This is a genomic window from Streptomyces chisholmiae (genome assembly GCF_031845445.1).
Classification (GTDB): Bacteria; Actinomycetota; Actinomycetes; order Streptomycetales; family Streptomycetaceae; genus Streptomyces; species Streptomyces chisholmiae.
Genome location: NZ_JAVREO010000012.1, coordinates 1 through 57,671, shown reverse-complemented (window position 1 = coordinate 57,671; position 57,671 = coordinate 1). Strand labels below are relative to the sequence as shown.

42 protein-coding genes, 1 pseudogene and 1 CRISPR repeat array (1 of these 44 running past the window's edge) are annotated in these 57,671 nt (G+C 73.4%); of the genes and pseudogenes, 31 read left to right on the top strand and 12 right to left on the bottom strand.

Translation table 11 applies throughout. The features are described from left to right. The 6 genes from RM844_RS20190 to RM844_RS20165 all read left to right on the top strand — a co-directional run. Positions 1-342 carry the 3' portion of an SDR family NAD(P)-dependent oxidoreductase gene (locus tag RM844_RS20190; protein WP_311668702.1) on the top strand. 1,023 nt of this gene lie to the left of the window's left edge, so the window shows 342 of its 1,365 coding nt (coding positions 1,024-1,365); its start codon lies off the left edge, out of view; the stop codon is at positions 340-342. Next, positions 339-1,487 (top strand): leucine-rich repeat domain-containing protein, encoded by a 1,149-nt coding sequence (locus RM844_RS20185; RefSeq protein ID WP_311668701.1) that lies wholly within the window; start codon positions 339-341, stop codon positions 1,485-1,487. The genes RM844_RS20190 and RM844_RS20185 overlap by 4 nt, the downstream gene beginning before the upstream one ends. A 147-nt stretch (positions 1,488-1,634) precedes the next feature. Continuing rightward, complete coding sequence (locus RM844_RS20180; protein WP_311668700.1) at positions 1,635-2,228, top strand: TetR/AcrR family transcriptional regulator; 594 nt, start codon at positions 1,635-1,637, stop codon at positions 2,226-2,228. Further along, complete coding sequence (locus RM844_RS20175; RefSeq protein WP_311668699.1) at positions 2,225-3,061, top strand: alpha/beta fold hydrolase; 837 nt, start codon at positions 2,225-2,227, stop codon at positions 3,059-3,061. Before RM844_RS20180 ends, RM844_RS20175 begins: the two co-directional genes overlap by 4 nt. Before the next feature lie 301 nt (positions 3,062-3,362). Beyond that, positions 3,363-3,701, top strand: a complete 339-nt coding sequence (locus RM844_RS20170; protein ID WP_311668698.1) for a hypothetical protein — start codon at positions 3,363-3,365, stop codon at positions 3,699-3,701. A gap of 123 nt (positions 3,702-3,824) precedes the next feature. Next, positions 3,825-6,065, top strand: coding sequence for a DUF7779 domain-containing protein (locus tag RM844_RS20165; RefSeq protein WP_311668697.1), 2,241 nt, complete (start codon positions 3,825-3,827; stop codon positions 6,063-6,065). Here the strand turns inward: RM844_RS20165 and RM844_RS20160 are convergent. After that, complete coding sequence (locus tag RM844_RS20160) at positions 6,062-7,342, bottom strand: NB-ARC domain-containing protein (protein ID WP_311668696.1); 1,281 nt, start codon at positions 7,340-7,342, stop codon at positions 6,062-6,064. The genes RM844_RS20165 and RM844_RS20160 overlap by 4 nt on opposite strands. An 844-nt stretch (positions 7,343-8,186) precedes the next feature. Between RM844_RS20160 and RM844_RS20155 the strand changes: the two genes are divergently transcribed. The 6 genes from RM844_RS20155 (at position 8,187) to RM844_RS20130 (ending at position 15,042) form a co-directional block, all read left to right on the top strand. Continuing rightward, the gene (locus RM844_RS20155; RefSeq protein WP_311668695.1) at positions 8,187-9,326 is read left to right on the top strand and encodes an endonuclease/exonuclease/phosphatase family protein; all 1,140 of its coding nucleotides are present in this window, start codon (positions 8,187-8,189) and stop codon (positions 9,324-9,326) included. Continuing rightward, positions 9,323-10,690: an ABC transporter substrate-binding protein gene (locus tag RM844_RS20150; RefSeq protein ID WP_311668694.1), complete on the top strand. Its 1,368-nt coding sequence runs from the start codon at positions 9,323-9,325 to the stop codon at positions 10,688-10,690. Before RM844_RS20155 ends, RM844_RS20150 begins: the two co-directional genes overlap by 4 nt. A 67-nt stretch (positions 10,691-10,757) precedes the next feature. Then, positions 10,758-11,849, top strand: a complete 1,092-nt coding sequence (locus RM844_RS20145; RefSeq protein ID WP_311668693.1) for an NAD-dependent epimerase/dehydratase family protein — start codon at positions 10,758-10,760, stop codon at positions 11,847-11,849. Next, positions 11,827-12,840, top strand: a complete 1,014-nt coding sequence (locus RM844_RS20140; RefSeq protein ID WP_311668692.1) for a lysylphosphatidylglycerol synthase domain-containing protein — start codon at positions 11,827-11,829, stop codon at positions 12,838-12,840. Before RM844_RS20145 ends, RM844_RS20140 begins: the two co-directional genes overlap by 23 nt. After that, on the top strand, positions 12,837-13,997 hold the full coding sequence (locus RM844_RS20135) for a glycosyltransferase family 4 protein (protein WP_311668691.1): 1,161 nt from the start codon (positions 12,837-12,839) through the stop codon (positions 13,995-13,997). Before RM844_RS20140 ends, RM844_RS20135 begins: the two co-directional genes overlap by 4 nt. 136 nt (positions 13,998-14,133) lie before the next feature. Then, complete coding sequence (locus RM844_RS20130) at positions 14,134-15,042, top strand: decaprenyl-phosphate phosphoribosyltransferase (RefSeq protein ID WP_311668690.1); 909 nt, start codon at positions 14,134-14,136, stop codon at positions 15,040-15,042. Between the two features lie 19 nt (positions 15,043-15,061). Here the strand turns inward: RM844_RS20130 and RM844_RS20125 are convergent, their stop codons facing one another. Further along, entirely contained in the window at positions 15,062-15,595 is a 534-nt protein-coding gene (locus tag RM844_RS20125) for an NlpC/P60 family protein (RefSeq protein WP_311668689.1), read from the bottom strand. A gap of 306 nt (positions 15,596-15,901) precedes the next feature. On the opposite strand from RM844_RS20125, the gene RM844_RS20120 reads away from it, so the two are divergent. From RM844_RS20120 to RM844_RS20100, 5 genes are all read left to right on the top strand, one after another. Further along, positions 15,902-17,080 (top strand): Cmx/CmrA family chloramphenicol efflux MFS transporter, encoded by a 1,179-nt coding sequence (locus RM844_RS20120; protein WP_311668688.1) that lies wholly within the window; start codon positions 15,902-15,904, stop codon positions 17,078-17,080. A 136-nt stretch (positions 17,081-17,216) separates the two neighbouring features. Further along, positions 17,217-17,612 (top strand): ASCH domain-containing protein, encoded by a 396-nt coding sequence (locus RM844_RS20115; protein WP_311668687.1) that lies wholly within the window; start codon positions 17,217-17,219, stop codon positions 17,610-17,612. A 187-nt stretch (positions 17,613-17,799) separates the two neighbouring features. Further along, the gene (locus RM844_RS20110; RefSeq protein ID WP_311668686.1) at positions 17,800-20,226 is read left to right on the top strand and encodes a protein kinase domain-containing protein; all 2,427 of its coding nucleotides are present in this window, start codon (positions 17,800-17,802) and stop codon (positions 20,224-20,226) included. Positions 20,227-20,268: 42 nt separating this feature from the next. Continuing rightward, positions 20,269-22,596 carry a protein kinase domain-containing protein gene (locus RM844_RS20105; RefSeq protein ID WP_311668685.1) on the top strand — a complete coding sequence of 776 codons (2,328 nt, stop codon included), beginning with the start codon at positions 20,269-20,271 and terminating at the stop codon, positions 22,594-22,596. 184 nt (positions 22,597-22,780) lie between these two features. Beyond that, positions 22,781-25,273 (top strand): Hsp70 family protein, encoded by a 2,493-nt coding sequence (locus RM844_RS20100; RefSeq protein WP_311668684.1) that lies wholly within the window; start codon positions 22,781-22,783, stop codon positions 25,271-25,273. Positions 25,274-25,381: 108 nt separating this feature from the next. On the opposite strand, the gene RM844_RS20095 is transcribed toward RM844_RS20100, so the two are convergent. Genes RM844_RS20095 through RM844_RS20075 form a run of 5 tightly spaced genes read right to left on the bottom strand, consistent with a single transcriptional unit; the run spans position 25,382 to position 31,290 of the window. Continuing rightward, on the bottom strand, positions 25,382-26,119 hold the full coding sequence (locus RM844_RS20095) for an IclR family transcriptional regulator (protein ID WP_311668683.1): 738 nt from the start codon (positions 26,117-26,119) through the stop codon (positions 25,382-25,384). A gap of 22 nt (positions 26,120-26,141) precedes the next feature. After that, positions 26,142-28,112 (bottom strand): hypothetical protein, encoded by a 1,971-nt coding sequence (locus RM844_RS20090; protein ID WP_311668682.1) that lies wholly within the window; start codon positions 28,110-28,112, stop codon positions 26,142-26,144. A gap of 46 nt (positions 28,113-28,158) precedes the next feature. After that, positions 28,159-29,061, bottom strand: a complete 903-nt coding sequence (locus RM844_RS20085) for a carbohydrate ABC transporter permease (protein ID WP_311668681.1) — start codon at positions 29,059-29,061, stop codon at positions 28,159-28,161. Beyond that, positions 29,051-29,986 (bottom strand): carbohydrate ABC transporter permease, encoded by a 936-nt coding sequence (locus RM844_RS20080; protein WP_311668680.1) that lies wholly within the window; start codon positions 29,984-29,986, stop codon positions 29,051-29,053. The genes RM844_RS20085 and RM844_RS20080 overlap by 11 nt, the downstream gene beginning before the upstream one ends. After that, a complete protein-coding gene (locus RM844_RS20075) occupies positions 29,983-31,290 on the bottom strand; it encodes an ABC transporter substrate-binding protein (protein ID WP_311668679.1) in 1,308 nt (435 codons plus the stop codon). The genes RM844_RS20080 and RM844_RS20075 overlap by 4 nt, the downstream gene beginning before the upstream one ends. Positions 31,291-31,538: 248 nt before the next feature. Here RM844_RS20075 and RM844_RS20070 point away from each other — a divergent pair, with 248 nt between their 5' ends. Both RM844_RS20070 and RM844_RS20065 read left to right on the top strand, forming a co-directional pair. Continuing rightward, positions 31,539-33,158, top strand: a complete 1,620-nt coding sequence (locus RM844_RS20070; RefSeq protein ID WP_394814561.1) for an FAD-dependent oxidoreductase — start codon at positions 31,539-31,541, stop codon at positions 33,156-33,158. A 79-nt stretch (positions 33,159-33,237) separates the two neighbouring features. After that, a complete protein-coding gene (locus tag RM844_RS20065; RefSeq protein WP_311668678.1) occupies positions 33,238-35,508 on the top strand; it encodes an FAD-dependent oxidoreductase in 2,271 nt (756 codons plus the stop codon). Between the two features lie 94 nt (positions 35,509-35,602). On the opposite strand, the gene gyrB is transcribed toward RM844_RS20065, so the two are convergent. Then, positions 35,603-37,651 carry a DNA topoisomerase (ATP-hydrolyzing) subunit B gene (gene gyrB / locus RM844_RS20060; protein WP_311668677.1) on the bottom strand — a complete coding sequence of 683 codons (2,049 nt, stop codon included), beginning with the start codon at positions 37,649-37,651 and terminating at the stop codon, positions 35,603-35,605. A gap of 980 nt (positions 37,652-38,631) precedes the next feature. Here gyrB and RM844_RS20055 point away from each other — a divergent pair. The 6 genes from RM844_RS20055 to csb2 all read left to right on the top strand — a co-directional run bounded on the left by RM844_RS20055 (position 38,632) and on the right by csb2 (position 49,533). After that, positions 38,632-40,353 carry a WD40 repeat domain-containing serine/threonine protein kinase gene (locus tag RM844_RS20055; protein WP_311668676.1) on the top strand — a complete coding sequence of 574 codons (1,722 nt, stop codon included), beginning with the start codon at positions 38,632-38,634 and terminating at the stop codon, positions 40,351-40,353. A gap of 339 nt (positions 40,354-40,692) precedes the next feature. Continuing rightward, complete coding sequence (locus tag RM844_RS20050) at positions 40,693-41,016, top strand: hypothetical protein (protein ID WP_311668675.1); 324 nt, start codon at positions 40,693-40,695, stop codon at positions 41,014-41,016. A 649-nt stretch (positions 41,017-41,665) separates the two neighbouring features. Next, a CRISPR array of direct repeats spans positions 41,666-42,070; the repeat unit is 37 nt; unit sequence GTTGCACCACCGCCCACCCGGGCGGCTCCATTGAAGG. Between the two features lie 206 nt (positions 42,071-42,276). Beyond that, entirely contained in the window at positions 42,277-44,817 is a 2,541-nt protein-coding gene (gene cas3g, locus RM844_RS20045; protein WP_449657330.1) for a type I-G CRISPR-associated helicase/endonuclease Cas3g, read from the top strand. After that, a complete protein-coding gene (gene cas8g1 / locus RM844_RS20040) occupies positions 44,814-47,021 on the top strand; it encodes a type I-G CRISPR-associated protein Cas8g1/Csx17 (protein WP_311668674.1) in 2,208 nt (735 codons plus the stop codon). The genes cas3g and cas8g1 overlap by 4 nt, the downstream gene beginning before the upstream one ends. Further along, on the top strand, positions 47,018-48,097 hold the full coding sequence (gene cas7g / locus RM844_RS20035) for a type I-G CRISPR-associated RAMP protein Csb1/Cas7g (protein ID WP_311668673.1): 1,080 nt from the start codon (positions 47,018-47,020) through the stop codon (positions 48,095-48,097). The genes cas8g1 and cas7g overlap by 4 nt, the downstream gene beginning before the upstream one ends. Further along, positions 48,094-49,533, top strand: a complete 1,440-nt coding sequence (csb2, locus tag RM844_RS20030; protein ID WP_311668672.1) for a type I-G CRISPR-associated protein Csb2 — start codon at positions 48,094-48,096, stop codon at positions 49,531-49,533. Before cas7g ends, csb2 begins: the two co-directional genes overlap by 4 nt. Before the next feature lie 401 nt (positions 49,534-49,934). Here csb2 and RM844_RS33755 read toward each other — a convergent pair whose 3' ends face one another. Together RM844_RS33755 and RM844_RS20020 are read right to left on the bottom strand one after the other, a co-directional pair. Next, entirely contained in the window at positions 49,935-50,114 is a 180-nt protein-coding gene (locus RM844_RS33755; RefSeq protein ID WP_449657329.1) for a Scr1 family TA system antitoxin-like transcriptional regulator, read from the bottom strand. 295 nt (positions 50,115-50,409) lie between these two features. Then, positions 50,410-51,093, bottom strand: coding sequence for a TetR/AcrR family transcriptional regulator (locus RM844_RS20020; protein ID WP_311668671.1), 684 nt, complete (start codon positions 51,091-51,093; stop codon positions 50,410-50,412). A gap of 328 nt (positions 51,094-51,421) precedes the next feature. Here RM844_RS20020 and RM844_RS20015 point away from each other — a divergent pair, with 328 nt between their 5' ends. From RM844_RS20015 to RM844_RS20005, 3 genes are all read left to right on the top strand, one after another. Then, positions 51,422-52,432, top strand: a complete 1,011-nt coding sequence (locus RM844_RS20015; RefSeq protein WP_311668858.1) for a hypothetical protein — start codon at positions 51,422-51,424, stop codon at positions 52,430-52,432. A 134-nt stretch (positions 52,433-52,566) separates the two neighbouring features. Further along, entirely contained in the window at positions 52,567-53,175 is a 609-nt protein-coding gene (locus RM844_RS20010) for a nucleotidyltransferase domain-containing protein (RefSeq protein WP_311668670.1), read from the top strand. Positions 53,176-53,572: 397 nt separating this feature from the next. After that, positions 53,573-54,058 carry a hypothetical protein gene (locus tag RM844_RS20005; RefSeq protein WP_311668669.1) on the top strand — a complete coding sequence of 162 codons (486 nt, stop codon included), beginning with the start codon at positions 53,573-53,575 and terminating at the stop codon, positions 54,056-54,058. A gap of 152 nt (positions 54,059-54,210) precedes the next feature. Here the strand turns inward: RM844_RS20005 and RM844_RS20000 are convergent, their stop codons facing one another. Together RM844_RS20000 and RM844_RS19995 are read right to left on the bottom strand one after the other, a co-directional pair. Next, positions 54,211-54,708 (bottom strand): DinB family protein, encoded by a 498-nt coding sequence (locus RM844_RS20000; RefSeq protein WP_311668668.1) that lies wholly within the window; start codon positions 54,706-54,708, stop codon positions 54,211-54,213. A gap of 46 nt (positions 54,709-54,754) precedes the next feature. Continuing rightward, positions 54,755-54,979, bottom strand: a pseudogene (locus RM844_RS19995) (transposase); the annotation flags it as partial. Positions 54,980-55,658: 679 nt separating this feature from the next. Between RM844_RS19995 and RM844_RS19990 the strand changes: the two are divergent. The 3 genes from RM844_RS19990 to RM844_RS19980 form a co-directional block, all read left to right on the top strand. Further along, positions 55,659-56,327 carry a DUF317 domain-containing protein gene (locus RM844_RS19990; RefSeq protein ID WP_311668667.1) on the top strand — a complete coding sequence of 223 codons (669 nt, stop codon included), beginning with the start codon at positions 55,659-55,661 and terminating at the stop codon, positions 56,325-56,327. Positions 56,328-56,370: 43 nt separating this feature from the next. Continuing rightward, entirely contained in the window at positions 56,371-57,063 is a 693-nt protein-coding gene (locus tag RM844_RS19985) for a DUF317 domain-containing protein (protein ID WP_311668666.1), read from the top strand. Between the two features lie 34 nt (positions 57,064-57,097). Then, on the top strand, positions 57,098-57,671 hold a 574-nt coding region (locus tag RM844_RS19980), incomplete at its 3' end, for a hypothetical protein (RefSeq protein WP_311668665.1).

The following is a 57,671-nucleotide window of genomic DNA, read 5'->3' as shown; positions in this document are numbered from 1 at the left end:
TACATCGTCAACGTCACCGCCGTCGAGGGACGCTTCGCCGTCCGGCTCAAGACGGGCGGGCATCCCCACACCAACATGGCCAAGGCCGCCCTCAACATGCTGACCCGCACCAGCGCGGCCGAACTCGCCACGCACGGCGTGCATATGTGCGCGGTGGACACCGGGTGGATCACCGATGAGAACCCGGCGCCGAAGAAGGCCAGGATCGCTGAGCGAGGCTTCCGCACCCCGCTCGACGTCGTCGACGGCGCGGCTCGGATCTACGACCCGATCGTGCGCGGCGAGGCCGGGTGCCCCGTCTCCGGGGTCTTCCTCAAGGACTACCAGGAGGCGGCGTGGTGAGCGGACCGGTCGATCTGGGACCGTTGCTGACCTGGCTGCGCGCGGGGCGGGCCACCGAGGAGCGGGTGGACTTCCCGTCAGGGACGGTGCTGCCGGACGGACGCCTCGACCTGTGCAAGTCTCAGGTCGGCCCGGAAGGCGCGGCGCTGGTGGCCGACGCGCTCCGGGCGCGCGTCGACGCGGAGGGGCGGCCGGGGCCGATCCGGCACCTGCTGCTCGGCACGGACGGTCTCGGTGACGACGGCGCGGCCGAGGTCGCCGCCCGCAGCGCGGGCACCGGCGTCCGAACGCTCTACCTCGGCTGCAACGGCATCACCGCCGCTGGCGCGTGCCGGATCGCCGACCAGTTGCGGGCCTCGCCGCAGGCCGTGGCCGGGCTATGGCTCAAGCGCAACCCGCTTGGCGGCCGGGCCGGGCACGCAGGTGCGGAGCTGGTCGCCGCCGCCTCCGAGCTGCGCACGCTCGACCTGGTGCAGACCGGTCTCGACGCCACCGGGCTGGCCCGGCTGACCAGCGCCGTGCTCGCATCGGGGCATCGCTTCGAGCGGCTCTACCTGGGCGGCAATCCGCTCGGTCCGGCCGGGGCGGAGGCATTGGCCCCCGTGCTGGAGGCGGGCCTGCTCGACGAGCTCTACGTCTCGGCGGCCAGTCTGGGCGACCCGGGAGCGCGGACCGTGGCGGAGGCGTTGCGCCGGGCGCCGCGCGGGCGTCTGCGGCGCCTCTCCTTCGCCAGCTCCGGGCTCGGCGCCGCGGCCGTGACGGAGCTGGTCGCCGCCGCGGTGGCGGCCGACGTCGAACTGCTCGATCTGGGACGGGTCAAGGCCGCCGCGGTCCTCGGGGCCCCGGACAACCGCGTGGACACCGAGGCCGCGACGGCGATCGCCGCCGGCCTCGCCGCCGGGCCGCACCGGCTGCGGCACCTGGTGCTGAGCAACACCGGCATGCGCAGCGTCCAGGCGTTGCCCCTGCTCGCCGGGGCCGAGCGGGCAGTCACGCCCACCCGGTTCGTCCTCGGCAAGGGCATCGCCAGCAGCGTGAGGCGACGCCTGGAAGCCCTGAGCTCCGCGATCCCGTGGCCGATCGTGCCACCGGCGGTGGCCGCGGTGCGGAGCGTGCACCGCGCCCCACCGCCCGGCCTCGGCTGACGTCTGGGCCGCGACCAGGCTATTGCGCGCCTCCTGCGGCCCGGAGCGTCAGGTCCTTGTGAGGCGGGGCCGGGAGCGCGGAAGGCCCGACTTGGCTTACCTAGGGATCCTAGGTTATATCTAGGACCCCTAGGAGGGGAGGGGCCCATGGCACGGGCCGGACTGACGACGGAGCGCGTGACGCTCGCGGGCGCCGAACTCGCCGACGAGGCGGGGCTCGACCAGGTCACCATGGCGCGGGTGGCGCGACGCCTCGGGGTGAAGGACGCCAGCCTCTACAGCCACGTCCGCAACCTGGCCGAACTACGCGGCCGCATCGCTCTGCTCGCGGCGGACGAGAAGACCCTGCGGATCGCCGAGGCGACCGCCGGCCGGGCCGGCCGGGACGCGCTCATCGGCTACGCGAACGCCTGGCGGGACTACGCCCACCAGTACCCCGGCCGCTATCTGGCGACCCAGACCCCGATCCGCATCGACCCGGAGTTGGCCGCGCGGGCGCCGGGACCGCGCCGCGCGGTCGAGCTGACCTACGGCATGCTGCGCGGCTACGGGCTGGCCGAGCCCGATCTCACCGACGCCGTCCGGTTGTTGCGCAGCACGTTCCACGGGTTCGTCGCCCTGGAGACCGCCGGCGGCTTCGCGCACGAGCGCACCCCCGAGGAGTCCTGGGGCCGCGCCCTCGACGCCCTGCACTCCCTCCTCCTGCACTGGCCAGCGCCCGACGAAGGAGACACCACATGACCGAGCCGACCCACCGCGGCCTGCGGGTGCCCGGCGCGACCCTGCACTACGAGGTGCGCGGCCGGGGCCCGCTCCTGCTGCTGATATCCGGCGGGACCGGCGGCGCCGACTCCACCCGGTCGGTCGCCGAGGACCTGGCCGGCGAGTACACCGTGGTGACCTACGACCCGCGCGGCATCTCCCGCAGCGTGCTGGACGATCCCGCCGCCGAACAGCGGGTGGCCGAGCACGCCGAGGACGCGTGCCGCCTGCTGGAGACGTTGTCACCCGACGAGCCGGCCCGGGTCTTCGGGGCCAGCTCGGGTGCCGTCGTCGCGCTCCACCTGCTCGCCGCGCACCCCGGACGGGTCGCCCGGGTGGTGGCGCACGAGCCGCCGGTGGTGCGGGTGTTGCCCGACGCGGCCGACCAACTGGCGTTCGTCGAGCGGGTGCGGCGGACGTTCCACGCCGAGGGGCTCGGGCCGGCGCTGACCGTCTTCGCCGCCGGCCTGCTGCGGGAGGGGGAGGTCCCGCCCGAGTCCGTGGCGCTGCCGCCGGGGGCGGCCGAGCGGGCCGAGGCGACCATGGCCAACCTGCCCTACTTCATCGGCCGCGTGGTGCCGTCCTTCATGCGCTACCGCCCGGACATCGAGCGGCTCCGCGCGCGGTCGGACCGGCTGGTGCTCGCCGGCGGGCGGGACTCGGCCGGCGAACTGCCGCACCGCGCCGCCGGGTTCCTCGCCGAACGCCTCGGCACCGCACTGGTTCCCTTCCCCGGCGGGCACGTCGGTCTGACCACCCACCCGGCCGAGTTCGCCGCGCTGCTGCGCGCGACGCTCGCCGACGCGGCCTGACCCCGCGTCGGGCGGGTCCGCGCGGTGCCCGCTCCTGGCGAGCGGGCCCGGCGGTCCGGCGCCATGGGCAGACCTGACGCGTCAGCGCGGGGGCGCTCGCCGTGGTGCCGCGGGCCGGGGCGGTGGGACGAGGGAGCGGCGTGGGGCGGGCGGGGCGCGTGGTGTCGGATTTGTTCTTTCTGTTGGAACCGGCGGGTCCTCGCGAAGCGTTGACACAGGCAAGCCGTCACCGGGGACCGGCTAGGCGGTCCGGCGGCCGTGGAGGGAGGCGGACGTGACGCGTGGGTGGAGGGGCGCCGTCGTGGCTCTGGCGGTGGTCGCGATTGTGTCGACCCCCGTGGTCTGGCTGCTGGGCGACCAGGACGCCGGGGCGTTGGTCGGCGCGTCACTGCAGTCGGCGACGGGGGTGGCGGCCCTGGCGTGGGCGGTGCTGTCGGCGCCCCGCGGCCCGTCCGGTGCGGACGCCGCGGACGAGGCCCACCGCACCGGCGCCGCGGAGGCCAGGGACGGTGGGCGCGCCCAGTCCGGTGTTCGGCGCCCCCGCGGGCGAGGCGGACGACGGGCGCGGGCCGTGCGTACCGGCTCCGCCACGGCGACCGGACCGGACAGCGTGGCCAACTCCGGCATCGAGCCCGGTTGACTGTCAGGGGCGCGTCAGCCGAAGCCGCCGGGTGCGGTGACGGCGCCGCGCGCCCCGCGACACCCGGGCGGCGGCGGAGCGACGGCCGAGACCGGAGAGCCCCCCGGCGCGCCCGACGGCGGCGTGCGGGTCTCGCGCACCGGTGACGCCCACGCCCTTGACGGCGGGTTCGCCAACACCGGCCAGTTCACCGTCGTTCAGCTGCGCGGGTCGCGGGAGCCCGCGGCCCTGCCCTTCCGGGTGGGCCTGCTCCCCGTCCGGGCGCAGTGCTTCCAACACCGGGCGGAGGAGCGACTCCTGCGGGAGGGCTTCGACGGCGCGGACCGTCCCGTGCGCTGCCAGGTGATCACCGGCATGGGCGGGGTCGGCAAGACCCAACTCGCCGCCGCCTACGCCGGCTCCGCGTACCGGGACGGTGAGGTCGATCTCCTGGTCTGGGCCACCGCCAGCAGCAGGGCCGCGCTCATCGCCGACTACGCGCAGGCCGGCCGGGAGCTGTGCCGCGCCGACCCGGACAACCAGTGGCGGGCCGCCGAGGCGTTCCTCGCCTGGCTGGCGTCCGGGGCGGCGAGCGCGGCGTGCCGGTGGCTGGTGGTGCTCGACGACGTCTCCGACCCCGACGACCTGCGCGGGCTGTGGCCGCCCGAGCATCCGCACGGCCGCACCCTGGTCACCACCCGGCGCCGCGACGCCGCGCTGTTCGGGGACGGGCGCCGGTCGCTGACGGTGGGCCGCTTCACCCCCGGGCTGGCCCGTGCCTATCTGGCCGAGACGCTGCGTGCCCACGGGCGGACCGAGCCCGAGGACCAGCTCACCTCCCTGGCCGAGGATCTCGACCACCTGCCGTTGGCGCTCTCCCAGGCCGCCGCCTACCTCGTGGACACCGGCCGCACCGTGGCCGTCTACCGCGAGATGGTGGCCGAGAGCCGGCCCCTGGCCGACACCGCCCCCGACCGGCTGCCCGACGACCAGCTCCGCCCGCTGCACGCGACATGGACCCTGTCCGTCCAGCGGGCCAACGAGCTGACCCCGACCGGGCAGGCCCTGCCGATGCTGGAGCTGGTGGCGATGCTCGACCCCCACGGCATTCCCGCCACCGTCCTGAGCGGCCGGCCGGCGCAGCGCCATCTCGTCGCTGGGGGGACCGAACGGGAGAGGGCCGGGCCGTACGACGCGCTGCGCGCCCTGCACCGCCTGAACCTGATCGACCACGACCCCGACGCGCCGCACCGGGCGGTCCGCGTCCACCGCCTCGTCCAGCACGCCACCCGCGACGCCATGTCCCCCGAGCGTCTCCGGCACTGCGCGCGCGTCGGCGCCGACGCGCTGTGGGCCGCGTGGCCGGAGGTCGAGCGCGACACCGCCCTGGCCCAGGTCCTGCGGGCCAGCGCCCACGCGCTCCGGCGCCGCGCGGAAGACGCCCTGTGCGGTGCCGAGGGGGTGCACAGGGTGCTCTACCGGGTGGGGGACAGCATGGGGGAGGCGGGACTGGTCGAGGCGGCCACCGAGCACTTCGGCCATCTCGTCCACCGCGCCCGTGACCGCCTGGGCGCGTACCATCCGCACACCCTCGCCGCCCGCCACAACCACGCGCTCTGGCGAGGGCGGGGCGGCGACGCCCACGGCGCGGCCGCCGCGTTCTCCGGCCTCGTCGCGGCCCGGCTGCGCGTGCACGGTCCGAACGACCCCGAGAGCATCGCCGCCTGGCACGCGTTCACCCACTGGTGGGGGGAGGCCGGCCACGCCGCCGACGCCGCCGAGGCGTTCGGTCAGCTGCTGGCCCACGCGCGCCAGGTGCTGGTCGAACACCACCCGGAGGTGCTCGCCGCCCGGCAGGCGCTGGCCCGCTGGCTGGGGGAGGCGGGGGACCCGGCGGCCGCCGCGCGGGTCGCCCGCGAGGTGGTCGAGGACCGGCAGAAGGTGCAGGGACGCGATCATCCCGACACCCTCGCCGCCCGGCACCACCTCGCCTCCTGGTACGCGGCGGCGGGGGACGCGCGGGCCGCCGTCGCCGAACTCGCCCCGCTGGTCGAGCTGTTCCGGGAGCAGCAGGACGCCGGCACCCTCAACATGCGGAACAACCTGGCCCACTGGCGGGGCCTGGCCGGCGACGCGCGGAGCGCCGTGCGGGAGCTCCACCAACTCGTCAGCGACCGCACCCGACTCCAGCGCCCCGACCACGCCGACACGCTCGCCGCACGGCACAACCTCGCCCACTGGCGGGGCCAGGCCGGCGATCCGCACGCCGCGGCGGCGGACTACACCGAGCTGATCGCCGACCGGGCCCGTGTGCAGGGGCCAGACGACCCCGCCACGCGCGAGGCCCGCCGCCACCTCGCCTACTGGCGGGCGCGGTGCGCCTAGGCGGCCGCCGTCGTCGCCCGGTGGTGCCAGGCCGTGAGCCGGTCGAGGGCCTCGGCGCGGGCGTCGGTGGGGTCCTCCGTCTCGGCGAGGTGGCGCGCGTACTGCCGCAGCAGGTCGTGGAGGTGGTAACGGCCGGGGGCGTGTTCGTCCAGCAGGTGGGCGTCGGTGAGGGCGCGGACCAGCGTCCGGGTGGTGGTCGGGGTGGTGCCGTTCAGCGCCGCCAGGGCGTCCATCGTGAGGTCGCGGTCGGGCGCCAGCCCGAGGAGTCGGAAGATCCGGCGGGCCCCGGGGGCGAGTTGCCGGTAGGAGAGGTCGAAGACCGCGCTGACGGTGTGCCGTTCGTCGTCGAGGGCGAGGACGGCGAGCCCGTGTTCGCGCAGTTCGGCGACGTAGTCCTGGAGGGGGCGCCAGGGTTCGTCGGCGAGTTGGGTGGCGGCGATCCGCAGCGCCAGTGGCAGCCCGGCGCAGGCGTCGATGAGGGCCGCGGTCTGTTCCGGCGCGGCGTCGACCCGGCGCGCGCCGAGCAGCCGGGCCAGCAGCCGCCGGGCGTCCTCGGCCGGGAGGACGCCCAGCCTGATCCGGTGGGCGCCCTCCCCGGCGAGCAGGCCGGAGAGCCGCCGGCGGCTGGTGACCAGGGTCAGGCTGTGGGCCGCGCCGGGTAACAGCGGGCGCACCTGTTCGGCGGAGGCCGCGTTGTCCAGCAGGAGCAGCACCTTCCGGTCGGCCAGCAGCGACCGGTAGCGGGCCGCGGCCTCCTCCACCGTGGTCCGGGTCCGTCCGGCCTCGGCGCCGAGGCCGCGGGCCAGGCGCTCCAGCGCCTCGATCGGCGTCAGCGTCGGGTCCGGCGCGTGGCCGCGCAGGTCGAGGTAGAGATGGCCGTCGCCGTACCGGTCGGCGAACTGGTGGGCGTAGCGGAGCGCGAAGCTGGTCTTGCCGATGCCGGGCAGCCCCGTGACGACCACCAGGGCGACCCGGTCGGCTCCGGTGGTGGCCCGGTCGAGGGCCCGCAGCTCGGCCTCCCGGCCGGTGAACGCACCCGGGGTGAGCGGGAGTTGGCTGGGAATCACGGCTCGGGGCAGCGGCCGCCCGGTCGGCGGCGCCGGCGGCGTCGGCTCGGCGGCCGCCGGGTCCGGGTGCGGGGGGCGGGACGGGCCGCGGCGACGCGCGAGCCGGTGGTGCGAGGCGAGCCAGGCGTTGACGTTCCGGAGCGGGCAGCCGCAGGCGCGCACGAACGCGGCCACCAGCTCGGCCCTGGGCAGGGTCGGCCTTCTGAGCATGTCGGCCATGGTGCTGCGGGGCAGGGTCTCGCCGCAGAGGGAGGCCCGTTCCTCCAGCTGTCGAAAAGTGAGGCGCGAGGCGGACTTGAGTCGCGCGAGAGCGTGGACGAACTCGCCGACGGTGGTGATTTGCTGTGGGCTTGGCATGTCTTGGTGCGATCGGAAGCGCTGCATGTCTCTCCCCTCAACTAGCAATCCACGCAAGCCTGACCCGTTGCGCGGATGATGAATCCTCGGCAGCTCATGACCTTGGGCGTTTGCTGGGCGGTCACGGGTGGGGGCGGTTCCCGGGATTTCGGCACAGTTCGGCCCCGGCCGGCTGTGACCGTTTCTTATAGGGAGTTGACCGAGTTTCGCTGGCATGTGCCGTGAAGCGGGCGCAGATGAATGAAATTGGTCGGTCTCCCCGCGAAGAGTGACCTTGTCCGGAGCGTTCCCCGTCCGGTCCGAGGCTCGGGGACGGACCGGACGCCGGTCCGGACAGGCCGCTGACGACGCCCGGACAGCCGGGCCGCGTCCGGGACAGCCGAAGTCCCTTGCCGGTGCGCGAGCGGTCACCGCAGACTCCTGAGCACCCAGTTACGGAAGCGAAGCGCAACCGCCGGCTCCCGCCGTCAGGCGAAGCACGGCTCGACCTGCCGCGCGCCCCGCGGCGTCCCCACGCTGCCCGGGGCTCCCGAACGCCGCCCCACCCGGGCCGCCGGCCCCGGAACCCGCTCCCCGATCGGCGCGCCGCCCCACCCAGGCGGTGCCCACCCCCGCCCCCAACCACCGGCCGCCACGGCCGCGTTCCACGCCGTGGCCGTGGCCCGGCCCGCTCAGCGAACCGAGGGGAAACCCCACCGTGACCACCACCGACACCGCCACCGTCGAGCCCGTCCAGGAACCCGCGCCACCGCCGCGCCCACGCCCGCCCCTGGTGCGGGTCGTCGCCGCCGTGGCGCTGGCCTGGATGGTCTTCGCGCTGGCCCACAACGTGCTGACCGGCAACTTCTGGCTGTGGGTCATCCCCGGGACGCTGCCGCCGATCACCTTCCTCGTCGTCCCCCTCCTGCTGCTGGTCGGCGGCGCGTTCCTGCGCGGCTGGCGGCCGCTGATCCTGGGCCGGGCCACCATCGCCCTCGTGGTGGGCCTGCCCTGGTCCGGGATCAACCTCGCCGCCCTCGACGGGGCCGACTGGTCGGCGGGCCCAGGCCCCATCGTGCGGGTGGTGACCCTCAACACCGACTACTGGGCGCAGAACCGGGACGGGATCTGGACCGACCGCCGCGACCGGGGCGCGCTCTTCGACTACCTCAGGTCCCTCGACGCGGACGTGTACCTGCTCCAGGAACACATGCGGCGTGTCGACGAGACGCCGGTGCCCATCACCGACCTGGCCGACGTGCGGGAGGCGTTCTCCGAGTACGAGGCGGTCGCCGACGGCACCCTGCTGACCCTCTCGCGGCTGCCGGTCGCCGGGCGGGACGTGGTCCACTCCCGCGACGAGCCCGCGCTGGCCTTCCCGGCGCCCTACGGGCTGCGGGTCGACCACGCGGTCGGCGAGGAGGTGGTCTCCACCTACAACGTGCACATGCCGGTGCAGCTGATGATGGAGGAGAACCCGCTGACGCCGGCCTTCTACCGGGAGATCCGCGAACGCCAGCAGCGCCGCGCCGAGGAGTACCGGGCGCTGACCGACGCGGTCGCCGACAACCCGCATCCGCTGCTGGTCGCAGGCGACTTCAACACCAGCCCCGCCATGGGCGACAACCGCGCGCTGCTCGACATCACCACCGACGCCGTCGCCAGCACCGGCCTGCTGCACCCGACGAGTTGGCGGGTCGGCGGCGGCGTCCCCCAGCTGTGGCGCAACGACTGGGCGCTGGTGGCCGGCGGGCTCGGCGTCCGCGACTACCGGTTCCTCGACCCGGACGGCAACTCCGACCACACCGCGCAGCTGCTCGAACTGTCCGTGCCCACCGCACCGGAGGACGACCGATGACCACCACGACCCGCCGGACGACCCTGGCCGTCGCCCTCACCACCGCCGTGGCGCTGGCCGCCGGCTGCTCGTCCGCCCCCGCCGCCGAGGAGGCCGAAACCGGCACCGCGACCCCCGCCGGGGACGACGACGCCTGCGCCGGCTACGCCGGCCAGCGGGGTCACGAGGGCACCACCGTCAGCCTGTTCAGCCCGATCAGGGGCGCCGAGGCGGAGCGGTTCCAGGAGTCCTGGGCGACGTTCACCGAGTGCACCGGCATCCAGCTCGACTACCAGGGCAGCGACGACTTCGAGGCGCGGATCGGCGAGCTGGTCGCCGAGGGCGAGCCGCCGGACATCGCCCTCGTCCCGCAGCCAGGACTGGTCCGCACCCTCGCCGAGCGGGGCGCGCTGGCCCCCGCCGCCGGCGACGTGGCGGCCACCGCCCGCGCCCACTTCTCGCCCAGCTGGCTGGCCTACGGCACGGTCGCGGACGAGCTGTACGCCACCCCGCTGGACGCCAACGTCAAGGGCTTCGTCTGGTACCCGCCCGACCTCTTCCGGGCGCACGGCTGGACCGTGCCGACCAGCTGGGACGAACTGACCGAGCTGACCGCCGAGATCGCCGCCACCGGCACCACCCCCTGGTGTGTCGGCATCGAGTCCGGCGTCGCGACCGGCTGGCCGGCCACCGACTGGGTGGAGGACGTGCTGCTGCGCGCCGAGGGGCCCGAGGTCTACGACGCCTGGGTCGAGCACACCATCCCGTTCGACGACCCGCGGGTGGTGGCCGCCGCCGAGCGGGCCGGGGAGATCCTCCGCGACCCGGAGTTCGCCGGCGACGGCGCGGGCGGCGGCGCCGCGGCCATCGCCGAGACCCCGTACCAGGAGGCCGGCCTGCGGCTGCTGGACGGCGGCTGCGCCCTGTACAACCAGGCATCCTCGTTCGCCACCCACTGGCCCGCCGGCACCGACATCGGCGCGGACGGCGCGGTGGCCGCCTTCCCGCTGCCGCCCGTCGACCTGGACGCCGCGCCCGCCACGGTGGTCGGCGGCCACTTCGTCGTCGGCCTCACCGACCGGCCGGAGGTCGCGGCGGTGCGCGCCTACCTGGCCGGCCCCGAGTTCGCCAACAGCCGGGCGGAACTCGGTAGTTGGGTCTCGCCCAACAGCGGTCTCGACGCCGCCGGCATCCCCGGCGAGGCCGAACGGCTGGCCGCCGAGCTGCTGCAACACCCCGAGACGGTGGTCAGGTTCGACGGCTCCGACCTGATGCCGTCGGCCGTGGGCACCGGGACGTTCTGGACCGGCATGACCGACTGGCTCCTCGGCGCGGAGACCGAGGACGTCCTCCGCGCCGTCGAGGACGGCTGGCCGGCCCCATGACCGGCCCGACCGCGGGACCCGCCGCCCCGACGGGCGACCACGACAACGGTGAACGGTGGAGGCAGTGGTGAGTGACGTGGCCAGCGAACCGACCAGGTCCAAGCCCCCGCGCACGGTCGCGGTCACCGGCGCCGCCGGCATGCTCGGCCGGCACCTCGTCGAACGGCTGCTGCGCGACGGCGACACCGTCGTCGCCCTCGACGTGGCCGCCGAGGTGCACGACCTCGCCCCCGCCGGGGCGCCCGGCCCGCGCACCGTGCGGGCCGACGTGCGGGACACCGCCGCCGTGCTCGCCGCGGTGCGCGGCGCCGATGTGGTGGTCCACGCGGCGGCCGCGCTGCCCAGCTACCCGGCCGACGAGATCGCCGACGTCGACATCCGCGGCACCGAGTCGGTGCTGAGCGCCGCCAGGACCGCCGGCGTGCCCCGCGTCGTGCACGTCTCCTCGACCGCCGTCTACGGGCTGCCCGAGCACGTACCGACCCCGGAGACCGCCGAGTTCGGGCCCGTCGACCCCTACAGCCGGGCCAAGATCCGCGCCGAACTGGCCTGCCGCGCCGCCCGGGACGCCGGGCTGACCGTGCCGGTGCTGCGCCCCAAGACCTTCCTCGGCCCGCAGCGCCTGGGCCTGTTCGCCATGCTCTTCCAGTGGGCCGACGAGGGCCGGCACTTCCCGCTGCTGGACGGCGGCCGGGTCCGCACCCAGATGCTCGACGTCGAGGACCTGGTCGCCGCCACCCGCGCCGCCATCCACGGCCCCGCCGATCGGGTCAACACCGACTTCAACATCGCCGCCACCGAGTTCGGCACCCTCGCCGAGGACTTCCAAGCGGTCCTCGACGAGGCCGGCTACGGCCGCCGCATCCGCACCGTGCCCGCCGCCCCCGCCCTGCCGCTGCTGCGGCTACTGGACTCCACCGGGCTCTCCCCGGTCTACGGCCGGCTGCTGGCCAAGCTGCGCCGCGACTCCTACGTCACCACCGACCGGGCCGCCACCGTGCTCGGCTGCCGCCCGCGCTGGTCCAACCGCGCCTCCATCCTGCGCACCTACCGCTGGTGGCGGGAGCACCAGGCCGAGCTGACCGGCGCCCCCACCGGCCGCACCCACCGCTCACCGTGGCGGGAGGGGGCCCTCCGTGTCGCCAAGCTCGCCTTCTGACCCGGCCGCCCCGGACGGGCACGCCGACCCGCCAGCCGGCCCCACCCGCCGCCGGGTGCCGCGCGCCGCCTGGACCGTGCTGGCGCTGGCCGCCGTGCTCGGCGGCCTGCTCGCCTGGCTGGCCGGCAACGGCGCCGAGACCCTCGACGCCGCCCGCGCCCTGCACCCGGCGCCGCTGGCCGCCGCGCTGCTGGCCACCGCCGCCGGCGCGCTGGTCGCGGCGCTGGCCTGGCGGGCCGCGCTGACCGGGACCGGCGGCGACCTGCCGCTGCGCAGCTGCCTGCGGGTCTGCCTGGTCGGCCAGCTCGGCAAGTACCTGCCCGGCTCCCTGTGGCCGGCCATGGTGCAGGCGGAACTGGCCGGCCGCCGGGGGGTGCCCCGGCTGCTGGTGGTCACCGCCTTCACCGTCAGCCTGGGCGCCTCGCTCAGCGCCGGCGCGCTGGTCGCCACCCTCGTCGTCCTCGGCGACGGGTGGGGGAGCGGCCGAGGGACGACGGCGCTGCTCGCCGCGCTGGCCGCCGCGTTCCTCGCCGTTCTCGCCCGACCCCGGCTGATCAGCCACGGCCTGGGCCGGCTGCTGGCCCGGGTCACCGGCGGCCCCGCCGAACGGGTCGGGCCCGGCGCGGTCCGCCGCTGCCTGCTGCTCTCCGTCCTCGGCTGGCTGGTCACCGGCCTGCACGTGTGGTTCCTCGCGGTGGCACTGGGCGCGAAACCCCTGCCGGCGCTGCCCGTGACGGTCGGCGGACTCGCCCTGGCCACCGTCGTCGGCAGCCTGGTCGTCATCGCGCCCGGCGGCCTCGGCGCCCGGGAGGCCGTCCTCGTCGGCGTCCTCGCCGCCGTCCTCCCGCTGCCCGCGGCCGGCGTCGTCGCCGCGGCCAGCCGGCTGCTCACCCTCCTCGGCGAATGCCTGGTCGCCCTCGCGGCCACCCTCGCCGACCGGCCCGCACCCCGGCGGGCCGGCGTCCCCACCCCGGAAGGAGCAGGACCGTGACCGACCAGCCAACGGCCGAGCCCGCCTACGACGTCTGCCTCGCCCTCAACTACTACGCCCCCTACGTCAGTGGCCTCACCGAGGTGGCCCGGGTCCTCGCCGAGGGGCTCGCCGCCCGCGGCCGGTCCGTCGCCGTCGTCACCTCCCGACACGACCGCGCCCTGCCGCGCCGCGAACGCGTCGCCGGCGTCGAGATCTTCCGCGCCCCCGTCCGCGCCCAACTCGGCCGCGGCGTGGTGGCCCCCGGCTTCCCCAAGCTGGTCGCCCGGGTCGCCCGCCGCTCCCGGGTGCTCAACCTGCACCTGCCCATGCTGGAGGCCGGCTGGATCGCGGCCCGCTGCCGGGACGTCCCCACCGTGTCCACCTACCACATCGACGTCTGGGTGCCCCGCACCTTGACCACCCCCCTCCAGGTCGCCGCCGTCAACCGCTCGGCGCGGCACGCCCTGGCCCGCTCCACGGCCGTCGTCGTCAACAGCGACGACCAGGCCCGCCACTCGTTGCAGTGGCCGACCATCCGCACCCGCCCCTGGCAGGCCATCTCCGCCCCCTGCCTGCACCGGGAGGGCGGCCGCCCCGCCTACCGCGCCTCCGGGGGGCTGCACGTCGGCTTCCTCGGCCGCATCGTCGAGGACAAGGGCATCCCCTACCTGGTGCGGGCCTTCCGCCGGCACGCCGCCCCCGAGGACCGGCTGCTCATCGGCGGCGACCACGCCGACGTGCGCGGTAGGAGCGCCGTCGCCGAGGTCAGGGAGGCCATCGGCGACGACACCCGGATCACCCTGCTCGGCCTGCTGCGCGGCCGGCAACTCGCCGACTTCTACGCCTCGATCGACGTCTTCGCCCTGCCCTCGGTCGCCGAGTCCTTCGGCATCGTGCAGGCCGAGGCCATGATGGCCGGCGTCCCCTGCGTCACCTCCGACCTGCCGGGCGGCCGGTACCCCGTGGTGGCCACCGGCTTCGGCCGGCTCGCGCCCCCCCGCGACCCGGACGCGATCTGGCGGGCCGTCGAGGAACTGCGCGACCTGCCCGCCGCACAGCGGGCCGTCCACGCCAAGGAGGCCCGCGACCGGTTCGGCGTCGACGCCTGCCTCGACGCCTACCAGGAACTCTTCGACCGGGCCGCCGCCGGCGCCCTCCTCCGGCCCGCCGACTGACCACCGGCAGAGACGAGACCGCCATGCCCACCACCCGCTCGCCCGCGCCCCACCACCCGGCCCCCCACCCCGCCGGGCCATCGGGCCGGGACCGACCCGCGCCCCGCCCCGGGGACCGACCCCACCAGGAGGGGCCGTGAGCGCGACCACCCAGACGCACCTCCCCGCCGGCCCGGGCGCCGCGGCCGCCGGCCTGCTGCGCGCCGTGCGCCCGCGCCAGTGGACCAAGAACGTCCTGGTCCTGGCCGCGCCGTTCGCCGCCGGCGAGTTACTCGACGCCGCCACCGCGGCCCGCCTGGCCGTCGCCTTCGTGGCCTTCTCCCTGGCCGCCTCCGGCATCTACCTCGTCAACGACGCCAAGGACGTGGAGGCCGACCGCGCCCACCCCACCAAACGGAACCGGCCGATCGCCGCCGGCGTCGTGCCGGTCAACCTGGCCCTGACCGCCGCCGCGCTCCTGCTGACCGGGGCCCTGACCCTGGCCGCCCTCGCCCGCTGGGAGTTGGCCGCCCTCCTCGGCACCTACGTGGCCATCCAACTCGCCTACTGCCTCTGGCTCAAACACCAGCCGGTCATCGACATCTGCTGCGTCGCCTCCGGCTTCCTGCTGCGCGCCATCGCCGGCGGCGTGGCCACCGGCATCCCGCTCTCCCAGTGGTTCCTGCTGGTCGCCGGCTTCGGCTCGCTGTTCATGGTGACCGGCAAGCGCTACGCCGAGCGGATGCTCGCCGAACGCACCGACACCGCGTTCCGCCGCTCCCTTGACGCCTACTCGGCCTCCTACCTGCGGTTCGTGTGGGCGCTCTCGGCCACCGTGCTGATCACCACCTACAGCATGTGGGCGTTCGAGATCCGGGAGGCTGAGCACAGCCCGATCTGGCCCCTGGTCTCGATCGCGCCGTTCGTCATGGCGGTGCTGCGCTACGCCATGGACGTCGACCGCGGCCAGGCCGGCGAGCCCGACGAAGTCGTCCTTGGCGACCGCATGTTGCAGGCACTGGCCGTCTGCTGGGCCGGCACCCTCGCCGTCGTCGTCTACGGCTGAGCCAGCCGGCACCCACCGGTCACGCGACGGGCCCCGCGGCCGGGCGCGGCCCCGGCGCGAACCGCGCCGCCTGCGCCCGCTCCGCGGCCCCGGCCGCGTCCCCCTCCGGAGTCCAGTCCCGCGGCCGGCACCCCCGCAGCACCCGCTCGACCGGCGCCCACCCCGCCCACCGAGGTGCGTCCCAGCCCGGCGGCCCCGCCAGCTCCGCTATCGCCAGGTAGGGGTCGATCCGCACCCGGTCCCAGGCGTGCACGACCTGGCCGCCCCCGATCCCCAGCCCCACATGCCCCCAGTTCCGCCGCCGCCCCAACAACTCCCCGCTGGTGTCGTAGAAGACGAACGCGCCGGCCGGCGGCTCCCCGGTCTGCTCCCGCGCCCCGTACGACTCGGCGGACTCCGCCGCGAAGTCACCGCCGAACAACTCCAGCGCGTTGGCCCGCTCGTAGGCGTCCTCCACGAACGCCAGACACCGCGAGGCGTAGGCGGTCGACCCGAGGTGCCCCCGGGCCCAGCCGATGGCGTTCGCCACCCGCTCCTGCCAGTCGTGCTCCACGTAACTCCCCTGCTGGTACGGACAAGTGGTCCCGGGCCAGTGTCGCCGGGCCACGGCGTCGGGGGCACCGGATTATCCCGGCCGGACCGGCGTGACGGGCCGGCCCGCGGTCGGGTAGCGTGCCCGCCATGTCGAGTCCCGAGTCGGACAGGGTGGGGGCTTTCGGTCACGCCGTCAGCCCCCGCAACCACTGAGTCCGTAGCCCCGCCGTCCCCGCCGCGCTCCGCGGTCGGACGCGGGTGCCCGGGGGCTGGCCGCGGTGACGAGAAGACCCTCTCGTGCCTCTCCTCACCTCGGAGCCACCCGATGCCTCTCCCGCTGCACCTGCTCGCCCTGGCCGTCTTCGCCATGGGCACCTCGGAGTTCATGCTCGCCGGCCTGCTGCCGGACATCGCCTCGGACTTCGGCGTCACCGTCGCGACGACGGGCACCCTCATCTCCGCCTTCGCCGTGGGCATGATCATCGGCGCTCCCCTGGTGGCCGCGCTCGCCCGCACCTGGCCCAGGCGCACCAGCCTGCTCGGGTTCACGCTCGCCTTCGCGGCGGCCCACGTGGTGGGCGCCGTCACCACCAGCTTCCCCGTCCTGTTCGCGACCCGGATCGTCGCCGCGTTCGCCAACGCGGGCTTCCTCGCGGTCGCCCTGACGACCGCCGCCACCCTGGTCCCGCCCGACCGCAAGGGGCGCGCGCTGGCGGTGCTGCTCTCCGGCACCACGGTGGCCACCATCGCCGGTGTGCCCGGCGGGGCCGTGCTCGGCACCCTCCTCGACTGGCGGGCCACGTTCTGGGCGGTCGCCGCGCTCTGCCTGCCCGCGGCCGTCGGCATCCTGAGGGGCGTCCCGGCCGGCGGCACCCGGGACACGGCGACCGGCGGGCCGAGCCTGCGCACGGAGCTGGCCCAACTCCGCCGGCCGCGACTGGTCCTGGTGATGCTGCTGGGCGCGCTGGTGAACGCGGCCACGTTCGGCAGCTTCACCTACCTCGCGCCCGTGGTGACCGACACCGCCGGGCTGGGCGAGCTGTGGGTCCCCGTCGTCCTGGTGCTCTTCGGTGCCGGCTCCCTCGTCGGCGTGACGGTCGCCGGCCGGCTGTCCGACCAGCGCCCCGGACTGGTCATCGCGGTCGGCGGTCCGCTGCTGCTCGTCGGCTGGCCGGCCCTGGCGCTGCTGGCCGACGAGCCGGTCGCCCTGTGCCTCCTGGTCCTCGGGCAGGGCGCCCTGTCGTTCGCGCTGGGCGGCACCCTGATCACGCGGGTGCTCTACGAGGCCACCGGGGCCCCCACCATGGCCGGCTCCTACGCGACCGCGGCGCTCAACGTCGGCGCCGCCACCGGCCCGCTCATCGCCGCGACCACCCTCCACACGGGGGCCGGCAACCTCGGGCCGCTGTGGACGAGCGGCCTGCTCGTCGCCGTCACCCTGCTCGTCGCGGGCGCCTTCCGCACGGTGCTCGCGCCGGGCCGAGCCGCCGAGGCGGCCCGGTGACGGGTGGGTGGGGCGCCGCCGACCCGCGTCCCGCGAGGCCGGCGGCGCACGGCATGATGGTGGCCGTCCCCGAACGGTGCGGGACGAGCGGTGCGAAGGACAGGAGGTGGGCCCGTTGTGGCCACGGGTGGACGGCATGCGGGCGCTGGAGCTCGGCACGACCGGTGAGCTGCGGGAACGGCTGAACGCCCTGGTCCTGGCCGGCAGGAAGACCGCCACCACCGGCCTGTTGGCCGAGTACGTCGAGGAGACGGAGGGCCTGGAGTTCGTGGGGGAGCGCCTGGCGCTGCTCGACAACGGCGGGGACCCCGTCGCCACGGTCGAGATCACCAGCGTCGCGTTGGCGCCCTTCGGCGCTGTCACCTGGGCACACGCCGCAGCCGAAGGCGAGGGCGACCGGTCGTTGGAGGAGTGGCGGGCCGGGCACCGGCGCTTCTGGGCGGCCATCGGCACGCCGGTGGACGAGGACACGCCGCTGGTGTGCCTGCGGTTCCGCCTCACCACGCCTCCCTCGGACACCGACCGGAGGTAGTCGCCGGTCACGCGCCGGGCCCCCGGCGGCCCGGCGCGGTCCGGGGGCCCGGTGGTTCGTTCCCCGGGTGGGCGCGTGCCGGTCGGGAACCGGGGCTTAGGGTGAGGCCAAAACCGGGTCGGGGAACGGATGTTCGTGGTGGCGGCTGGTCGGCCGCGCCGGGGACGGCTTGAGGCGGGGCGGGGCGATGCTGCGGGACCTGAGAGCGGGCACACCATCGGACGTCGGCCCCTACCGGCTGCTCGCGCTGCTCGGCGCCGGCGGTATGGGCGAGGTGTACCTGGGCACGGCGCGGGGGCCGGCCGGTGGGGAGTCGTTGGCGGCGGTCAAGACGGTCCGGCGGGAGTACGCCGTCGATCCGGAGTTCCGCGCCAGGTTCCGCCGGGAGGCCGCCGCCGCCCGCGCGGTGCGGCATCCCCGGGTGGCCCGGGTGCTCGGCGATGACGCCGAGGCGGACCGGCCGTGGTTGGCCACGGAGTACGTGCCGGGGCCGAGTCTGCAGGAGGCGGTGGCCCGGGGCGGCCCGCTGCCGGTCCCGGTGGTGCGGCGGTTGGGAGTTGACCTGGCGCGGGCGTTGGCGGCGGTGCACGAAGCGGGAGTGGTGCACCGGGATGTGAAGCCCGGGAACGTGCTGGTGGCCGCGGACGGCGCCCGGCTGATCGACTTCGGTATCGCCCGGGCGGTGGCCGCCTCCACCCTCACCGCCACGGGGAAGATGCTCGGCTCCCCGGGCTTCATGTCCCCGGAACATGTCGCGGGTGGGCGCCGGGTGACGGCCGGCTCCGACGTGTTCTGTCTCGGCTCGGTGCTCTGCTTCGCCGCCACCGGCGTCGGCCCGTTCGGGGAGGCGCCGCTGGCCGTGCTGCTCTACCGGATAGCGGAGGGCGAGTCGGACCTCTCGGCCGTGCCCGACGACCTGCGGGAGACGATCGCCGCCTGTCTGCGTGCCGACCCCGCCGACCGTCCCACGCCGGCCGAGCTGGCCGCGCGCCTCGCCGCCGGCGCGGACGAGGAGGCGCGCGAGCCGGTGGACCCGCGGATCGGTGGCCACGGACTGGTGGGTGACGGGGGCGGGCCGAACTGGCCTGTCCCGGTGCGGGAGTTGATCGTCGACCAGGAGACGGCGGTGCGCCGGCTGCTGGCCGGGCCGCCCCGACCGCCCCAGCCCCCGTCGCCCGGCCATCCCGGCACCCCGCCCCAGCCGACCGCCGGCCCGGCGGAGGCGCTGGCGAACGTCCCCACCCAGGCCGGGACGGGCCCGCACCCCCGGGCCCGCGCCGACCGCCGCCGGCGCGGGGCGGTGGCCGGCCTGCTGACGGCGGGCCTCGCCGTGCTGGTCGTCGCCGCCACCCTGTGGTGGCCGCGCGGCGGCGACGGCACGGGCGGCGGCGACGGCGAAGCGGACGGCGGCCCCGGCGGCACCGCGGGCACCACCGTGCTGCCGGCGGCGGAACGGGTCACCGTGGACGCCCTCGGCGGCCCCGACCGGCGCCGGGTCTTCCCGGACAACGAGGTGGACCGCCCGGCGGACTGGCGGGCGTGGTCCGGCGCGTTCGCCGACTCCCCGCTGGACTGTGCCCTGGGCACCTCGCTGCTGGTCTGCCGGCTGGCCGACGGCACGCTGCAGGCGCTGTCCGTCGCGGACGGCACCCCGCTGTGGCGGGCCGAGCCCGCCGCCGGCGCCGCGGCGGAGTCCCTGGGCCCGCCGGCGCTGGGCGGCGCGCTGGTGCTGTCGGCCGAGGGCGGGCGGCTGTGGGCCAGGAACACCGCGACCGGGGAGCCGTACTGGGACAGCCCGCTGCCCGGCGACCGGCCGGAGCCCGGCGGCCGCCCGCTGGCCGTGGACGGCGCGGTCTTCCTCGGCGCGGTCGGCGACGAGGGGGTCACGGTGGCCGCCTACGCGCTGGCGGACGGGGCCGAGTCCTGGCGCCAGCCGATGGGCCCGGCCCACCAGGACGACGCGGGCGAGCCCGTGCCGGCGGTGCAGGCGTACGGCGGGGGAACGCTCTACGTCAACGGCGCCGATGGCCTGGTGGGCCTGGCCGGCGAGAGCGGCGAGGAGCAGGCGCGCGACGTCACCGGGGCGCCCTACTGCGCGGACGGCCGGTTGTTCAGCGGCTACCTGGCCTGCCGTCATCCGGCGGACGGCGAACTGGCTGGCGGCTTCTACCGGTTGACGGGCGAGGCCCGGCTGGAACTGGCGGGGGACAGCGGCGAGTCGGACACGCTGCTGGTGCCGCCCGACGGCCCCGGCGAGGAGAGCGTGCGCGCCTTCGGCGTCGACACCATGCTCACCCTGCGCGATGCCGGGGAGGGCCGGGAGTTGCTGCTCCACGGCACCATCGGCAACCAGGACAACGGGCCGAGGACGCTGTGGCCGAAACCCGGCGCACCCGCCGACCTGCCGGTGACGTCACCGGTGTATGTGGGTTCCCGTGCGGTCTTCGTGGCCGGCGACACCCTCTACGCCCACGAACCGGCCGACGGCGCGGAGCACGAGGTGCTGTTGCCCGTCACGGGGGCGGACGGCGAACCGCCGCTGCTGTGGGCGGTGGGCGGGCTCGTCTGCCTGGTGTGGGCCGACGGCACCGCGGTCTCGGTCGAACTGCCCTGACCGCCGGGCAGCCACGGGACGCAGGACGGAGGAGGAGTTCGGATGCTGGAGTCACTGCCCACGGGCGGCCCGACGCGGGTCGGCCCGTACCAACTGCTGGCCCGGCTCGGCGCGGGCGGCATGGGGGAGGTCTACCTGGCGCGCCGGGACGCCTCCGCGACCGACCAGGCCCCCGGTCTGGCCGCGGTGAAGACCCTGCTGCCGGAGCTGGGCGCCGACCCCGACTTCGCGGCCCGGTTCCGCCGGGAGACGGCGATGGCCCGCGCGGTGGTCAGCCCGTACACCACCGCGCTGCTGGACGCCGATCCGGCCGCCGACCCACCCTGGCTGGCGACGGAGTACGTGCCGGGGCCGAGCCTGCACGAGGCGGTGGCGCGGGGCGGGCCGCTGCCGGTGCCGGTGGTGCGGCGGCTGGGCGTCGAGCTGGCGCGGGCGTTGGCGGCGGTGCACGGGGCGGGGCTGGTACACCGGGATGTGAAGCCGGGGAACGTGCTGGTGGCCGGGGACGGCGCCCGGTTGATCGACTTCGGTATCGCCCGGGCGGTGGACGCCACCGCGCTGACCGCCACCGGGCTGGTGGTGGGCTCGCCCGGCTTCATGTCCCCGGAGCAGGTGCGGGCGGACACCGCGCCGGCCGCGCCGTCCGACGTGTTCTGCCTGGGCTCGGTGCTCTGCTTCGCCGCCACCGGCCGCAGCCCCTTCCACGACGAGGAGGGCGCCGCCGTCCTGCTGCGCACCAGCCGGGCGCGGGCCGATCTCACCGGCGTCCCCGAGGAGTTGCGGGAGAGCCTGGCCGCCTGCCTGCGGGCCGATCCCGCCGACCGGCCGCGCGCCGACGAGCTGGTGGAGCTGTGGGCGGCGCCCGAGCCGGCCGCCGACCCGGCCCCCTGGCCGGCCGGGGTGCGGGAGCTGCTCGACGAGCACGCCGGCGCCCTGGCCCGGGTGCTGGCGGCGGCGCCGGCGCCGCCGTCCGCGCTGGACACCGTGGCCGCGCCGGCCGGGCCGGAGGTGGGGCCGGAACGCGCCCCAGCCGCGGCCCGGACCTCCCGGTTCGGTTCCTCGCGGCGGACGCTGGCCCTGGTCGGCGGCGCGGCGGCGGCCGCGGTGCTGGCCGGTCTGGTGGCCGGCCTCCTCGTCTTCGGCGACGACGATGCCGCCCCCGACCCCGCCGCCGGCACCGGGACGGACGGGGAGGCGAGCGCGCCCCCCGACGGCGCGGCTTCGGCCCCTCCGGAGGAGGAGGTGCCCGCCCGGTCGGCGGAGTTCTTCCGCACCACCTTCGCGTACCACCCCGTCACCGACGAGACCCGCCCCTGGGTCGGTTTCGGGGCGCCGGCCGACCCGGAGGCGCGCCCGGAAGGCTGGGCCCCCTGGTCGGCCCACCTGGGCGGCCTCCCGGAGACCTGCTCCGTCAGCGACGCGTTGGTCGCCTGCCTGGTGACGGTCGACGAAAGCAGGCAGCTCCGGGTCCTGAGCGCGGTGGACGGCACGGAGCTGACCCGGCCCGCCTGGCAGGACCAGTCCACCTTCACCGCCCCGGCGGTGAGTGGCGGCGACATCTTCCTGGTGGACGGTGAGGACCTGGTCCGGGTGCGGGCCGTGGACGACACCGTGGAGACGGTGTTCCCCGGGGCGCCCGGCTACGGACCGGTCCGGGCCGTCGTCGATCAGGGCGTCGTCTACGTGGCCTACTTCGGCGACGCCGGCTCGGGCACCTCCTTCAGCATGCTGTTCCGCGCGTTCCGGGTCGAGGACGGCGAGCGGCTGTGGGAGCGGGAGGTCCCGGGCGCCTACCCGCAGACGATGCGGCTGGCCGGCGGCCGGATCGTCATCGACTCGGGCACCAGCGCGGGTTCGGTGCTGGACGCGGAGACCGGCGAGCCGCTGCCGGAGACGCCGGAGACCTGCGGCACGTGGTGGACGGCGGACGAGTGGGTCTCCTGCTCCTACGGCGGGGACGCGGGCCGCCCGGTCTGGGACGCGAGCAGCTGGGAGGAGCTGTGGCTGTCACCCGGTATGGAGCCGGTCTCCTCGGAGCACGGCGTCGGCATCCACCTCGGTGGTCCGGTCGCGGAGGCGCGAGGACTGCGGACCGGCCGGGAGCTGTGGACGGCGCCGCTCGACGACTTCGTCAACCGCCCCGAGCTGCTGGCCGCCGGCGAGGTGCTGCTGGCCTCGGGCTACGGCCAGGTGGACGTCTACCGGCTGGCGGACGGCGCCCCCCTGGCACCGCCGGAGATGCCGGCGGAGTGGCCGGGGCCGGCCCGGGGCGGCACGGCCCACGACCCGATTCCCCTCGCGCACGGCGGGATCCTGCACCTCTTCTACCAGACGGGGGACGTCATCAGCACCGAACTCCCCACGCCCTGAGGGCTGACGGGGCACCGGCCGGCGCGCGGGGAAGCGTACGGCCGGGCCCCGTATCCGGATGTGGGCCCGCCGCGCGCACTCGGCTCCTGGGTGGCCACGGCGGGAGCCGAGGAACGTAACCTGCTTGCGGGCGCCGGACGTTGGCGCCGGGCCGTAGGTGTTGGGTGCGGAAGGGGGGGGGCGGGTGGAACCGCTGAGGGCCGGGGACCCGGTGAAGGTGGGCGGGTTCGGATTGCGGGGCCGGCTGGGTGCCGGCGGGATGGGCGAGGTGTTCCTGGGCCGGTCGCCGGGTGGCCGGGCGGTGGCGGTGAAGGTGGTGCATCCGCATCTGGCGCGGCAGGGGGAGTTCCGGCGGCGGTTCGCGCGGGAGGTGGCGGCGGCGCGGGCGGTGGGCGGGGCGTTCACGGCTCCGGTGATGGCCGCCGGGCCGGAGGACGACCGGCCGTGGATCGCGACCGTCTACATTCCGGGGCCCGATCTGGCGGAAGCGGTCGGTGTGGCCGGGCCGTTGCCCGAAGCCGCGGTGTGGCGGCTGGCGGCGGGGCTGGTGGAGGCGTTGCAGGCCATCCACGCGGTGGGGGTGCTGCACCGGGATCTGAAGCCGTCGAACGTGCTGGTGGCCGCCGACGGGCCGCGGGTGATCGATTTCGGGATCGCGCGGACGCTGGAGGACACCGCGCTGACGGCGACCGGCCTGGTGGTGGGGACGGCCGGCTTCATGGCGCCCGAGCAGGCCGAGGGCGGCGAGGTCGGCCCGGCCGGGGACGTGTTCGCGCTGGGCGCGGTGATCGCCTTCGCCGCCACGGGGGCGGGCCCCTTCGGCCAGGGCCCGCCGCTGGCGGTGCTCCACCGGGTGGTCAACGGGCAGCCCCGGTTGGACGGGCTCGCGGGCCCGTTGCGTGAGCTGGTCGACGCCTGCCTGGCGAAGGATCCTCGTGATCGGCCCGCGCTCGCGGCGTTGCTGGCGCGGATCGGCGCGCACTGGGAGCCGACGGACGACTTCCCGGGCGGCTCACCCTGGCCGGACGGCGTCACCACGCTCATCCAGCGGCACGCCACACCCCCGACCGCCCCGTACACCGAGGCCGCCGAGGCTACCGAGGCCGCCGAGGCTACCGAGGCTGCCGAGGCCACGGCGCCGCCGGACGGCGGACCAGACGCCGCGCGTCGGGCGCGCCGGGCCATCGGCATCGACTTCGGCACGACGCACTCGGCCGTCGCCGTGCTGGAAGGCGGTGAGGTCTCGCTGATCCCCAACGCCCAGGGCGCGCCCACCACTCCCAGCCTGGTGGCCCTCACCGCCGAGGGGGACGTCCTGGTCGGCACGGCCGCCGAGCGGCAGGCCCTCACCAACCCCGGACACAGCGCGCGCGCCGCCAAGCTGGAGCTGGGCACCGACTGGTGTGTCGCCCGGGGCGACGTCCGGCTGTCGGCCGAGGATGTCGCCGGGCTGGTCCTCGCCCGCCTGCGCCAAGACGCCGAGGCCTACCTCGGCGAGCGGGTCACCGACGCGGTGCTGGCGGTGCCCGCCGGCTTCCCGCGCGACCAGCGGGCCGCGCTGATCCGGGCCGGGGAACGGGCCGGGCTCAACGTTCTGCGGCTGATCAGCGCGCCCTCGGCCGCGGCGCTGGCCTACGCGGACCGGCACTGGGACGAGTGCACCGTCCTGATCTTCGACCTCGGCGCGGGCACCCTTGACGTCTCCCTCGTCGAACTCGGCGACGGCGTCGTGGAGATCAGGGCCACCGCGGGCGACAGCCGGCTCGGCGGCGACGACTGGGACCAGCGGATCGTCGAGCACCTGACCGAGCGCGTGCGGCGGCGACACGGGGTGGATCTCACGGGCGACGTCGCCGCGGCCCAGCGGCTGCGCGCGGCGGCCGAGGCGGCGAAGATCGAACTGTCGGCGGCACGCACCACGACCCTCCGGCTGCCCTACCTCGCCACCGGACCGGACGGCCCCGTCCACCTCGAAGAGGAGCTGGGCCGCGAGGAGTTCGAGACGCTCACCCGGGACCTGCTGGAACGCTGCCGGTTCTCCGTCGAACGCGTCCTGGCCGACGCCGAGCACCCGCTCGACGCCATCGACCGGGTCGTCCTGACGGGCGGCGCCGCACGGATGCCCGCGGTGGGCGACCTGATCGGCCGGCTCACGGGCAGCCAGGGGGCCAACCACGGCCTGAGCCCGGAGGCCGTCGCCCACGGCGCGACGCTCCAGGCGGGCGTCCTGACCGGGGCGGTGAAGGACGTGCTGCTCCTCGACGGCGTCCTGCACTCGATCGGCGTCGAGACGCACGACGGGACCACGGCGAAGCTGCTCCAGCGGAACGAGACCATCCCCACGAAGCGCTCGGAGATCTTCACCACGCACACGGACGACCAGCCCACCGTGGTGCTGCACGTCGTGGAGGGCGAGCGGAAGGACGCTGCGCGCAACAGGACCCTCGCGGTCCTCGAACTCGCCCTGCCGCCCGCTCCTCGCGGCGTGCCGCGGATCGAGGTGACGGTCGCCTGCTTCTACGAATGGCTCCGCATCACGGCCAAGGACCTGGGCACGGGCCACGAGACGGTCGCCACCGTCGACCAGCCGACGACGGAACGGGCGGCCGCGCTCCTCCGCTCCTCCGACTGGCCCGGCCTGCGCGATCTCACCCCGGTGGCTCCCCCGGCCGGCTGAGGGCTCCGGCTGTCATGTCGCACTCCACCTCAAGCTGCAACTCGCCAAGGTGTTGAACGTGCCGACTCCCACCGTGGGCGAGCCGGGGAGGGGAACTCCGCCAAGCGGTCAGGGCTGGCCGCCGTCGATCTCCTTGGCCGCCGCGGTCAGCGCCGTCAGCAGGGTCGGCACCTCGTCGTCGGTGAGGGCTCCGGAGATGCCGACCGCCGCGTACGGTTGTTGGCCGATGGTGACGGCCAGGGTGCTCAGCCCGGGCTCGGTCCCGATCAGCGCGTAGCCCTGCTCGCGGGTGCGTTCCAGGGTGGCGATGAGGCCGTCGGGGCCGTCCAACGGGGGGCGCGGGGAGGAGAGTTGGAACAGCGAGGCGTCGCCGGGGGCGTACACCTCGCGCACGTGCTCCTCGGTCTCGTGCGCGAGCAGGGCGATCCCGATGCCCGAGGAGGCGGCCGGCCACGAGGTGCCCTGGACCATGTGCGCCTCGGGGTCCTGGGTGCCCACGTGGTAGAGGTAGCTGACCTGGTCGCGCCAGAGCACGCCGAGCGCCACCGCGTGGCCGAAGACGTGCAGGCCGCGCAGGTGGCGCAGGGCGCGGTCGATCAGCCCCGAGCCGTGGAGGCTCTGCGCGGCCAGCACGTGGATGCCGGTCCCGGGACGGTACTTGCGGCCCTCGACCTGTTCCGCGAAGTGCATCGCGGCCAGCGTGCGCAACAGGCGGTTGACGCGGGTCGGCTCCAGCCCCAGGAGCCTGGCCAGCTCGCGGGTGCCCAGCGGGCGCTCGCTGCTGACCAGGGCCTGGAGGCAGGCGATGCCGTCCATCAGGGACCGGTTGGGCTGGGCAGGCAACATGTCGCTATTATAGCACCATCGATCACGCGGAGAAAGCGACGGCAACGGTGAGCGTTCCCGGATGGGCCACCCGCAGCACGTGCTGGCGCCGGGCGCCGTCCGCGAAGAAGGTGTGGCTGGTCGGCGCGAGCGTCGTCGCGCGCGCCGCGCCCCAGGAGAACGTCGCGGTCACCCCGGCGCGGCTGATCGTGAAGCCCGTCGCGTCGGCGCTGGCCCCGGTGTTGTAGGCGACCGGCGTGTTGCTGCCGGTGAACGCCAGCGCGTCGTCGGGCCGCAGGACGAGCGGGACCATCTCGGTGGCGGCGCCGCCGGCGGTGACCTCGCGGCGCAGCCCGGTGTCGGTGAACGTCGTGGTGGTCGCCACGTCGACGTGCGAGGCGGTCTGCCGGATACGGAAGTCGCCGCTGACCGCGTCGACGTCGTCGGCCGGGATCGTGGCGCCCGCCGTGGTCAGGAACGTCGGCGTGAGGCTGGCCGCCGTCGTCGCCTGCCGGGCGTCGTCGCCGCCCGCGTCCAACACGGTCGCCCAGAACTCGTTGCCGGCCCCGTTGTTGAGGCCCACCGCGACGGTGCCCATCGCCGGGTGCCACAGCAGCTGGAGGCCGTGGCTGACCCGGGAGCTGGCCCGCTGGCCGAAGAGCGCGCCCGCGTAGTAGCGGGGCCGGCGCACGAACACGAAGCGGGTGTCCAGCACGGGACTCGACCGCAGCCGGGTCCAGCGGCTGGACCGCAGGTGGGAGAGCAGGCCGAACGCGGCGTCCTTCTGCGCCTGGGTGGGGCCCTGGGGCGCCTGCGAGACGTGCATCCACAGCCGCGGCGAGGTGTCCTGCTTCGCCCTGGCCGGCACGGGCGCGGTGGACGCAGCCCAGGCGGCCCGCTCGGCGGCGCGCTCCTCGCGGGAGGTGAGGAACGCGGCGAGTTTGGGCTGCGCGGCCAGGAACTGGCTGGCGAAGGCCCGGCTGTCCGAGGTGTCGGGGGCCGTGTCGAGCAGGGGGGTGCCGGAGACGGTGCGCGAGGAGGCGGCCGCCATCCGGATGAAGCCGCCGGCGCCGGGTTCGCGCACGCAGGTGTACTGGAAGAAGTCGGTCCAGCGGGTCACCTGCGACGCCAGCTCGGTGCCGCCGATCCGGTGCTGCAGCTCGCCCAGGTCGGGCAGTTGGACGTTGGCGTTGTATCCGGAGTCGAAGCCCCTGGCCTCGTAGAACCAGCCGCCCGGCGCCTGTCCGCGCTGGCCGAGCAGGACGACGCGGTCGCGCACCGTCGCCAGTAGCGCGTCGTCGCCGAGCGCCTGGGCCGCGGCGGCGGCGCCGGCCAGGCCGGCGGCCGTCTGGTTGGCGTAGCCGATCGGGTCGCTCCAGGGGGCGGAGCGGGAGGTGTCCAGCAGCCAGGCCGAGGACGCGGCGATCGCCTCGCGCATCCGGGTGCGCTGGTCGTAGTCGGTGCCGGCGGCCCGCATCTCCACCAGCGCCCGGGAGAGCGCCACGGTGCCGAAGCCGGTGGGCGCCAGGCCGTGCTCGGTCGCCGCGTACTCGGGGAAGGACCCGTCGGCGTGTTGCAGGCCCAGGTAGTAGTCGACGGCGGCCTCAAGTCGGGCCCGCAGCGCGGTGTTCTGGTGGTACGGGTTCCAGGGGCGGTCGTTGGCGAGGAACCAGGCGAGCGTCGCGACGTGCTCCATGACGCGGGCGTTGAACGGCTCGCTCGGCGTGCGCCACCAGCCGCCGGCCATCCAGCCGTGCCGCTCGGTGCCGTCGGTGACGATGTCGTTCGCCATCGGCGCGAGGATCTTCAGGTAGCCGGCGAAGATCTGCTCGTGGGGCGCGAACAGCGAGCGGTCGGGTTCGGCGGGCAGGGTCGGGACGGTGGCCAGGTCGGCGCGCGCGGCGGGCGCGTTCACCAGCGGCACGGCGGCGGCCAGCGCGGTCGCGCCGGCGCCCAGCAGCAGGGTGCGGCGGGTGACGAGCGGGGGGACGGGCGGGCGGTGTTCGGGTGTCATCGTTGACCTCGAATCGAGTCTGGTGAGGAGGGCGCGCGGGCGCCGGTCAGCCCTTCATGCCGGTGCGCGCGAGTCCTTCCACGAACTGGCGCTGGGCGAAGAGGAACACGATCAGGATGGGAATGACGGTCAGCGCGGTGGCGCCGATCTGGGTGCTGTACATCGGCTCGCCGTAGCCGTCCTGGAACTGGGTGAGGCCGAGTCCGACGGTGAACTGTTCCTCGCTGCGCAGGAAGATGAGCGGCTCGAAGTACATGTTGAACGAGTTGAGGAACTTCATGATCGCGACGGCGGCGATCGCCGGGCCGGCGAGCGGGAAGGCGATGCGGGCGAAGATGCCGAGCCGGCCGAGGCCGTCGAGCCGGGCGGCCTCCTCCAACTCCGCGGGGAGGGAGAGGAAGAACTGCCGGAAGATGAAGACCCCGACCACGCACTGCGGTCCGAAGATCGGCAGGATGATCAGCGGCCAGTGGGTGTCCATCCAGCCGAGCTGGGAGACCCAGCGGAAGATCGGGATGATGGTGACCTCGCCCGGGACCATCAGCGCCGAGACCAGCACCAGGAACAGGCCGTCGCGGAACGGGAAGCGGATGCGGGCGAACGCGTAGCCGGCCAGCGCGCACACCACGATGGACACGACCGTGACGATCACCGCGATGTACAGCGAGTTGAGGTACTGCCGGGCGAACGGCGTGACCGTGAAGATCTTCGAGACCCCGTCCAGCGTCCACTCCTCGGGGAAGAGCGTCGGCGGGGTCGCGAAGATTTCGTGCGCGGGCTTGAACGCGGCCAGGATCATCCAGACCGTCGGGTAGACGAACGGGATCGACAGGACGGCCAGCAGCAGGTAGAGGACCGCCTTCGAGGCGGTGCCGTGCCACGGCGCGCGGTGCGGGCGGCGCTCGCGCGCCCGCTTCTGCTCAGGCCGCTTCTTCTGCTCAGACCTCATCGTGCACCCACCTGCGGCGCCACTTCCACTGCACCATCGTGAGGGCCAGGGTGACGGCGAAGAGCAGCACGCCGATCGCGGCCGCGTAGCCGAAGTCGTTCTGCCGGAAGGCCGTCTGGTACAGGAGATAGGAGATGACCGTCGTCTCCCGGCCTGGGCCGCCCGAGGTGAGGACCTGGATGGGGACGAACACGTCCATCGCCGCGATCATGGTGATGATCGAGACGAGCAGGATCGTCGGCGTGATGAGCGGGAGCGTCACGGAGCGGAACGTGCGCCACGCGCCGGCGCCGTCGAGCCGGGACGCCTCCTTCAGCTCGCCCGGCACGCCCTGGAGCGCGGCGAGGAAGAGGATCATGTTCATCCCGACGCCCTTGAAGACCTGGATGACGACGACGGTGACCAGCGCCCAGTTCGGGTCGCGCAGCCAGTTCGGCCCGTCGATCCCGACCAGCGCCAGCGCGCCGTTGACGCCGCCGTTGTCCGCGACGAGGTAGCCCCAGATCAGCACCCAGGCCACGGTCGACACGATCACCGGCGAGAAGAACAGCGCGCGGAACGTCGTGATGCCGCGCAGTCGTTGGTTGAGGAGCACGGCCAGCAGCAGCGCGAGGCTGATGTTCAGCACCATCAGCAGCGCCGTGAAGGTGAAGGTCGTCAGCAGCGCCCCCCAGACCACGTCGTCGCCGAGCAGCCGGTCGAAGTTGTCGAACCCGATCCAGGTGAACTCGCCCAGCAGCGGGTTCCAGTCGTGGAACGCGTACCAGACGACATAGCCGAACGGGATGAGTCCGAGTCCGATCACTCCGATGACCGCCGGCGCCACGAACGCCAGGCCGACCGCCGCGTCGTTGCGCGCGAGCCGTCGGGCGGCGGACCTGCGGGGTCCGCCGTCGGCCGTCGCGGCCGTCTCACGCCCGCTCATTCGGCGAGCGAGGGTTCGATCGCCGAGCAGACGTCGGCCAGGACCGCCTCGACGTCCGCTTCCGGGGTCCACAGGGAGTCCATGGACGCCCGGATGGTGTCGACCATGCCGCTCAGCCGCGGGTGGCCGACCTTGGTCGTCGCGGAGCGCGCCGGGTTGATCAGGGTGTCTTCGAGCTGCTCATCGGTGAGCGTCGGCGCGGCCGCCCGCAGCGTCTCGGTGGTGAGCAGCGACTCGCGCGGCGGGGGGAAGAACCGGGCGAGCTTGGCCGCGTTCTCCGGGTTGGTGAAGTGCGCGAGGAAGTCGGCCGCCACGTCGGGGTGTTCGCCGTTAGCCAGCACGCCGATGCCGGCCTGGCCCATCACCGGGACGGTGCCGGCCGGTCCCTCGGGCAGCGGCAGGAAGTCCCAGCCGAAGGTGTCGCCGAGTCCGGCGGACAGGCTCAACTGGCCGATGCGGAAGGCCGCCTGGCCGGAGGCGAAGTCCACGGTCTCGCCGATCGCGGGGAACGTGCCGTGGTCGTAGACCTGGGAGTGGTACCAGTCGAAGAAGGCGACGCTCTCCGGGCTGGTGTACGCGCAGGTGGTGCCGTCCTCGCTCCACGGCCTGGCGCCCCAGGCCAGGCCGAGCGGGGTGATGGCGTCGTTGGGCAGGGCGTAGGGGTCGTCGACGCTCAGCTGGATGCCGGCGACGCCTTCCGCCTGGGCGGTCTGGGACGCGACCTCGGCGAGCCGGTCCCAGGTCCACGCGCCGTCGGCGATCAGCTCGCGCGGGTCGGGCTGGCCGGCGGCGGCGAGCAGGTCGGTGTTGACGTAGACGCCGAACGGGCTGTTGGAAAACGGGTAGGCGTAGAGCCCCTCCTCGCCCCGCCACAGCTCGGTGGCGGCCGGCAGCAGGTCCTCGACCTGGTAGCCCTCGGTCTCGACGAAGACGGGCCGCAGGTCGGCCAGCACGCCGCTGGAGACGAACTCCTCGGCGTAGGCCTCGGTGATCCACATGAGGTCGGGGGTGTCGCCGCCGGCGATCTGGGTGGTGACGGCGCTGACGTAGGTGCCGTCGGTGATCGCGTCGAACTCCACGCCGCTGACCAGGTCGGGGTGGGCCTCGACGTAGGCGTCGGCGATCTCCTGGAGGACGGCCTGGTGTTCCTCGTTGCTGCTCCAGGTCGTCATCCGGAGCTGGACGGGCCCGTCGGCGGACGCGTCGTCGCCGCCGCTGGAACAGGAGGTGAGGGTGAGGGCGACCGCCAGGGTCGTCGCGGTGGCGACGGCTCTGGGCGTCCGTATGCGGAGTTGGGGCTTCATGCGTGCGGTCCTCCTTGACTGCGGCGCTCCAGATGGCGTCTCGCTGCGGGGCCCGTCCAGTCAGGGAACGGGAGTTGGCGCCAAAGTGTCGCTTTTATAGCACGTTGCTGCTTGAATGTTGCTGTTATAGCATTCGGCGGCCGCGATGTCACCCCTTCCGTACGAGGCGGCGGGCGCGCCCATCGTGGCCGATCCCAGGAAACCCCGAACGAAGCCGAATGAACCCGAACGAAGCCAAACGAAAGGTGATGCACGTGGAGATCCGGGCAGACGTCGCCGTTCTCGGCGGAGGGCTCGGCGGCGTATCCGCCGCCCTCGCCGTGCTCCAGGCGGGCCGCCGGGTGGTGATCACCGAGTCGACGCGCTGGCTCGGCGGACAGCTCACCAGCCAACTCGTCCCCACCGACGAGCACCTGTTCATCGAGAAGGACGGCGCCAACCGCTCCTACCGCACCTTCCGCGACGGCCTGCGCCGCATCTACCGCGACCGGTTCCCCCTCACCGACACCGCGCGCGCCGCCCCCCACCTCAACCCCGGCGCCGCCTGGGTCAGCCCGATCAGCGCCGACCCCCGCGTCGCCGTGGCCCTCATCGACGAACTGCTCCTGCCCTACGTGCTCTCCGGCCACCTCACGGTGCTGCGCGAGACGACACCCGAGCGGGTCGAGACCGAGGGCGACCGCGTCACCGGCGTGCGCGTGGTCTCCGCCGACGGCACGGCCACCGACATCACCGCCCCCTACGTCCTGGACGCGACCGAACTGGGCGACGTGCTCGCCCTCGGCGGCGTCGAGCACGTCTCAGGCCGCGAGTCCCAGGCGATGACCGGCGAACCGAGCGCGGCCGAGACCGCCGACCCCACCGACATGCAGTGCGTCACCTGGTGCTTCGCGGTCGACCACCTCGACGGCGAGGACCACACCATCGACCGGCCCGCCGACTACGCCCACTTCCGCGACTGGCGCCCGCACCAGATGGACCACAAGCTGATGCTCGGCTGGGAGGACGGCCTCGACGCCGAAGGACGGCCCCGGCTGGTGTGGCGGATGACGCCCAACCCCGACGACGACCCGTCCGCCGTCGACCCCGACCACCGCAACATGGGGCCGACCCCCGACCTGTGGACCTACCGCCGGATCGCGGCCCGCCAGCAGTTCCGCCCCGGCTTCTACCGCAGCGACATCACCGTCGTGAACTGGCCGATGAACGACTACGCCGGCGGCGCGCTGTTCGGCGTCCCCGACGCGGCCGACCACTGGCGGCAGGCCAAGGCGCTGAGCAGGTCGGTGCTCTACTGGCTCCAGACGGAGGCCCCCAGGCCCGACGGCGGCACCGGCTGGCCCGGACTGCGGCTGCGCGCGGACGTCGCCGGCACCGAGGACGGCTTCGCCATGCACCCCTACATCCGCGAGTCCCGCCGCGTCCTGGCGCGGCAAACGATCACCGAGCAGGAGGTCTCCCTCCGCGTCCGCGGCGACCGGGGCGCCGCGACCTACCCCGACAGCGTCGGCGTGGGCCACTACTTCTGGATCGACCGGCACGCCTCCACCGTCAGCGGCCGCCACCCCGGCGACCGGCCGCAGCCCTTCGAGATCCCACTCGGCGCCCTGCTGCCCCGCCGGGTGCGGAACCTGCTACCCGCCGCCAAGAACATCGGCACCACCCAGATCACCAACGGCTGCTACCGGCTCCACCCCGTCGAGTGGTCGATCGGCGAGGCCGCCGGCGCGCTCGCCGCGTTCTGCCTCGACCGCGGCACCGAGCCACACGCCGTGCCCGCCGACGCCGCCCTGCTCGACGACTACCAGGCGCTCCTCGTCCGGCGCGGCGTCCAACTGCACTGGCCCGCCGACCTCCGCTGGAGCTGAACCCGCGCGCCCGGCCCCTCCCGCCGGCCCCCGCCGGCCGCCCCCGAGGCGGCCCCACCCCAAGGAGCCCCAAGAGCCCATGAGTGCGCAACGCAACCTGCTGACCGTGGCACCCGCCACCGACCACCGCGACCTCCGCACCCAGCACCTCCACGCCGACACGGTCATCGTCGGCGGGGGACTGGCCGGGACCTGCGCGGCCATCACCGCCGCCCGGGCCGGCGCCCGCGTCGTCCTCGTCCAGGACCGGCCCGTGCTCGGCGGCAACGCCTCCAGCGAGATACGGCTGTGGGCGCTGGGCGCCAGCGCCCAGTCCTCCAACAACAACCGGTGGGCCCGCGAGGGCGGAGTGCTCGACGAGATCCTCGTGGAGAACACCTTCCGCAACCCCGAGGGCAACGCCGTGCTCTTCGACACCGTCCTGCTGGAGAAGGTCAGCGCCGAGCCGAACATCACGCTGCTGCTGAACACCGCCGCCACCGGCGCGACCAAGGACGGCGACCGGATCCGCTCCGTCACCGCCTTCTGCGCCCAGGACTCCACCCGCTACGAACTGACCGCGCCGGTCTTCTGCGACGCCTCAGGCGACGGCGTACTGGGCTACCTCGCCGGCGCCGCCTACCGGATGGGCGCCGAAGGGCGGGAAGAGTTCGGCGAACTCTTCGCCCCCGAGGAGTCCTACGGCGCGCTGCTCGGCCAGTCGATCTACTTCTACAGCAAGGACGTCGGGGCGCCCGTGCGGTTCACCCCGCCCAGCTACGCCCTGCCGGACATCACCGAGATCCCCAGGTGGCGCAGCTTCAACACCGCCGTGCAGGGCTGCCGGCTGTGGTGGATCGAGTACGGCGGCCGGCTCGACACGGTGCACGACACCGAGCGGATCAAGTGGGAGCTGTGGAAGGTCGTCTACGGCGTCTGGAACCACCTGAAGAACTCGGGCGACTTCCCCGAGGCCGACACCCTCACCCTGGAGTGGGTCGGGCTGATCCCCGGCAAGCGCGAGAGCCGCCGGTTCGAGGGCCTCCACATGCTGCGCCAACAGGACATCGTGGAACAGCGCACCCACCCCGACGCCATCTCCTCCGGCGGCTGGTCCATGGACCTGCACCCGGCCGACGGCGTCTTCAGCGCCCACGACGGCAGCAGCCACCTGCACGCCCGCGGCGTCTACCAGATCCCCTACCGCTGCGCCGTCAGCCGCGACGTGCCCAACCTCCTCCTCGCCGGGCGGATCATCAGCGTCACCCACGTCGCCTTCGCCTCCACCCGCGTCATGGCCACCTGCGCCCAGATCGGGCAGGCCGTCGGCCTGGCCGCCGCCCGGTGCGCCCGCGACGGCCTGCTCCCCGCCGACCTGGTCGAGCCCGAACGGATGCGGGCCCTCCAACGCGACCTGCTCCGCACCGGCCAGCACATCCCGGGACTGTCCCTCGACGACCCGGACGACCTCGCCCGGCAGGCCACGCTCACCGCGTCCAGCGAACTGCGCCTGGCCGCGCTCCCCGCCGACGGCCCCCCGGTGCCGCTGGACCGCTCGCGCGCCCAACTCCTGCCCCTCGCCCCGGGGCCGGTGCCGCGGCTGACCCTCACCGTCGACGTGACCGCCCCCACCACCCTGCGCGTGGAGATCCGCACCGGCGGCCAACCCGACGACTACACCCCCGACGTCGTCCTCGCCACCCGGGACCTCACCCTCGACGCCGGCGCCGCGCAACGGATCGAGGTCGACGTCCCGGCCACGCTCGACACCCACCGCTACGCCTTCCTGGTGCTGCGGCGCAACGACGACGTGTCCGTGCGCACCACCACCCAGCGCGTCACCGGGCTGCTCGCCGTCGCCCACACCTCCACCCAGGAGGCCGACCCCGCCATCGGCCGGCCCCGCGTGGAGTTCTGGACCCCCGAACGACGCCCCGGCGGCCGCAACCTGGCCCTGACCATCGACCCACCGCTGGCCGCCTGGCCGGCGGCCAGCCTCGGCAACGGCCACCCCCGCCCCACCGCGCGCCCCAACGCCTGGGCCGCCGCACCCGACGACGACCGGCCCACCGCCCACCTGCGCTGGGCCGAGCCCCGCCGCATCGCCCGCCTGGAGCTGGGCTTCGACACCGACTTCGACCACCCCATGGAGTCGGTCCTGTGGGGCCACCCGGAGCGCGCCATGCCGTTCTGCGTCCGCCACTACCGCGTGCGCGCCGGCGACCGGATCGTCGCCGAACGCACCGACAACCACCAGACCCGCGACACCGTCACCTTCGAACCACCCATCGAGACCGCCGAGTTGTCCGTCGAGGTGGTGGCCAGCCACGGCGCCACCCCGCCCGCGATCTTCGCCATCCGCTGCTACTGACCGCCGGCCGAAGCACCTCCCGGCTACCGCCCCCTCCCGTCCGCCCCCTTCCCACTGGCGGACGGGACGGGGGCGCGGCAGTTCAGGGGGCGGGTCAGATGTCCAGGAACCGCACATCCCTGGCGTTGCGCTGGATGAAGGACCGCCGGGCCTCCACGTCCTCACCCATCAGCACGGAGAACAGGGCGTCGGCGACCGCCGCGTCATCGAGCGTCACCTGCCCCAGCACCCGCTGCTCCCGGTCCATCGTCGTCACCCGCAGCTCCTCCGCGTTCATCTCACCCAGCCCCTTGAACCGCTGCACCGAGTCGTCCCTGACCCGCCGGCCCTCCTGCCGCCCCCGCGCCAGCAAGCTGTCGCGCTCCCGGTCGGAGTAGGCGTACTCCACCTGCTCCCGGCTCCACCTGATCTTGTAGAGCGGCGGGCGGGACAGGAAGACGTGCCCGCGCTCGACCAGCGGCCGCATGAAGCGGAACAGGAAGGTCAGCAACAGCGTGGTGATGTGCTGGCCGTCCACGTCGGCGTCCGCCATCAGCACGATCTTGTGATAGCGGAGCCTCTCGATGGCGAAGTCCTCGTGCACGCCGGTGCCGAACGCCGAGATCATCGACCGCACCTCCTGGTTGTGCAGGATCTTGTCGACGCGAGCCTTCTCGACGTTGAGGATCTTGCCGCGGATCGGCAGGATCGCCTGGTACCGCGGGTCGCGGCCCGACTTGGCGCTGCCGCCGGCCGAGTCGCCCTCGACGATGAAGATCTCGCTCTCCGCCGGGTCGTTGGACTGGCAGTCCGACAACTTGCCGGGCAGCGCCGCCGACTCCAGCAGGCCCTTGCGCCGGGTCAGGTCCCGCGCCCGGCGGGCCGCCAGCCGGGCGGCGGCCGCCGCGCTCGCCTTGCGGACGATGTCCGCCGCCTCGGTCGGGTTGCCGTCGAACCAGTCCGACAGCCGCTCGTGCACCACCTTCTGCACCAACGTCCTGGCCTCGCTGTTGCCCAGCTTGGTCTTGGTCTGCCCCTCGAACTGCGGCTCGCCCAGCTTGACCGAGACGATCGCGGTCAGCCCCTCGCGGATGTCCTCGCCCGCCAGGTTGTCGTCCTTCTCCCGCAGCAGCCGCCGCTCCCGCGCGTACCGGTTGACGACCGTGGTCAGCGCCGTGCGGAAGCCCTCCTCGTGGGTGCCGCCGTCGTGGGTGCGGATGGCGTTGGCGTAGGAGTAGACGCTCTCCGCGAACTGGCCGTTCCACTGCAACGCGACCTCGACCGACAGCGGCCGCCCGGCGTCCTCGGCGGCGATGGAGACGACGGAGGGGTGCACCGGCTCGTCCTTGCGGGCGTTGAGATAGGCGACGAAGTCGGTGATGCCCCCGTCGTAGCGGTAGGAGATCGTCCGCGCCGGCCGCTGCCCGGCGGTGCCCGGGCCCGCCTCCTCGGCCCCGGCCGACGCTTCCGCGTCGGGCCGCTCGTCGGTGAGGGTCAGGGTGACGCCCCGGTTGAGGAAGGCCATCTCCTGGAACCGTCGGGAGAGGGTCTCGAAGGAGTACGCGGTGGTCTCGAAGATGGCCCTGTCCGCCCAGAACGTCAGCGACGTGCCGGTCCGCGACGTCGCCTCGTGCCGGGCCAGCGGCGCGGTCGGCACCCCGCCCGCGTACTCCTGCGTCCACCGGTGGCCGTCGGTCCAGATCTCCGCCGTCAGCCGCGACGAGAGCGCGTTGACCACCGACAGGCCCACCCCGTGCAGCCCGCCGGAGACCGCGTAGCCGCCACCCCCGAACTTGCCGCCCGCGTGCAGCACCGTCAACACCACCTCCAACGCCGGCCGTTGCTCCACCGGATGGGTGCCCACCGGGATGCCCCGCCCGTTGTCGACCACCCGGACGCCGCCGTCGGCCAGGATCGTCACGTCGATCCGGTCGGCCACCCCGGCCAGCGCCTCGTCGACGGAGTTGTCCACGATCTCCTGCACCAGGTGGTGCAGCCCCCGCTCGCCCGTGGAACCGATGTACATACCGGGCCGCTTGCGCACCGCGTCGAGCCCGTCCAGGACGGTGATCGCGGTGGCGTCGTACGCGCCGGGCCCGGCGGGGGCGCCGGGCGACTCGGCGCCCGAGCTGTCGGCGGCGGGATGAGTGCTGGAAGTCGTCACAATGTTCTCTTTTCGGGCACGGCGAACCGCGCACCCGCACGCCACGGCGCGCGGGCGGTTGGATCGCTGAACGGAAGCGTGTCGCGGGCAGGCCGGAATGGACCCTCGGGGCCCGCGGATCCCGACACCGGGAAGGCGTCGAGACGCTTGCCAGATTACCCAAGGTGCTATGCGTCTTCGGGGTGAGAAGTCATCTGACTACCTCTCTCGCGGCCGTTGACGCTTTCCGTCGATCCCCTCCGCCTGAGTCGCCAGAAAGCCCCGGAGATCGGCGTACGTGGGCTCCCTGGGTACCCTCCCCGCCGGCTTACCGACGCTTTTTCCCGCACTGCCCCGCGCGCCCGCGCGGCCGGCCGGAGCGGGCCCGTCGCCCACCTGCGCGGCCACAGGGGAGCGCCGCGCGCCACCTCCCGGTGTGTCGAACTCCGGTGCTGGCGCCCGCCGGCGACCTCGGTCGGGCTGAGCCGGAGCGGCCGGCGGGCGAGGCGGCGCTCGGCCCCCGCGACCTCGGCGGCGCGAACCTGCCGGACCCCGCCTTCCACGACCTCGGAGGTGGCGCAGGCCATTCTGATCTCCGTCCGGCGGCGAGCGGCCACCGCCCGGCTGTCACTGATGGCCCGGGCGGACGCGACTCCGGTACGGTACGGCCATGGTGGCCGACCGGCGGCATCTCACCCCCGGACCCGAACGCGCAGGTCAGGGGGTCCCGCCATCAGGCAGCACCGGGAACGCCGGACGAGCGGGGATCAACGTCGACAAGCAGGGCACGGCCCTGCCACGACCACGACCGGGCCGCTCGCGCATGCCCACCCCACCGGCCGGCGAGCGGATCCGGCCCGGGGCGGGCATCATGCGAACACCCCTGCTGCGCGGTCGAGTTCCGGGGCACCCGCGGGTCGCCCGAGCCGCCGCGCCTCGATCCGCGGTGCGGTGGCCGCCAGCAGGCCAGACAGGAATTGTCGACACGGGGAGGCACAGCAGTGCGAGACCAGCTCTTCGGGGGCCGCTACCAGTTGGTGCGGGAGCTCGGCAAGGGTGGCATGGGGGAAGTCTGGGAGGCGCGGGACGAGACGTTGGGACGGTCCGTCGCGGTCAAGGTGATCTCCCTGCTCGCCGGCGGGGGAAGCCACGGCGATCAGGCACGCGCCAGGTTCCTGCGGGAGGCACGGATCACCGCCCGGCTACAGCACCCCAACGTCGTCACCATCCACGACCTCGGCGAGGCCAGCACCGAGGGGGACCGGGTGCCGTTCCTGGTGATGGAGCTGATCCGCGGCGAGGGCCTGGACGCGAGGCTGCGTCGAGGAGCCGTCACCCTGCGGGACGCCGCCCGGTGGGGCGCGCAGATCAGTGACGCACTGGCTGACGCGCACGACGCCGGGATCACGCACCGGGACATCAAGCCATCCAACATCTTCATCGCGCCCTCCGGGATCGTGAAGGTGCTCGACTTCGGCATCGCCAGGGCGGCCGACCCCGACGCGACCGCCGACCCCCTCACCCAGACCGGCTTCATCGTCGGTACGCCCTCCTACATGGCCCCCGAACAAGCCCGCGGCCTGCCCGAACCCGCCAGCGACCTCTATGCCCTCGGCTGCCTGCTCTTCGAAATGATCACCGGTCAGCTGCCGTTCCAGGCCGCCGACACCGTGGGCTACCTCGCCGCGCACCTCACCCAGGACCCGCCCACACCGAGCGCGGTACGGCCGGGCATCCCAGCCGCCTGGGACGACCTCGTGCTTACCCTGCTGCACAAGGCCCCCCACCAGCGTTACCCGAACGCCGCCGCCCTCTCCCGGGCCCTGCGGCAACTCGTCCACACCCCCGAGTCACCGGCCGGTGCCGCCACCTTGCCGGCCACCAAGGCGGACATCCCGGTAGCGCCCGAGCCGGGGGAGTACCTCCTCGCGACCAGCATCGGCGCGGAGGGCACCGTGCGGCTGTGGGACCCCGCCACCGGCCGCCCCGTCAGCCAGCCGCTGACCGGCCACACCGGCACCGTGTTCCGCATGGCGTTCTCTCCCGACGGCCGCTTCCTCGCCACCGGCAGCATGGACACCACGGTGCGGCTGTGGGAAACAGCCACCGGCCAGCTCGTCGGGGAACCCCTGACCGGCCACACCGACACCGTGGAAGACGTGGCGTTCTCCCCGGACGGCCGTCTGTTGGCCACCGGCAGTCTGGATTCGACGGTGCGGTTGTGGGACCCCGCGACCGGCCAGCCCGTCGGCGACCCCCTGACCGGTCACGCCGGCCACGTACTGCGGGTGGCGTTCTCGCCCGACGGCCGTCTGCTGGCCACCGGCAGCCGGGACTGGACGGTGCGGTTGTGGGACCCGGCCACCGGCCACCCCGTCGGCAGTCCGCTGGTCGGCCACACCAACAACGTCTGGGCGAACGTCTTCTCCTCCGACGGGGCCCTGTTGATCACCCACGACGAGGACAACACCGTCCTGCTCTGGGACCCCGCCGCCGGCCAGCCCGTCGGCCAGCCCTGGACCGGTCCGATCAACGGCGCCATGGGCGTGGTGAGTTCCCCCGACAGCCTGTCGCTGGTCGTCAGCATCACCGGAGGCGAGGACAGCACCGTACGGTTGTGGGACCCCACCACCAGGCAACCTTTCGGACAGCCCCTGCACACCCACACCAGCGCCCCGCTCTACCTGGCGCTCTCCCCACGCATCAGCCACCGCACCCGATGACCGTCGCCCGGCCCCTGGGCCAGGTCGCCGCCGTCCGCGGCTGCTGGGCGTCACCAACCAGCCCGGCCTGACCCGGACCGACACCTACGACCCGGGCTGATCCGGGAACGGGACCACGAGCCGGAGCGTCCCCACTACGCCCACGACACCGCCGGCCGCCGCCCTCACCGGGCCGCGGATCAACATCCCCAGATCCCGCGCGCGGCCCGCGGCGAAAGCGACTCCATCGACGCGGTGCACCACCGTGCAACCGAAGCCGGCTGGGCGTGAACGTCACATACTCCCGGGCCGGACCCAAGGGAGCGGACCCATGGGCACGACAAGCAGAGGAAGCCGGACATGAGGATCACCGCGCACGTCGCCGGAGCCGACGACGACGAGTACGACGACGTCCTGGAGGCGGGCTTCGCGGAGGGCACCGACGATGGTCTCGCCGTCGCCTTCCAACGGACGAGGTCCGCGCCCGACCCCTGGCAGGGCGTCATCCGCGACCAGAACGACCTGTTCGACAACACCTACTGCATCGTGGTCGGCGGGGCGACGGTCTACGGCGGCCTCCTTCCGTCGAGTTCACCGGGGCCACCGCGCGCTTCCAGTTCGCCCCCGAGGACGCCGCGATCCTCGGCATCGGCGACTCGACGGTCGACATCACCTTCGACGTGACACCCGAGGAACTCGCCGCCTTCACCACCATGCTCCGCCGCGTCCTCACCTGGGGGACCCCCACCCAGATCCCCCAACTCACCGGCCTGTGAGCACCGTGTAGCCGCCGGGGGCGTAAGAGCGCCCCGGCAGGCCAGAGACTTCGTCGCTAAGGTCGGCCGTCCCGCCGCCCCATGCCTCGGGCGACTTCCGGGCCTCACAAGGAGTGCTGGAAAGGCGAGGAACGCCGGCGGCCGAACCCGGCACAAGGGGGCGGCCGTTCAGAGGCGCAGACCACCAGTTGACGATCTCGGCGGTGTACCCGGCGAAGTCAGGAGCAGGGCGAAGTCGTGATGCTGGGTCGCACTCGCCGCAGGGTGCCGAGATAGGGGTGAGCGGCGAACGTGGTGCGACTGCCCCACATCTTCGGGGGCGCTGTCCCTGCCCGCCGGGGGCGCTCCGCTGGAGGGGTGTTCGCCTGTCTCCCAGCACTCATCGAAGGTATCTTCAGAAGCGCGCGCTGCCCCTCGGCCCCACTCAACTTCGGAACCGGAAGCATGCCATGGAAAGCCCGATCGCACCGAAGCAAAATGTCCAGAAAGGCCGCACTCGGACGCCCGGCCGGCCCTCGCTGCCCAGCACACCCGGTAATCCCCCCAGCTCGCAGGCCGTTGCACCACCGCCCACCCGGGCGGCTCCATTGAAGGGGCACGCGCAGTTGATGACATGTCGGTGGCGGCGGGTTGCACCACCGCCCACCCGGGCGGCTCCATTGAAGGCCGTACGCCTCCGGGTACACATCGCCCTCCACGTAGGGTTGCACCACCGCCCACCCGGGCGGCTTCCATTGAAGGGACCTGGAGACCACCGGCGTTGACCCCGAGACCGACGTTGCACCACCGCCCACCCGGGCGGCTCCATTGAAGGACCCACACATACCGCGTGTCCGGCAGGGTCGGCCCGAGTTGCACCACCGCCCACCCGGGCGGCTCCATTGAAGGCGGATCATCCCCGACCCGACCCCGGGGCACTACCACCGTTGCACCACCGCCCACCCGGGCGGCTCCATTGAAGGCCCAGCGCGTCCACTGCCTGCGCGAGCGAGCGGGGTAGTTGCACCCTGCCCACCACCCGGCTGAACCGCCGCCGAAGGGGCAGCTTCCCGCCCCTCGCGGCTGCGGGAGCACTGCCGTAACCGCAGGTGAACGCCCTGTGTGCGCTCCCTGACGCCCCGTTGTCAGTGGCGGGTGGCAGGATGCTGCGCGTACTGGTTCCGTCACCGTGTGGTGGGGAGTGGCTGTGGCGCGCGAGTTGGGTGGGTTGTCGTTCGGGGCGTTCATGCGTCGGGCGACGGGCCGTGAGGCGTTTCCGTTTCAGGCGCGGCTTGCTGGCGAGGGGTTGCCGGAGTTGTTGCGGGTGCCACCTGGGTCGGGGAAAACCGAGGCGGCCGTGCTGCCGTGGCTGTGGCGGTTGTTGGAACATCCGGACGCGGGGGTGCGGGCGGGGACGCCCGGGCGGTTGGTGTTCGTGTTGCCGATGCGGACGCTGGTGGAACAGGTCGTCGAGAAGGTGACGACGTGGGTGGGGGCGCTGGGGCTGGCCGAAGAGGTCGGGGTTCATGTCCTGATGGGTGGGGAGGCCCGGGACGACGATGCCTGGCAGATGGATCCGTTCCGGCCGGCGGTGTTCGTGGGGACGCAGGACATGGTGTTGTCGCGGTTGTTGCTGCGGGGGCACGGGGACGCGCGGTCGCGGTGGCCGGTGCCGTTCGGGTTGTTGCACAACGGGACCCAGTTCGTTTTCGACGAGACGCAGCTGATGGGTCCGGCGTTGTGGACGTCGGTGCAGTTGCAGGCGTTGCGGGAGCAGTTGGGGACGGCGGTGGGGTCGTCGTCGATGTGGATGTCGGCGACGGTGGACCCGGCCGAGTTGGTGACGGCGGACCGGGGAGTGCCGCCGGTGCCGGTGGAGTTGAGCGCCGAGGACCGTGCCACGGAGGTGTTGGCGAAGCGGTTGGGCGCGCTGCGGCGGGTCGAGCGGCTGGTGGTGCCGGATGAACCGAAGGGCTATGCCGGGGCGGTGGCCGAGGCGTTGGCCGGTCGACATGTGGCGGGGACGCGGACGTTGGCGTTCTTCAACACGGTGCGGCGGGCGGTGGAGGTGGCCCAGGCGTTGTCCGGAGTGCTCTCCGGTGCGGGGGCGGGTGCGGGGCCCGAGGTGGTCTTGGTGCATGGGCAGTTCCGGCCGGGTGACCGCCGGCGGTTGGTGGACCGGGTGATGGCGGGGTGTGCGGGTCCGGGGCAGATCGTGGTGAGCACCCAGGCGTTGGAGGCCGGGGTCGACATGACGTCGCGGGTGTTGTTCACCGAGGTGGCGCCGTGGACGTCGGTTCTACAGCGGTGTGGGCGGTGCAACCGGACGGGGGACGATCCAGGGGCCGAGGTGCTGTGGGCCTGGCCCCCTGGGGGGAAGCGGGCGTCCGCTCCTTATCTGGAGGAGGATCTGGCGGCGTCGGCGAAGGCCCTGGCCGGCTGGGAGGGCGCGCGGGTCACGCTGCGCGAGATGCTGGACGCGTCGGTGGTGCAGCAGAAGGTGGAGTACGTCCAGCTGCGGCGGCGGGATCTGTTGCAGCTGTGGGACACGATGCCCGATCTGAGCGGCGCGGATGTCGACGTGAGCCGGTGGATTCGGGACGGGCAGGATCTGACGGGGCAGGTGGCCTGGCGGGCCTGGCCCGAAGGGAAGCCGAGCGAGGACGGGGAGCGGTTTCCGGGGCGGGACGAGTTGTGTCCGGCTCCGCTGGATGACCTGCGAGGGTTGGCGAGGGCGGGCCGGTTGTGGCTGTACGACCAGGTCGATGGTCTGTGGCGGCGGGCGGCGCCGCAGGGGGTTCGGCCTGGAGAGGTGTTCCTGATGGACGCTCGGTTGGGCGGCTACCAGGTGGAGACCGGGTGGGCACCGAGATCCCGGACGCCGGTGCCGGTGCCGGTGGTTGGGGCGGGGACGGGGACGGTCGGCGGTTTGGCTGGTGACCGGTGGTCGCAGGGGGACCGTTGGGTGAGCCTTGCGGAGCACGGGCAGGACGTGGAGGAGGGGATGGCGGGGCTCCTCACGTCGGCCGGCGAGGCGCTGGACGTCTCGCCCGCGCAGTGCCATGCGGCGTTGGTCGCCGCTCGGCATCACGACCTCGGCAAGTCACATCATGTGTTCCGTTCTTCGTTGGCCTGCGCCGCTGGTGACGCGGTGCCGCCGGGGGAGGGGCCCTGGGCGAAGGGCCCGGGGGATCGGCTGCGCCATGGGCGTCCCTACTTGCGGCACGAGTTGGTGACGGCGCTGATGATGCTGGACCCGTCCAGCGGGCTCCTGGACGGGGTGGAGGAGGCCGACCTCGCGGTGTATCTGGCCGCGGCCCACCACGGGAAGGTGCGGATGTCGGTGCGCTCGGTCGGGGCCGAGGGGGAGTCCCGTCCGCCGCGCCTGCTGGGGGTGGAGCAGGGGGAGGTGGTCGGGCCGGTGGAGACGTCCGACGGGCGCCTCGTCCCGGAGATCAAGCTGGATCTGTCGGTGATGGCCCTGGGCGGCTCGACGAACGCCGTCGGAGACTCCTGGGTCCAACGGATGGCTGCCCTGCGGGATCGGGCGGACGCCGGGCCGTTCCGCGTCGGCTGGCTGGAGGCGCTGGTGCGGGTGGCGGACTGGCGTGCCAGCCGCAGCTACCGCACCGATCCGCCATCGGAGCCACCGGCGTCCGGCACGCTGCCACGACAACGCGCCGCCGCCCCCGCGAACGAGATCCAAGGGAAGCAGGAGGGCCTGTGGTGAGCGCCCGAGGTGTGGGCCTGCAAGGTCTGGAAGCGGTCAGTCTGGCGGACTACCTGTGCGCTTTGGGGGTGCTGCGCGCGGTGGCCACCCAGGCCGATCCCAGTGCGACGCTGGCATGGCGTCGAGGCGTGCCGATCCTGGACAGCGCGCTGAGTGGCGACGAACTGGTGGGGTGGCTGGCGGAGGAGTTCACGCCCAGCCCGATCATCTCGCCGTGGAACGCCGGCTCCGGGTTCAACGGCAACGGCAAGAGCAAGGAGGCCGAGCGAACCCTGGCCGCCGTCGAGGACTCCACCGCCCCTCGGCTGGGCCCGCTGCGGGAGGCGGTGGCCGTGGGGCGGACGGTGGTGGCCGAGGGCCGGACCCGGGGCTGGGCCGGCGGCACCATGTGGAGCGAGAAGCACAAGACGAGCCTGCTGACCCTGTGCCGCAACCGGCTCCCCGAGAACGTCCTGCCCTGGCTGGACGCCGCCTTCGCCCTCGATCTGGAGGACGTCTCCTACAATCCGCTGGCCGGCACCGGGGGCAACCTCGGCCGGCAGGAGCTGTCCGTCGGCTACCTCCAACAGGTCCTCAACACGACCCTGGACACGCAGGGCCGGTCCCTGGCCTGGGCCCGCTCGGCCCTCACCGGAGTCGAGGGTGCCCCCTACCTGCGGGGAGCGGTGGGCCAGTACGATCCCGGGCGCGGTGGCGGCATCCACTCCTCCGCGTTCGAGAAGCTCGACGACGCCGGCTTCATCAACCCCTGGCGGGTTGTCCTCACTTGTGAGGGCCTGCTGTTGTTCGCCAGCTCGGTGGCGCGCCGCAACAACGCCACCGGCCTGGCCAGCCCGTTCGTGGTCCGCTCCACGCCCTACGGGTACAGCACGGCCGCTGACGAGAACAGCAAGGGCGAGTTCTGGGCGCCCTTGTGGGAACGCCCTGCCCGGCTCTCCGAGCTGGCAGCGCTGCTGAGTGAGGGCCGTGCCCAGTACCGCGGCCGGCAGGCCCGCAACGGCTTCGACTTCGCCCGCGCTGCCGGCTCGCTGGGCGTGGACCGCAACATCACCGCCTTTCGCCGCTTCGTCATCGTCGAACGCTTGGGGCAGAACCCCCTCGCAGCCCGAGCCGGAGACGTCCCCGTCGGCCCCCGCGCCCGGCAACTCACCCTTCTCAACGAGGCGTTCGACTGGGTCGATCGGCTCCGCGACCCGATGCCGGCCGGCGTGGCCAGCCTGGCCCGCCGCGCCAAGGCCAGCATGTTCGCCCTGGCCGCCGGCACCGTGGACCCCGACGCCGAGGCGGCGGTCTTCGTCAGGCGCTTCGGCCAGTTGCACGAGGCCGTCGCCCGCTCATCCCAGATGCGCGGCAAGATCCGGCCGTTCCAGGCCAGGGAGCGCCCCAGCTGGCGGCCCGCATGGCTCGGAGGCGAACTGTCCCTGGCCGCCACCCTCGCCGGCCTCGCCCACCGCCCCGGAGGCCCTCCGGCCCTACGCCCACTCCTCACCCGCTGCACCGTCCAGCCCCCGGGTCGACTGGTCTGGAGTCAGGGAGCGCCCCCCAGCGGGGTGGACCTGGACGGCGACACCCTGCCCCGGGCCCTGGCCGCCGCACACCAGCACCGTCTCTGGGAGGTCGCCGCACAGGCGGCCGACCAGGGCCTGATGCCGCCCGTCAGCTATGCCCCGGCCACCAAGGCCCTGCCGAGACCGGGTCTGGTACAGGACTTCCTGGACGGCATGCTCGACGACCAGCTTCTGGCCGAGCTGCTGTGCGGCCTCCTCATCCTCGGCTGGCGCACCACCGTCCGCCCGCCGCTCGAAGAGGCCATCGGCCGCCCCCTGGGCACAGCCCTCGCCACCCTGCTGCCCTTCTACGGCGACGCCCTGCCCCCGATGCGATCCCCACTCCACCCGGACAGAGCCCCCTTCAACCCCGTGCTGCGGCCCCGCCCGGACTGGGCGAACCGGCTCCGCGCCGGCCACGTTGAGCCCGTCCTGGCCGACGCCCGCAACCGCCTACGCCAAGCTCACTGCCCACCCATCCCCACCCCGCGCGACCCGCCCGCCCTCGTGGACGGGACGCGGTTGGCCGCCACCCTGCTGATCCCCGCCGACACCGACATCCGAGCCCGGGCCCTGACCCAGATCAGCGTCACCGCCCGGCTGCCCCACGCCAACCAGCAGACGAACCACCAGCAGACAAAGGACACCGTCTCGTGATCGACATCTCCGCCAACCGCATCCGGCTGCGCGCGCCCCTGCGGCCCGCCCTCGGCTCGCGCTTCCAGCCCACTGGCTTCCCCGACCTCGGGGCCGCGGAGTTCACCTCCTACAACGACGACGGCGATGCGGTCCGCTCCCTCCTGGTGGAGTCCACCCAGTCCATGGCCAACCGCCTGGAGAACACCACCTGGGACCCAGCCCAGCAAGCCCCCATCGCCCTGCTGGCCGACCTGCCCCACGTCGAAGTCCGCCACGCCGACGGGCCACCCCACCGCTTCCTGACCTCCTCCCGCCAGGAAGCCCACCGCCTGGCCTCACCCTTCGTCCGGGAGGCCCGACTCGACGACCAATCGATGGCCCAGGTCATCGGCCAGCGGCTCGACCTGGCCAACCACAAGCCCCTCAGCTACCCGGCCATGGCCCGCGCCCTGATGTCCCTGGACCCGCTTGTCCTCCTCCACGGCTGCTTCTTCAACCAGAAGGCGTGGCCGGGACAGCCCCGCTTCGCCCGAGCCGTCAGCGCCGCCATCGAAGCCCACGACATCGAACAGGCCATCAGCGGCGGCCGGAAGTCCGACCACGTCCGCCACACCACCAGCGGCGACGGCGACGAAGGCACCGCCCTGGGCGGCAGCAGCGAGGGCTACGGCTCCATCCCCTACTCCCGCGTCGAATACACCGCCCGCCACATCGAGGCCCAGTTCAGCATCGACGTCCAACTCCTCCGCTCCTACGGCCTCGCCTCCCACACCACGGAACTCCTCGCCACACTCGCCCTGTGGGAGATCCGCACCTTCCTCGAATCCGGCCTACGCCTACGCACCGCCTGCGACCTCGACCTGGCCGGCGACATCCAGGGCACCGCCCCCCTACCCACCACCCGAGAACTCACCCAGCGACTGCGGGAACTGCTGCCCCAGACCATCGCCGAACTCGACCACACCGGACCCCTCACCGTGCTGTGGAGCGACGACAAGCCCAAGAAGCCACGCAAGGCCACCGCCAAGAACACCGTCCCGGCACCCGCCACGACGGAGAGCGCCGAGGCCCAGGAAGAGGCCGCGACCGCGTGATCACCCTGGCCTTCCACTTCCCCAACCGCCGCTACCACGCCACCCCCTGGGGCCGGTACCTCAACGAGGGCGCCGTCGAACTCCCGCCCTCACCGTGGCGCATCCTGCGCACCCTCTACGCCGCGTGGAAAACCCGCCACCCCGAACTCGACACCGACACCATCCACCCCCTCCTCCACCAGCTCGCCGCCCCACCCGTCTACCACCTGCCGCCGTACCGACTCGCGCACGTCCGCCACTACCACCCCGACACCCACCACCGAGCCGACCACCACAGCACCGACCGAGCCATCGACGCCTTCGCCATCCTCGGCGCCGACGCCACCCTCTACCTCACCTGGCACACCGCCGCCCTCACCACCGCCCAACACAAGGCACTCGAACTGCTCTGCCAGGCCGTCCCCTACCTGGGCCGGTCAGAAAGCCTCACCCAAGCCCGCATCCACGAAGGCCCACCCCCGGCCGACACCCACACACCCTGCGCACTGCACCTCTGGAACGACGACACCCAGGCGGCCTCGGGGACGGACACCGTGCAACTCCTCGCCCCTGACGGTGCCCTCGACCTCGCAGCCCTCACCCAACGCCCCGTCGACATCCGCGCCGACAAACGCCGCTACCCGCCCAACACCCGACTCCTGCCCTATACCGTCCCCCTCCCCGACCCAGCACCCCACCGGCCCGCCCGCACCACCCGAGCCCGCCCGCTGACCACCGCGGTCCGCCTCACCCTCGCCGAACGCATCCGCCCACCCCTCACCCAGGCCCTCACCCTCACCGACGCCCTGAGAGCCGCCTGCATCAAGCAACTCACCACCGGTCACCCAGACCGCCTGCAACAAGCCAGCGTCCTGGCCGGCAAGAACGCCGACCAAACCCCTATGCGAGGCCACCAGCACACCCACTTCATCCCCTACAGCACCAACGGCCGCCACATCGACGACATCGTCCTCTGGGCACCAGCCGGCCTCAGCGACGAGGAACTCCACGCCATCCACGAAACCGCCCGCACTCGAACCATCGGCGTCCCCCAGGACATTCCCGGCCCCCACAACCTCCACCTTCGCGTCACCGCCTACGGCCCAGCCGAAGCCACCCTCCCCAGGGCCTGGACCACCCCCGCCGCTCGCTGGACCACCACCACGCCCTTCATCCCCCCACGCCACCGAAAGAAAAAGCAGGAACTCCACGCCTACCTCACCGCCGAGATCACCCGCGAACTCGCCCACCGCGACCTCCCCGAACCCACCGACATCACCCTCACCCCCGGCCCCTGGTCCCGACACACCCGCCACCGCCGATCCAAGAAGGAAACCCTCGCCACCGCCCGCACCGCCTACGGCATCCAACTCACCTTCCCCCACCCCATCACCGGCCCCCTCACCCTCGGCCGCCACTCCCACTTCGGCCTCGGCACCTTCACCCCCACCCCATGACCTCAGTCAGGACCACTTCGGAACCCCAAGCACACCGGGAAACCCCGGACCGCACCGAAGCAGAATGTCCGGTGAGTCCTGCTTTGCCCCTGGCGATTCCGCCCCGCGAACCAAGCAGAACCACAAACCACCAGCTCAACAGCCCCAGCACCCCCGCCCACCCGGGCGGCCCCATTGATGGTCCGCTGCGCTCTCCGCGACATCCGCCCGGAATCCCCCAGCACCCCCGCCCACCCGGGCGGCCCCATTGAAGGCCTCCGGTCGCCGACTACATCGCCGCCATGGACCCGCCAGCACCCCCGCCCACCCGGGAAGGTGGATGGTCTTGTGGCTGAGGACGACCTGCTCGGCGACCAGCACCCCCGCCCACCCGGGCGGCTCCATTGAAGGGCCTGCCAGCTCTACGCCGCACTGAGACCGGCCGAGGCCAGCACCCCCGCCCACCCGGGCGGGCGGAGTAGCACGTTCTCGTCGATCACGAACCAGGTGCGGGGCGGGTTGTTCCGTTCGAAGACGTCCTGCCGGGAGACCCGGGCGGCGACCAGGTCTTCCAGGTTGTCTGGCCGCACTGCTGCCAGCATTGCGCGTGGCGTAGTCCTCGGTTTGTAGGAGTCCGGGGATGATCTGGCTCTCGAACACCTCCACCCCAGCGAGAAGACTCGCGCCCTCCTCGCACCCCCGACGAGACAGCCCCCACCACCGGCCCGCCGACCGACCACGCCCCCACCGCCACGCCGCCCCGCCCGCCCCTGACCTCCTGCCCCCGGACCTTCGAGGAGACCCTCGGCCAGGTCGAAGCCGGCACTCCGGCCCCGCACACGCCGTGTCGTGCACGGCGATGACGACGTGGGGGCCGTTGTCCAGGTGTCTTCCGTGTCAGTCGGACGCATCCCGCGGCTGGGTGCGCCGCTCGGCGGCGTCGAACGCCGGCCCGAGCGGGGCCAGGGCCGAGCGGAGTTGGTCGGGCAGCGAGCCGGAGGGCACGACCAGCCCTCCGGCGCCGATACTCCCGGGGGCCTCCGCGCTTCCCGACGTTGGCCGAAGCCAGCCTTCCAACGCGATACGCACCGCCGCGGCGACGCTTGCCGCGAGAACGCGGGCCGTGTGGGCCGTGTGGGCCCCGACATCCTCCAGACGCTCGGCGATCACCGCCGTGAGAGGGGGCGCGATGCCGGCGGTGGTGTCGAGGTAGGCGTCGCGCAGCGCGACCCGGCTGGTGATCAGCAGCAGCGCCTCCTGGGCGTGCTCACCGGTGTCCGTGTACTGCTCGACCACGGCTTCGGTGACCGCGTCAGCCAGGCGCACTCCCGCCGGACGGGCCGCGACCGCCGCCGCGATCCGCGCCTCCCGATCCGCCGTGACAGCGGAGACGATCGCCTGCTCGCGGCTGGCGAAGTAGTTGTTGTAGGTGCGCGGCGAGACGCCGGCCGCCTCGGCGATGTCCTCAACCCGCACCTGGTCCGGTCCGCGTTCCACGGCCAGGCGCAGGGCCGCCTCGCGTAGCGCCTCGCGCGTGGCCTGTTTCTTCCGCTCCCGCAGCCCCGGTGGTGGTGTCGTCACGGCGCCAGCGTCCCACGCAGAGCTGCGCGTACGCAAACTTGCGTGCACGCAAGTTTCCTGTCAGTCTCGACCCGACCGAGACCGACGGAAACGACGGGTGCGCTCCGACGGCGCCACCCCGCACCGCTCACAAGACGTCGAGCGTCGGCGGGCGCGGGCCCGGGCCTGCCGGAGCCCCTGGACTCCGGACGCCCGCGTTGGCTGAAGCCGTCGCACGGGCGCGCACCCGCCAGCCACCCCGAAGCACCCAGGGACCTGGCGACCCCTACGGATGACCAGGCCAGCCCCACACCTCGAAAGACAGGACGCCACCATGCGAGCAAGAGGAATGACCTACGACACCGGATTTGTCACGCACGGCCAGACATCCCGTGAAGACTTCGACCCCGCGGTGGTCCGGCGCGAACTCGCCATCATCCGCGACGACCTGCACTGCAACGCGGTCCAGATCATCGGCGGCGACCCGGACCGACTGGAACTGGCCGCCACCGCCGCCGCAGAACTCGGCCTGGAGGTCTGGTTCTCGCCCTATCCGCTGGAGCTGGACCAGCGGCAGATCCTCACGCTCTTCCGCGACTGCGCCGAACGAGCCGAACGGCTCCGACAGCGCGGAGGCACGGTCGTGTTCGTCGCGGGAGTCGAGCTGAGCGTCATGAACCTCGGGTTCCTGCCCGGAGAAAGCCCCGAGGAACGGGTCGCGGAACTGATGAGCCAACCCGAGCGGCTGGCCGAGACGATGCGCGAACTCGGCGTGCGCATCAACACCTTCCTTCGCGACGCCGTGGCCACGATCCGCGAGCGCTTCCACGGCCAACTGACCTACGCGTCCATCCAGTTCGAGCAGGTCGACTGGACTCCCTTCGACTTCGTGACGTACGAGCTGATCCGCTCCGCCGAGGTCGCGGACCGGTTCCGGGACGCGGTGCGGACACTGGCCCAAGGCCCGAAGCCGCTCGCCATCACCGGGTTCGGCACCGCCGCCTACCGCGGCGCGGGAGACCGTGGCGGACGGGTGCTGGACGTCGTCGAACACGACCCACAGACCAAGGCCCCCGTGCGGCTGAACGGCATATACGAGCGTGACGAGGCCGGCCAGGCCGCGTATCTGAGTGAACTACTGGAGATCTTCGAGACCGAGGGCGTGGACAGCGCGTTCGTGTTCCTGTTCGCCCTGCCCGGCTACCCGCACCGCCCGGACGGCGACCCCAGGGACGACCTGGACCGGGCCGGCCTGGGCATCGTCAGACTCCTCGAAGGGCGACGGGGACAGACCTACCCCGATATGGAATGGGAACCCAAGGCCGCCTTCTCGGCCGTCGCCCAGCGATACCGGAGCTGACCGGCCCCCTGCACGGCGCCCCCTCGGCACGGGGCCCCGTACCGAAGGAAACGGGACGCGCCGAACCGGCGCTGCCCGAACGTGGGCGCTGACCGCGTTCCGTGGGAGATCGTGAAGGGCATTACCCTCGCTGAGTGACGCGCACCGAGACACCGTGGGGGCCGTGGGAGCCCGCAGCCCCGGACGAAGTGACGGCGCTTTTCTCCTCGGCCGACACCCCCTGGTGGATTGCCGGGGGTCACGCCATCGAGCTCGCGGTGGGTGACTCCTTCCGAGAGCACAGCGACATCGACGTCCTGTTGCTCCGGCGCGACCAACGGAGCGTTCAGCGGCTGCTGCCGACCTGGGAGTGGTGGGCCGCAGACCCGCCGGGGACTCTCCGGCCGTGGCGGCCCGGAGAGACCCTGCCCACCGACGTCCACGACATCTGGTGCCGGCCCGGCCCATCAGCTCCCTGGCAGATCCAGATCATGCTCGACGAGGCGGAGGGCCAGGACTGGATCTCCAGACGATGTGCCCGGGTCCGGCGGCCGATCGGCCGGCTGGGCAAGCTCTCGCCGGAAGGCACGCCCTACCTGGTCCCAGAGGTGCAGCTCTTCTACAAGGCCCACCGGCCCCGGCCGAAGGACGAGCAGGACTTCCGGGCCACCCTGCCCTCCCTCGACGCGGGGCAGCGGCGGTGGCTGGCGAGGGCCATCGCCGAGGCGTACGGCGAACACCCCTGGCACCAGAGCCTTCGCTGACCGGGCAGGGCCTTCCCCGCCCGCCCTGCGCACAGCACGGCCCGTTGTCCGCGAGCCGCCGGGTGGGAAGCCACGGTCGTCAGCCGGCCCCGGCGGGCTCTTCGGCCCGGGCTCTGGCGCTGGCGAGGCGGTAGGAGTCGGTGCGGACCACGGTGATGGTGCCGGCGCAGGGTCCCGACCCTGTTCTTCTCCATCGCGGCCTCGGTGCCCGGCACGGGCAGCGCCGGACCGGTCCACGGCCCGAGGCGTCCTTGGCCGGGACAGCCGGTGACCGGCTTCGCTTGGACGCGGCGCGCCACACGCCGCTCACGCGGCCCGAGCGTCGCGGCCGGAGACCCCATCCGTTTGGTCGAGGGAAACGTGCGTGCGTTGCGTCGAACAACTGCAGCATGGCGGGGTGGCTGATCTGCTGTGGGATGACGTGAAGTGTTTCCTCGACCCGGACCTGGTGGGGTCGCTGCCGGACCTGCGTGTCCCGGAGGCCACGGTGGAGGACTGGCAGGCGGTCCTTGATCTTGTCGTGGAGAAGGGCTGGCGCCACCAGTACTCCGAGGGAGAGACGGTGCTTCCCATGCCTCGGGCGGAGGCCGTGCTGGCCCGACCGACTGATGCCGCGTGTCCGGAGCTGCGCGTCCGGCCGACTGCCGAGATGTTGGCGATCTTCCGTTTTCATGCCGCCGATGAAATCGACTTCGACGTCGACCTGCGGGAGTTGCAGGGGCAGGAGCGACTTGATGTGCTCTGCGGCTTCCTTGGGGAGATCGGGCGGCGATTGGGCAAGCCGGTGCTGATGGACCCGGAGGGCGACCATGGCCATCCGGGGCTCGGCTTCGACGTCGGGGCCGATCGAGTCGTTATCCTCGCGGCCCCGCAGGTCGGGTGACCGTCGCCGACGGCAGGGAACCGAGCTGCCACATCCACGTCAGGGAGGCTGCCGGCCGGAGGGCGCCCGTGCTTACTGATCATTTCAGAATGAGTCGCGCTCCGGCCCTCGCGTTCGACGATCTTGGTGGGCACAGCGGAGTGGCTTGCCCGTCAAGGGAGAACCAACCTCTGCCTGCCGTCTATGAGTTCGCGCACGGCGTCCAAGTGGCCGGCGTGGGTGGCGGTCTCGGTGATCACATGCAGGATGACCTCGCGCAGGTTGTCGTAGCGCCAGTCACCGAAGAAGTCCGGCCACCAGCTCGGGGCCGCCTCCAGGTCCGCACCGGCGAGGAAGGTGTCGGCGAGCTCCCCTTCCTTGCGGTAGAGAGCGAAGACCTCCTCGGCGGTCTTCTCCGGGGCGGGCTGCCACGCGTTCTCCCCGGACCCGAGGATCTCTTCAATCGCTGCCTGCTCCCCGGCGGCAACCGCGCGGAACCAGAACTTCTCGTCATCCAGGGCGAGATGGTGCACCAGCCCGAGGCATGTCCAGCCGGACGGGAGAACCGGGCGCCGCAGCGCCTCCTCGTCCAGGCCATCCAGGATGCCCAGGACGTGCTTCCGCTTGCTGTCCAGGACGCCGAGCAGCGTCGTTAGTTCAGTGTCAGCCATGGGCCGGACCCTATGCGGCCCCACTGACACCGGCTCACTGAGCGCTTCAAGACGCCGTTCGGAGTCGTCGGAGGCAGACGATGCCACAGTCGCGTTCCAGGAGGCCGTGGCGGAGGTCGGCGCGTCGCTCGTAGCGGGTACGCAGGCGCTTGAACTGGTGCAACCAGACGAATGCGCGCTCAACGCCCCAGCGCACCGTGCCGAGTCCGGAACCGGTGCGACGGGGCCGTCCGCGCAGCCCCCGGATCGGCGGGACGGAGCCATGGAGAGGGCGGGCACGGCGGTACTCGCTCGGTGTTGACGGGGCGTTGGAAGCATAGATTGCTTCGGGTCGACCCCGGCCAGGGCGAGGAAAGTGCCGGGGAAGGCTGTCACCGACCCATTGCTGCGCAGGGACTGCGACTGCCCACAGCCCGGCGCCAGAGGCCACTTCATCGCTCCGTACCGGGCGTTCACCCGCTTCGCCCGTCCCTGATCCTTTCCCCGGTCCCATCGGGGGTCCCGCCCCTGATCCCACTGAGAAGGGATCACCCCTGGCCCGGTGAAAGGCCAGCTCAGCGGCCGATTCGGCGATCCCAGGTCAGCCCCGACTGAAGATCACCACAGATCCCACAGACACATCGACGCCGGCACCGGCTCACCCGGCTGCACCGTGTCCCGTTCCCTTACGGCCCCGGTCCCGCGCGTGCGACCATCTCCTCTTCGGTTATCGCCGATCATTTCTGGTCTACCTTTCCTCTCCGCTCACCCTTATTTCTGGCGCCCTGTCAACTTCTCGCTTACGGAGCCGTGCTATGGGAGGCGTGTTCCAACTTTAGGCAAAAATAAGAGAATTCAGCTACTCTAAATCCCCAGTTCAACTGGCGGCCTGTCAGGAACCGGGTTAGATTATTGATAGCCCGGTAAAATAGGGCAGGGGGGAAAGGGGGGATAACCGGCAGGAGATCACCGTGATTCCTCATTCCCACCTCCGCGACGCCCACCACATCCACCCAGCCGGTGACGTGGCGCCCAGCCCCAGCCCCAGCCCCAGCCGTGTCGCCGGTGGCGACAACCGCGTCGAGGCGGTCTTCGCCCCGCTCGTCCACGCCAACTGGCACCACTACGAAGACGAGTTGGGCAACACCTACGCCATCGGCGGCCGAGGCAGCCTGCGCGTCGCCTACCTCGCCGGCACGACCCGCGCCTGGCACCTCGACGCCCGAGCCTGCTCGGGAGCACCGTGGGGAGGTCCGTGGAGCGCCCACTTCACCAGCGACACCCCGACCGAACTCGTGGCCGCCGTCACGAACGCGCTCCGCCACGACGCCTGCCACGACGCCAGCGCCGGCACCGAACACACCGACATCTGGCAGACCCTCCGTGCCGCCCGCTGGCACCTCGCCCAACCGGGCCGCGCCCAGCGCGCCCTCTCCCCAGACGGCCTGGTGGAAATCGAGTACCCGGCCGACGGCGCCCTCGTCCCACCCCGAGACGCGTGGCGCATCACCACCTCCCGCCCGCAGGACCTGTCCAACCCCCTCTGGACGGCCGCCTTCCACGAAGCCACCCCAACCGCCCTCCTCCGCGCCTTCACCCAGGCCCTCACCACCCACCGGCCCGTCACGCGGCACTCCTGACCGCCAACGCGCCCCCCACCCCCACCCCACAAGGAACAGCGCCATGCGTGAACGGAACGACGACTACCTTGTCACCCCCCGCTACCTGGCCGGCGTCGACGACACCAGCCTGGTGCCGGACCTGCTGAAGAACGCCGACTGGAACACCTTCAACGACGACACCGGCGTAGCCCACCACTACTCCCCGGACCACCGCTACTGCGTCTCCCACCCCCGGCTCTGCCAGGACGCCACCAGCGGCGAGACCCGCCCGGCCTGGCACATCTGGGAACGCCGCCGCGTCCCCGAGGCCGCCACCTGGCAGGCCGTGATCACCACCGCCTGCCCACCCGAGATAGTCGCCGACTTCGTCGAACCACTCCTCACCCCGCAACCGGCACACCAACCGATGGACTCGGTCACCTTCATCACCGAAGGCCTCATCGACGCCGACTGGACGCTCGACGTCGCCGGAGGGGCCATCACCTACACCAACCCCGCCGGGCAGCTCGCAGCCCGCTACCAACCCCCTCCCGCCTGGGCAACGCTGCACGACCTGCGCACCGTCGCGGGCTGGGACGTGCACGCCAGGGTCCGGCCCGGCCGGGTCCTGTGGCGGGCCGGCTTCTCCGCCACCACCCCGGCCCACGTCATCAAGACCTTCTGCGACGCCGTGCTGAACCCGGAACCCGTCCCGCGCTACGCCAACGACATCGACCCCGCCCTCCGCCCCCACCTCACCATCCGACGCGGCTGACCGGCCACTTCCGTCGCACCCAGGAGGCCCCACCATGCCCGGGAACAACGACCCCACCCGACGCCCTCACCCCTCCACCGCCCAGGACCAGCACCCCCACGTCCTCACCAAGGTCTGGCAGGCGCTCGCCAGCCACCACGGCGCCACCACCGCCGAACTCGCCCTCGCCGCCGGCCTGCCCCGCACCACCACCGGCAAGGCGCTCGTCCTGCTCGAACAGCACGGCATCGCGACCCGCACCCGAGGAACCCGCGACGGCGGCCACCACGAAGCGGACCGCTGGCGCCCCCACCCTGACCGGCTACCGACCCAGGACGGAACGACCGACCCGCCCAGAGCCAGGAAACGGCTGGCTCAGGGACAACTTCGAGACCTGGTCACGGCCCACCTGACCGCCCACCCGGACGCCGAGTTCACCGCCACCGAGATAGCCCGCGTCCTCGACCGGAGCGCCGGGGCAGTCGCCACCGCCCTGGTGAGGCTCCCGGGGGCCTCCGCGCTTCCCGACGTTGGCCGAAGCCAGCCTTCCAACGCGATACGCACCGCCGCGGCGACGCTTGCCGCGAGAACGCGGGCCGTGTGGGCCGTGTGGGCCCCGACATCCTCCA

What these genes read in the sequence shown, in the direction of transcription:
- RM844_RS20070 (WP_394814561.1), top strand. Translation starts at nt 31,539, where the DNA reads ATGCACGTGGAGATCCGGGCAGACGTCGCCGTTCTCGGCGGAGGGCTC.
- RM844_RS20120 (WP_311668688.1), top strand. Translation starts at nt 15,902, where the DNA reads ATGCCTCTCCCGCTGCACCTGCTCGCCCTGGCCGTCTTCGCCATGGGC.
- RM844_RS20015 (WP_311668858.1), top strand. Translation starts at nt 51,422, where the DNA reads ATGACCTACGACACCGGATTTGTCACGCACGGCCAGACATCCCGTGAA.
- RM844_RS20000 (WP_311668668.1), bottom strand. Translation starts at nt 54,708, where the DNA reads ATGGCTGACACTGAACTAACGACGCTGCTCGGCGTCCTGGACAGCAAG.
- RM844_RS20075 (WP_311668679.1), bottom strand. Translation starts at nt 31,290, where the DNA reads ATGAAGCCCCAACTCCGCATACGGACGCCCAGAGCCGTCGCCACCGCG.
- RM844_RS20080 (WP_311668680.1), bottom strand. Translation starts at nt 29,986, where the DNA reads ATGAGCGGGCGTGAGACGGCCGCGACGGCCGACGGCGGACCCCGCAGG.
- RM844_RS20175 (WP_311668699.1), top strand. Translation starts at nt 2,225, where the DNA reads ATGACCGAGCCGACCCACCGCGGCCTGCGGGTGCCCGGCGCGACCCTG.
- RM844_RS20110 (WP_311668686.1), top strand. Translation starts at nt 17,800, where the DNA reads ATGCTGCGGGACCTGAGAGCGGGCACACCATCGGACGTCGGCCCCTAC.
- RM844_RS20090 (WP_311668682.1), bottom strand. Translation starts at nt 28,112, where the DNA reads ATGACACCCGAACACCGCCCGCCCGTCCCCCCGCTCGTCACCCGCCGC.
- RM844_RS20095 (WP_311668683.1), bottom strand. Translation starts at nt 26,119, where the DNA reads ATGTTGCCTGCCCAGCCCAACCGGTCCCTGATGGACGGCATCGCCTGC.
- RM844_RS33755 (WP_449657329.1), bottom strand. Translation starts at nt 50,114, where the DNA reads ATGCTGGCAGCAGTGCGGCCAGACAACCTGGAAGACCTGGTCGCCGCC.
- RM844_RS20160 (WP_311668696.1), bottom strand. Translation starts at nt 7,342, where the DNA reads ATGCTCAGAAGGCCGACCCTGCCCAGGGCCGAGCTGGTGGCCGCGTTC.
- RM844_RS20150 (WP_311668694.1), top strand. Translation starts at nt 9,323, where the DNA reads ATGACCACCACGACCCGCCGGACGACCCTGGCCGTCGCCCTCACCACC.
- RM844_RS20180 (WP_311668700.1), top strand. Translation starts at nt 1,635, where the DNA reads ATGGCACGGGCCGGACTGACGACGGAGCGCGTGACGCTCGCGGGCGCC.
- RM844_RS20105 (WP_311668685.1), top strand. Translation starts at nt 20,269, where the DNA reads ATGCTGGAGTCACTGCCCACGGGCGGCCCGACGCGGGTCGGCCCGTAC.
- RM844_RS20085 (WP_311668681.1), bottom strand. Translation starts at nt 29,061, where the DNA reads ATGAGGTCTGAGCAGAAGAAGCGGCCTGAGCAGAAGCGGGCGCGCGAG.
- RM844_RS20065 (WP_311668678.1), top strand. Translation starts at nt 33,238, where the DNA reads ATGAGTGCGCAACGCAACCTGCTGACCGTGGCACCCGCCACCGACCAC.
- RM844_RS20050 (WP_311668675.1), top strand. Translation starts at nt 40,693, where the DNA reads ATGAGGATCACCGCGCACGTCGCCGGAGCCGACGACGACGAGTACGAC.
- RM844_RS20115 (WP_311668687.1), top strand. Translation starts at nt 17,217, where the DNA reads ATGCGGGCGCTGGAGCTCGGCACGACCGGTGAGCTGCGGGAACGGCTG.
- RM844_RS19985 (WP_311668666.1), top strand. Translation starts at nt 56,371, where the DNA reads ATGCGTGAACGGAACGACGACTACCTTGTCACCCCCCGCTACCTGGCC.